Below are 57671 nucleotides of genomic sequence, written 5' to 3'. Positions count from 1 at the left end.
GAGCAGCCCGTGGCGGAGATCAGCAGGGCGAGAACGGGCAGCCCGAGAAGAGTGGTGTGCCGGTGACGGGAAGAGTTCACCGGCCAAGGGTAGACGGGGGCTAGAGGTGCACCACCGGGCAGGTCAGGGTGCGGGTGATGCCATCCACTTGCTGGACTCTCGCGACCACCATGCGGCCGAGATCGTCCACGGTGTCGGCCTGGGCCCGCACGATCACGTCGTACGGTCCTGTCACGTCCTCGGCCTGGATCACCCCCGGGATCTTGCTGATCGTCTCGGCGACGGTCGACGCTTTGCCGACCTCCGTCTGGATCAGGATGTACGCCTGTACCACGGAACCTCCAGGGCGGCCACGAGGATCATGTGGGGAAAAGGAACGCCACGGTATCGCGTCGCCGCTCGCCGCGGGGAGACCCGCGGTGACTGGGGCTTGCGCGCCGGGGTGCGCGGACCGCACACGTTGACGGTCAACTCGACCGTACCGAGGACAGAGACGGCTCGCTACCGGGCACCGGTAGCGGCAGAGGGAGCAGTACGACGATGAAGGGCACCGTGGGCGAGTTGGGGGAGTTCGGGCTCATCAAGGAGCTCACTTCGCGTCTCACCACCACCCCGGCGGTCCGGGTCGGCCCGGGCGACGACGCCGCGGTGGTGGCCGCGCCCGACCGCAGGGTCGTGGCGAGCACCGACATCCTCCTGGAGGGCCGGCACTTCCGCCGCGACTGGTCGACGGCGTACGACGTGGGGCGCAAGGCGGCCGCCCAGAACCTCGCGGACATCGCCGCGATGGGCGCCGTACCGACCGCGCTGCTGCTCGGTCTCGTCGTGCCGGCCGAACTGCCGGCCACCTGGCCGTCCGAGATGATGGACGGGCTGCGGGACGAGTGCCAGGTCGCGGGCGCGGCCGTGGTCGGCGGCGATGTCGTACGGGGCGACACCATCACCATCGCGATCACCGCGCTCGGTGATCTGCGCAACCACGAGCCGGTGACCCGGGGCGGCGCACAGCCCGGCGACGTGATCGCCGTCACGGGCTGGCTGGGCTGGTCGGCGGCCGGGCACGCGGTGCTCTCCCGCGGCTTCCGTTCGCCGCGGGCCTTCGTCGAGGCGCACCGGCGCCCCGAACCGCCGTACCACGCGGGTCCCGCGGCCGCCGGGCTCGGCGCGACGGCGATGTGCGACGTGAGCGACGGGCTGATCGCCGACCTGGGGCACATCGCCGAGGCGAGCAAGGTCAGGATCGACATCCGCTCGGGTGCCATCGACATCCCGTCGCAGATGAACGACATCGGCCAGGCCGTCGGCGTCGACCCGATCCAGTGGGTGCTGACCGGCGGTGAGGACCACGCGATCGTCGCGGCCTTCCCGCCGGACGTGAAGCTGCCCGCGCGCTGGAAGGTGATCGGCGAGGTCCTCAACCCCTCCGCGCTGCCGCAGGTCACGGTGGACGGCGCACCGTGGACCAGCACGGGCGGCTGGGACCACTTCGGCGACATCGAGTCGTGAGACCGCCGGGGCCGGTGCGGTGCGCGTCGAGGACGTGCGCCGCGCTTCCCCCTGGGCGTCCGTGGCCTGTGCGCCGTGAGTCTGTGTCCCGTGCGCGCCTGTGTGCGGACAGCAGAAAACCCGCCCACCGTGAGGTGGACGGGTTCAGTGCAAGCGAACCAGCAGTGGCCGCGCGCTGGCGGTTGTCAGCGCGTCACCTTGCCGGCCTTGATGCACGAGGTGCAGGCGTTCACGCGCTTCGGCGTCCCGCTCACCACGGTACGTACACGCTGGATGTTGGGGTTCCAGCGGCGGGACGTACGGCGGTGCGAGTGCGAGATGTTGTTGCCGAAGCCCGGCCTCTTGCCGCAGACATCGCAGTTGGCAGCCACGGGTCACTCCAAAGACTTCAGATGCACTTACGGTGGATCCCGGCATGCCGGGATCAAGATCTAGGATCTGAGTGGCGGTGCCAGGGGGAAGTCCCGATCGGAATCGGGCAACTGGAGCAGCATACAACGACTGCGTCCGGAGAACGAAACTACCATGGCCGCCCCGGGGTGGGCCCCGGCCCTCCTCCGGACCCGCTACCGACAGTAACCCCGCTCTGGGTCTACGCTGCGTCCCACGTCCAGCAGCTCAGGGAGGCGCAGGTGCCGCAGGTGCCGCAGACATTGGATGCTCTCGCGGTGCGCACCTGGTGCGGCCTCGCGCTGGAAGCGCTGGGACGGGCCCGCGAGGAGATCGACGCCATCAATGTCTATCCGGTGGCCGACGGGGACACCGGGACGAACCTCTATCTGACCGTGGAGTCGGCGACGGCGGCGGTGGAGGCGGTCTTCGCGGGCCACGAGACGGTCGCCGGCGCGGGCGACGGCCGCGCGGGGGAGGGGCGGCCCGCACTCGCCGACGCCGTGCGGGCGATGGCGCACGGGGCGCTGATCGGGGCCCGCGGCAACTCCGGGACGATCCTCGCGCAGCTGCTGCGCGGTATGGCGCTGGTGCTGGCCGCCGGCGGTGAGGGCGCTCGCACCGATGCCGAGGGACTCCGTCTCGCCCTGCGGCAGGCCGCCGACTCCGCGCGCGACGCCGTCGCGCACCCGGTCGAGGGCACGGTCCTCACGGTCGCCTCGGCCGCCGCCGAAGCGGCCGGCGGCGCCGAGGGGGACTGCGGCACGGTCGCGCGCGCGGCCTACGAGGGAGCGCGGGCGGCCCTCGTGGCGACCCCCCGGCAACTCGACGTCCTGGCCCGTGCCGGTGTGGTCGACGCGGGCGGACGGGGGCTGGTGGCGGTACTGGCGGCGCTGGTGGAGACGTTCACGGGGGAGTCCCCGCGCACCGGGTGGGCGCTGGGCGAGGTGCACGCGCGCGTGGCCGTGACGGCCGGGCCCGTGACCGGGGCCACCGCTGCCGCCGGCGCCCGTCCCGTTCCCGGCGTCGATGCCGGCGCCGGGCACGCCGGCGCCGGGTGCGTGGACGACCGGCCGGACGACGGAGTGCCGGCCTTCGAGGTCGTCTACCTCCTGGAGGCGGAGGACACGGCCGTGACGCGGTTGCGCGACCGGCTCGACCGCCTCGGGGACTCGCTCGTGGTCGTCGGCGGTGACGGACTGTGGAACGTCCACGTCCACGTGGACGACGCGGGCGCCGCGGTGGAGGCGGGCGTGGAGGCCGGGCGGCCGCACCGCATCAGGATCACGCACTTCGGGCTCGGTGACGCGCACACCGCGGGCGCGGCGGGGCTGCCGCCGCGGGAGCGGGCGCAGCGGGCCGTCGTCGCGGTGGTGCCCGGCGAGGGACTGGCCGGGCTGTACGCCGAGGCCGGGGCGACCACCGTGCTCGCGCGGCCCGGCGAGCCGCCCGCCAGCGGGGAGCTCGTGGACGCCGTACGGCGGGCCCACGCGCGCGAGGTGGTGCTGCTGCCCAACGACGCCGACCTGCGGCACACCGCGGCGGCCGCGGCCGAGCAGGCCCGTACGGAGGGGGTGCGGGTCGCGCTGATCCCGACCCGTTCCGCGGTCCAGGGCATCGCCGCGCTGGCGGTGCACGAGCCAGGCCGGCGCTTCGACGAGGACGTCGTCGCCATGACCTCGGCGGCGGGTGCGACCCGGTACGCGGAGGTGGCGGTCGCCGAGCGGCAGTCCTGGACCATGGCGGGCATCTGCCAGGCCGGTGACGTACTCGGTCTCATCGAGGGGGACGTGGCCGTGATCGGTGCGGACATCGCGGCCACGGCCGAGGCCGTCATCGACCGCATGCTCGCCGCCGGTGGTGAGATGGTGACGCTGGTCCTCGGTGACGAGGCGCCCGGTGCCATCGCCGCGCGTCTCGAATCGCGGGTCAGGGAGACGTACTTGGCGGTCGACACGGTGGTGTATCGAGGGGGTCGGCAGGGGGCGCTGCTGCTGATCGGCGTGGAGTGACGACGACCGCCGCCTGACCCGCCCCGGGAGCGGCAGCCCCTTGGCGGGGTTCGGGGCGGAGCCCCAGGGGGGCGGGTAGGGGCGGCAGGGGCGAAAGAATCCCGCCCCGGTCACCCCCCCCGCACCTCACTCCTTACCCCGCTCCTCCATCATCCGCAGCATGTTCTCCGCCTCGTCACGGCGCGCCCCCGCGGTCCCGTCCGCCTCCGGCGCCCCCGCGTAGGCGGACAGGACACCGCGCGCCCGCGCAGCCGCGGCGGCGGGCCGGAGCAGGTCCGCCTCCAGCCACCCCGCGGCAAGCTCCGCCCCGGTCCGCGCATCGAGCGCCTCGTCCCCCAGGGACGCGAACACCGATACGGCCCGCGTGACATGACCCAGTGCCTCCTCGAAGAGCCCCCGGGTGACGCCCTCCTGCGTGTCGTCGGTGACCGACCGGGCGACGAGGTCGCCGAACTGCCGGTGCGTGTGGCCGAGTTCGGAGACGAGACGGAGACGGGCCTGCGGGTCCTCCTCGCTCTCCGTCCCGGAAAGCACCCGCACCCCCTCCTCGCACTCCCGCACCGCCTCCGCCATCAGTTCCCGCGCCGCGTCCAGCCCCGCCCCCGTACGCAGGGACGCCCAGGCCCGCGCCCGCAGCGACCGGACCAGCGCGTGCACGTTGCCGAGGTCCCGCCACAGGTCGCCGGCCCGGGCGTACGCCCGCTCCGCCTCGGCGGACAGTCCGGCGCGGCCGAGCGCTTCGGCGGCGAGATGGGCGAGCATCGCGTGGTCGCGCTGCTCGGGCCAGTGCCGGGCGATGTCCGCGGCCCGCAGCCAGTTCTCGGCCGCGGCCCGGTGCTCGCCGAGCTCGGTGAGACAGTCGCCGAGCCACCACCGCGTCTGCACGATCGCACCGTCACCGTGCATGTCACCGGTCAGATCGGGCAGCGCCGACTCCAGGATCTCCGCGGCCTCGGCCCAACGCCTCTGCCGGAGCAGGAAGCCGCCCAGCTGGTGACGTGCCCAGGCCCCGAGCGTGGGCCCCTGTCCGGCCTCGTCGGCCCAGTGCGCGGCCTCCAGCGCGTGTTCCGCGGCAGCGGCGTCCTGCTCGGTCTCGCCGAGGATCTCGGCGAGCTGGAGGTGCAGTTGCGCCTGCCCCATCGGCTCCAGACGGGGCCCGCCGTGCTCCAGCGCGGCCCGTGCGGCCCGCTCGGCGCCCTCCGCGTCGCCCAGGTGCCGGGCGATTCCGGCGAGCCGGGACTCGTACTCCACGGCGAACGACGGCAGTCCGGCCGCGACGAACGCCTCCGCCGCGCGTCCGAGCAGTTCCGCGGCGGCCGCGGCGTCCCCGGAGTGCGCCGCGAGCTCGCCGAGCATCGCCTGCGCCTCCGCGGCCCGTGAGGCCATCCGTACGTCCGCGACGTGCGGCTCGGCGAGCGCCAGCAGCTCCCGTACGGCCGTCTCGGCGGCCCCGACCCCGTCGGCGTCGGCCGAATCGGCCCGGCCCGGCCCGGACCCGTCCGCGTCGCCGTCCTCCTGCACCCGGTGCACCAGGATCCGGGCCCGCCCCACCAGCACGGATGCCGTCTGGGACACCCCCGTCCCGCCGTCCGCGAACAGAGCGAGCGCCTTCTCGCGCAACTCGGTGACGGCCGCCAGCGCCTTCTCGGACCCGCCGACGAGGGCGAGGACGTAGGCGGCGCGGGCCCGGGCGGCGAGCGCCTCCCCGGGGTCGCCCGCCGCGTCGTACAGCTCCGCGGCCTCGTGGAAGAGTCCGATGCCCTCGGGCCCGCGCTCCATCGCCGCGTGGTCGGCGATCTCCGCGCGGTCGCGGACCTCCAGTTCCCGGCCCTCGGCGGCGCGCGAGACCGCCGCCCAGGCCGCCACCGCGTCAGGGCTGCGGGACTGCGACAGCCGCCGGGCCTCCGCGAGCAGCGCGGGCAGGTCCGGCCCGGTGGCCGGCTCGGGGCTGTCGTTCCCCGGCCGCGGTGTCCTGTCCGGGTTCGGGAGCGACCCGGGACGCGCGTCCGGGTCCGACGCCGCGACAGCCGGGGCCGGCGGTACGTTCCGTGCCGAGCGCACCCCCAGCGGCAGCCGGTCCACCAGCGGACGCTGGTCCATCCGCGCCCGCGCCCGCTCGCTGACGTACGACGTGCCGTTGCGCGCGTCGAAGCGCGCCGCGAGCGAAAGGGCCTGCTCGCGCGCGTGGACGGCGAGTTCGGCCGCTGTCCACGCGCGCCCGGCCGGTCCCGGTACCGTCCGTCCGCCGAGGCCGAGCCCGGTCAGGCGGTCCATCACCAGGGCGGTCACGGCCATGAAGTCGAGCTTGCTGCGCGGATCGCCGGAGTCCGTGAAGTAGGCGGGCCGCTCGGCGAGCAGTTCCAGGGCGCGCGCCTCGTTCCCCGACAGCGCGCAGAACTCCACGTGGTCCGCGTAGGCCGCGCGCATGCTCTCCATGGGGCGCACCAGACGCAGGCCACGGAGGTGATGGGCGCGGGCCTCCTCCAGGTGGCCCAGGCGCAGCAGCGGGACGAGGGAGGACGCCAGTACGGTGTGCGGCTCGTGGGCGCAGACGTGCTCGCCCTCCAGGACCGGGCGCCACACCTCCAGCGCCTGCGCGTCGCGGTCGCGCTCGGCCTGCCACCATCCCTGGCTGTGCAGTTCGCACGCGTGGCAGTTCGCCATGCTGTCCCGGTCGGCGGCGAGCCAGGCGGCATAGGCCCGCTCCGCGCGCTCCGTGTCCCCCAGGTGCGCGGCCACGCTGAACTCGGCACCGCGCACGGCCCGTTCGGAGTGACCGGCGAGCCGGTAGCGGTACTCCATCTCGCCGAGCCACTTCTCTATGGAGGCGAGCGGGATGTGCGGCTGGTCGAGCATGCCGGCCGACATCCACTTGAAGACCCAGTGCAGCGAGTGGATCTCGTACTCGTCGAAGTCCTCGGGGTGCTCGTCCCACAGGCGCAGCAGGCGCGCGAAGGGGACGAACATCTTGTCCTTCTCGGAGCTGTAGTTGTAGACCTTCAGCTGGTGTCCGAGCGCTTCGATCACGGCGAGCGGGATGTCCAGCTTCTCCGCCTCGGCGAGCAGCTGTTCGGCGCGCGCGTTGCGGGCGGGCCCCTCCGGCTGCTCGTAGTTGTCCCCCATCGCCTGGCGCAGGGTGTCGAAGTCCATGGCCGGGCCGCTCATCCGCGGTCGTCCTCTCCGGTGTCGGTGTGGGTGGCCCATTCCAGGAGGCCGATGAACGCGCGGTTCAGGAGCGCCGAGTCGGCGGGCTGCAGCGGGCGCTGCGCCATCAGGAGGGCCTGGCCGTACAGGGACTCGGTGGCGGTGCCGATCAGCTCCGGGTCGCGCAGTGAGCTGATCCGCCGGATCAGCGGGTTGAGATGGTTGAGCACCAGACGCGCCCGTGGGGCGCTGCCGCGCAGCGAGCCGAGAATGCCCGCCCACAGGTCGTCCGCGTGCTCCTCCGCCTCCGCGCGGGCCTGCTCGTGGCGGGCCGCCCGGTCGTCCAGGTGCAGGGCCGGGACCGAGAGCGGGTGGAAGGCGCGCAACGACACGTCGCAGCCCAGCGGGTCGAGCTTGGCCCGCGCGGCCGCCAGGAAGCCCGAGAGGGCCAGCTCCTCGGCGGGGTCGATCGCGTCCAGGTGCGCCGTGACGGTGTCGGCGTCCAGCTCCGCGACCACCGAGCCCGGACGCACCGAGGGCAGCGCCTCCACGAGCTCGCTGTCGTAGGTGTAGCCGCCGTTGACGACACCGATGCCCTGCGCGGAGGCGATCGGCGCGACCTGGCGGTACTCCTCCACCGTGCGCGTGAAGTGCACCACCGGGTGGCGGAGCGCGAACTCCTCCAGGGACAGCCGTCCGTCGGTCGTCTCGAAGGGCAGCCACGGCAGCATCGTGCGCAGCATCTCGTTGTCGTGCCGCGCCAGTGACTTCACGCCCAGGTGGTGGACGGACAGGAAGGCCGCCAGCCGCTCCGGGTCACCCGCCGCGAGTCCCGTCAGCCACGACCGGATGCGCTCGCCGAGGGCCTCGCGCACGGCCGCCAGGGTCTCGTCCTCGTAGAGCGACTCGCGCGACGCGGTGGGCCGCAGACTGTCGGTGTCCAGGACACAGCGTACGAAGAACGCCCAGTCGGGCAGCAGCTGTTCGGCCCGCTCGGTCAGCAGCATGCCCTTCAGGTGCACCCGGTGGCTCGCCCGCTGCGCGGGGCTGACCGCGGTCGGCAGGACGTACGCGACGCCCCGTACCCCCGCGAGCGGCACGTTCAGTTCGATCGAGTCCAGCGGAGTGAAGCCGAACAGCTCGCGGCAGTGTCCGGCCAGGGCCACCCGGCGGGTGGCGGGGCTCGGATGGGCGCGGTCCCAGGGCGCGGGAAGGTTCGCGACCGCTTCGTCGCCGACGCGTACGTCGTACGGCAGCAGGGAGCCGAAGTCGCGGGCCAGGGACCGCACCCGCTCCTCCGTGAGCCACTCGCCCGCTCCGGCGCGCGCCACCAGGTGCACGGTGGTACCCGGTTCGGTACGGGCCTCGTGCGGCAGCGTGCGCACGGTGTACGAACCGTCGTCGGTCGCCGTCCACTCCACGGGCGCCGCGTCGGGCGTCCGGGCGCTGCGGCTGACGACGCGGATGCGCTCGGCGACCACGAAGCACGCCAGCAGTCCGATGCCGAACTGCCCCAGGAAGTCGGAGCGGGCCGCCTGGATGCCGTCGTCCCGCTTGGAACTGCGGCCGATCGTCGCGAGGAGACTGTGGACGTCGGACTCGGTGAGCCCGATGCCGGAGTCCTCCACGCGCAGGGTGCCGCCCGCCGCGTGCAGCCGCACGGTGGCGGGCGCGTCCGGCTGTTCGGCGCGCCGGGCGGTGATCGCGTCCACGGCGTTCTGCAGCAGTTCGCGCAGATAGACCTTGGGACTCGAGTACAGGTGATGGGAGAGCAGGTCCACCAGACCACGCAGGTCGACCTGGAACGAGTGGGGTGACGGGGAGGCCTGTGAGGGCTGTGAGGTCTGGGAATCCATCGTCGCTGCGCCGAGGGTGGGGGGACGGGCGACGGCGCGGGGTCGGGCGGTCCCGGCGGACGGTGACCGCGAAGAGGTCCGGAGCGCGTCATCCTAGGCCCGGAACGAGCCGCCTGACCAGCGGATTTCCAGGACGTATACGGCATTGTCGGTGGTGTGGTGTGCAATGGATCTCGTGCCCGCGCTCGATGAACCACTGAAGAAGGTGCTCGGTCCCCCCACCGCGAAGGTGATGGCCGAGCATCTCGGCCTGCACACCATCGGTGATCTCCTGCACCACTATCCGCGCAGATACGAGGAGCGCGGCCAGCTCACCCACCTCGCCGACCTGCCCATGGACGAGCATGTGACGGTGGTCGCCCAGGTCGCCGACGCGCGCCTGCACACCTTCGCCTCCTCCAAGGCGCCCCGAGGCAAGGGCCAGCGTCTGGAGGTGACCATCACGGACGGCAGCGGCCGCCTCCAGCTGGTCTTCTTCGGCAACGGCGTGCACAAGCCCCACAAGGACCTGCTGCCCGGCACCCGCGCGATGTTCTCGGGCAAGGTCTCCGTCTTCAACCACCGCCTCCAGCTCGCCCACCCGGCGTACGAGCCGCTGACCGGTGACGGCGACGAGGCCGTGGAGAGCGTCGACAGCTGGGCCGGCGCCCTCATCCCGATCTACCCGGCCACCGCCAAGCTGGAGTCCTGGAAGCTCGCCAAGGCCGTCCAGACGGTACTGCCCAGCGCCCAGGAAGCCGTCGACCCGCTCCCGGACTCCCTGCGCGACGGCCGCGGCCTGATGACCCTCCCCGAGGCCCTCCTCAAGATCCACCGCCCGCACACCAAGGCGGACATCCAGGACGCCCGCGCCCGCCTCAAGTGGGACGAGGCCTTCGTCCTCCAGATCGCCCTGGCCCGCCGCCGCCACGCCGACGCCCAACTCCCCGCCGTGGCCCGCGTCCCCGCACCGGACGGCCTGCTCACCGCCTTCGACGCCAAGCTCCCTTTCACCCTCACCGAAGGCCAGCGGAAGGTCTCCAAGGAGATCTTCGACGACCTCGCGACGGAGCATCCGATGCACCGGCTGCTTCAGGGCGAGGTGGGCAGCGGCAAGACGATGGTCGCCCTGCGGGCCATGCTGGCCGTCGTCGACGCGGGCGGGCAGGCCGTGATGCTCGCGCCCACCGAAGTGCTCGCGCAGCAGCACCACCGGTCGGTCACCGAGATGATGGGGGAGCTGGCCGAGGGCGGGACGCTGGGCGGCGCCGAGCACTCCACCAAGGTCGTGCTGCTCACCGGGTCCATGGGGGCGGCGGGGCGCCGGCAGGCGCTGCTCGACCTGGTCACCGGCGAGGCCGGCATCGTCATCGGCACCCACGCGCTGATCGAGGACAAGGTGCGGTTCCACGACCTTGGCCTGGTCGTCGTCGACGAGCAGCACCGCTTCGGTGTCGAGCAGCGCGACGCCCTGCGGGGCAAGGGCAAGCAGCCCCCGCACCTCCTGGTGATGACCGCCACGCCCATTCCCCGCACGGTGGCGATGACCGTCTTCGGCGACCTGGAGACCTCCGTCCTCGACCAGCTCCCCGCGGGGCGCTCGCCGATCGCCAGCCATGTCGTCCCCGCCGCGGACAAGCCGCACTTCCTCGCCCGCGCCTGGGAGCGCGTGCGCGAGGAGGTGGGCAACGGCCATCAGGCCTACGTGGTCTGCCCCCGCATCGGAGACGGGGAGGACGACCCGAAGAAGGGCGCCAAGAAGGAGTCGCCCGAGGACGAGGCCGAGAAGCGCCCGCCCCTCGCCGTCGTCGACATCGCCCAGCACCTGGCCGAGGGCCCCCTCCAGGGACTCCGGGTCGAGATCCTGCACGGCCGTATGCCGCCCGACGACAAGGACGCCGTGATGCGCCGCTTCACCGCCGGGGAGACCGACGTCCTGGTCGCCACGACCGTCATCGAGGTCGGCGTGAACGTGCCGAACGCCACGGCGATGGTGATCATGGACGCCGACCGGTTCGGCGTCTCCCAGCTCCATCAGCTGCGCGGCCGGGTCGGCCGGGGTTCCGCGGCCGGACTCTGCCTGCTGGTCAGCGAGATGCCCGAGGCGAGCCCGGCCCGCCAGCGGCTGAACGCGGTGGCGTCCACACTCGACGGTTTCGAACTCTCGCGCATCGACCTCGAACAGCGCCGTGAGGGCGACGTCCTCGGCCAGGCGCAGTCCGGCGTCCGCTCGTCGCTGCGCATGCTCACCGTCATCGAGGACGAGGAGATCATCGCCGAGGCCCGTGAGGAGGCGGCCGCGGTCGTCGCCGCCGACCCGGAGCTCGCCGGGTTCCCGGGCCTGCGCACCGCGCTGGAGGCGCTCCTGGACGAGGAACGCGAGCAGTATCTCGACAAGGGCTGACGGGAGTTCCCGTGGCCGACAGGCGCCGGCAGGGACCAAAGGACGCCGGCCAGGCGGGCGGCGGCCGGCGAGAGCCCGGCCCGGACCAGGGCGGACTCCGGACCGGGGCGGACTCCGGACCGGGGCGGACTCCGGACCGGGAAGCACCCGGACGCGGTGCGGGGAGGCGGGATCCGTGCTCCGGCTGAGACACTGGCAGCCGACACATCACCAGCGCAAAGGACCCTCATGACCCGCGTGATCGCCGGCCGGGCCGGCGGACGCCGTCTGGCCGTCCCGCCGGGCACCGGCACCCGGCCCACCTCCGACCGGGCGCGCGAGGGCCTCTTCTCCACCTGGCAGTCCCTGCTCGGCGGCCCGCTGGAGGGCGAGCGTGTGCTCGACCTGTACGCGGGCTCCGGCGCCGTGGGCCTGGAGGCGCTCAGCCGCGGTGCCGGACACACCCTGCTCGTCGAGTCCGACGCCCGCGCCGCCCGCGTCATCCGGGAGAACGTGAAGGCACTGGGCCTGCCCGGAGCCGAAGTCAGGCCGGGCAAAGCGGAACAGATCGTTCAGGCGCCGGCGCCCGCAGAACCGTACGACCTCGTCTTCCTCGACCCGCCCTACGCCGTGTCGGACGGCGATCTTCGCGAGATTCTGCTCACACTCCGGACGCAGGGCTGGCTCGCGGGCGATGCGCTCGTCACCGTGGAGCGCAGCACCAGAGGCGGCGAATTCGGGTGGCCGGACGGTTTTGACGCGCTCCGGGCCCGTCGTTACGGCGAAGGGACCTTTTGGTACGGTCGCGCCGCCTCTACGTGCGACGACGCACGATGACCGGACCGGAGAGCGAGGGACCACAGTTGCGCCGCGCCGTCTGTCCGGGGTCATTCGACCCCGTCACCAATGGACACCTCGACATCATCGCCCGCGCTTCCAGACTCTACGACGTCGTGCACGTCGTGGTGATGATCAATCAGTCGAAGCAGGGCCTGTTCACCGTCGACGAGCGGATCGAGCTGATCCGCGAGGTCACCGCGGAGTTCGGCAACGTCCAGGTCGAGCCCTACCACGGCCTGCTCGTCGACTTCTGCAAGCAGCGGGACATCCCTGCCATCGTCAAGGGACTGCGCGCGGTCAGCGACTTCGACTACGAACTGCAGATGGCCCAGATGAACAACGGCCTCTCGGGCGTGGAGACGCTGTTCATCCCGACGAGCCCCACCTACAGCTTCCTCTCCTCCTCGCTGGTCAAGGAGGTCGCGACCTGGGGCGGCGACATCTCCCATCTGGTGCCACCGGTGGTTCTGGAGGCGCTGAAGGGACGGCTCGGCCAGGACTGACGGGCTGACTGTCCGTCACCCGGTGTCGGGTGGGGCGGGAGTGGTCGTACAGTCGAACCGTCCGTCTCCATCACAGCTGTAGAGAGTGGCGAGCACACGGTGGACGTGCAGAAGAAGCTCGATGAGATCGTCTCGGCGGTCGGCAGCGCCCGTTCCATGCCCATGTCGGCCTCGTGCGTGGTCAACCGCGCCGAGCTGCTCTCGATGCTCGAAGAGGTGCGCCAGGCCCTGCCCGGCTCCCTCGCTCAGGCCGAGGAGCTCATCGGCGGCCGCGAGCAGCTGGTCGAGCAGGCCCGCATGGAGGCCGACCGGATCATCGAGACCGCGCACGCCGAGCGCGGCTCCCTGATCTCCGACACCGAGGTCGCCCGCCGTTCCCAGAACGAGGCGGACCGCATCGTCACCGAGGCCCGCCAGGAGGCCGAGGAGGTCCGGGCCGAGGCCGACGACTACGTCGACTCCAAGCTCGCCAACTTCGAGGTCGTCCTCACCAAGACCCTCGGCTCCGTCGGCCGGGGCCGCGAGAAGCTCCTCGGCACCGGTCCCGGCATAGACGAGCAGGGCTACGAGGACGAGGACGCCCCCGAGCGCAGCCACGACCCCGAGACACTGCGCCGCAACGCCGACGAGTACGTCGACGTGAAGCTCGGCGCCTTCGAGGCCGTCCTCGCCAAGACCCTGGAGGCCGTCGGCCGCGGCCGGCAGAAGCTGCACGGCCGGATCGCCAGCGACGACCTGGGGGACCTGGGCGCCTTCGCCGAGGACGGGACCCCCGTCCAGCACACCAGCGACGCCGACTACCTGGCCGGCCTCGCCGAGCTCTCGGAGGTCCCCGAGCGGGTCGTCCAGACCCCCGAGGTGCCGGCCCAGCCGTCCTACGCGCAGCAGCAGGACGCCTACGCGTACCAGCAGCAGGCGGACCCCTACGGCTACCAGCAGCAGTACGCCCAGCAGGACGCGTACGGCTACCAGCAGGCCGATCCGTACGCCGCCTACCCGCAGCAGGGCTACGACCAGCAGCAGGCGTACGGCCAGGGCGGTCAGCAGGGCTATCCGCAGCAGCCGGCGCACACCGTGGACCCGCAGGCGCACGCCCTGGACGAGACCAGCCTCTTCGACACCACCATGATCAGCGCCGAGCAGCTGCGGGCGTACGAACAGGGGCGCTGACACCGGATTGGGCCGAGAGCGAAAGGTCCAGTATCCTGGCTCTTCGGTCGCGTGTACGTCCGCGATCACCGCTGCCCGGGAACACCAGGGGCGGCGCCCCTCGAGTTTTTGAAGATCGAAAGCAGGAACGGCTCTGAACACCCACCTCGACCACCGCAACCCTCTCGTGTTCGACACACACGAGCTGGGCCGGCGTCCTGGTGCGCTGCAGCGCCTGACCCGCACGATCGACGCCCCCAGGGATCTAGGGATCCAGGGAGTCATCGGAGTGCCGGAAGGCACCCCGGTGGAGCTCGGACTCAGGCTCGAGTCGGTCATGGACGGTGTGCTTGTCACAGGCACCGCCCGTGCACGGGTCGAGGGGGAGTGCGTAAGGTGTCTGGAGCCGCTCGAGCAGTCGCTCGCCGCGGACTTCCAGGAGATGTTCTCGTACCACGACGCCGACGACCGGGGCCGCGCCAAAGCGGAGCCGGCCGACGACGCCGGGGAATCCACGGATAGCGAGGACATGCTCTTCATCGAGGACGGCCTGTTCGACCTCGAACCCGTGCTGCGTGATGCGGTGGTGCTCGCACTGCCGATGCAGCCGGTGTGCCAGGACGACTGCCCCGGCCTGTGCTCCCAGTGCGGAGCCCGGCTCGCGGACGACCCGGACCACCACCACGACGCCGTCGACATCCGTTGGGCGGCACTGCAGGGACTCGCTGGTTCATCCGGAGACGGCGAGAAGGACGAGTTGAGCGGCGGCGCGCTTCCATCAGCGCACGTCGACGAGAAGCAGGAGAAGTAGCCGTGGCTGTTCCGAAGCGGAAGATGTCGCGCAGCAACACGCGCCACCGCCGGTCGCAGTGGAAGGCTGCGGTCCCCACCCTGGTTGCGTGTGAGCGCTGCCACGAGCCCAAGCTGCAGCACATCGCGTGCCCGGCTTGCGGCACCTACAACAAGCGCCAGGTCCTCGAGGTCTGAGCGGCCGGTGAGAGGTCTGATGTCTGACGCCAAGGCGGAACCAAACGCCAAGAAAAAGGCGGAGAACACAGCCTCGTCCCACACGCTTCTGGAAGGGCGGCTCGGGTACAAGCTCGAGTCCGCCCTTCTGGTGCGTGCGCTGACCCACCGTTCCTACGCGTACGAGAACGGCGGTCTGCCGACCAACGAGCGGCTGGAGTTCCTCGGGGACTCCGTGCTCGGCCTCGTGGTCACGGACACGCTGTACCGCACCCACCCGGACCTGCCCGAAGGCCAGCTGGCCAAGTTGCGGGCCGCGGTGGTCAACTCGCGTGCGTTGGCGGAAGTGGGCCGCGGCCTCGAACTCGGCTCCTTCATCCGGCTCGGCCGGGGCGAGGAAGGCACGGGAGGCCGGGACAAGGCATCCATCCTCGCCGACACCCTTGAAGCGGTGATCGGCGCGGTCTATCTCGACCAGGGTCTGGAAGCGGCGGGCGAACTCGTCCACCGGCTCTTCGACCCGCTGATCGAGAAGTCCTCGAACCTGGGAGCCGGCCTGGACTGGAAGACCAGTCTCCAGGAGCTCACCGCGACCGAGGGGCTCGGCGTACCCGAGTACCTGGTCTCGGAGACCGGCCCCGACCACGAGAAGACCTTTACTGCTGCCGCCCGCGTCGGAGGCGTCTCGTACGGCACCGGCACCGGCCGCAGCAAGAAGGAGGCGGAGCAGCAGGCCGCGGAGTCCGCGTGGTGTGCGATCCGCTCCGCCGCGGACGAGCGCGCGAAGTCGGCCCAGGCCGCCGAGCAGGTGGCCCAGGCCGCTCAGCAGGCAGCCCAGGCCGCCGAGGAGGCCCCCGACGCCACCTCGGCTCCGTCCAGCGACCCGGCCTCGGCCTGATTCCTTCGTAAGAACGCCGGCAGTACCCGCGGCGGCCGCGGAACCCGCTCACCAGCGGTGTCAGCGGTCCCGCGGGAGCGGCGGCACCAGTAGGGGCAACAGCAGTAGCGCAGTAACCGCAGGGCCCGAACCCCGTCGCAGCGTCCGTGCCGCGGCGGGGTTCGAGCATCCCCGCAACCACACTCCGAAGGAGCGTCGTGCCCGAGTTGCCCGAGGTCGAAGTCGTGCGGCGCGGGCTGGAGCGCTGGGTCAGCGGGCGGACCGTGACCGCGGCCGAGGTACGGCATCCACGGGCCGTGCGCCGTCACCAGGCCGGACCCGAGGGCTTCGCCCAGGCACTCGCCGGGCAGCGGGTCGGACCGGCGATGCGCCGCGGCAAGTACCTCTGGCTCCCCCTGGACGACTCCCCGTTCTCCGTACTCGCGCACCTCGGCATGAGCGGTCAGCTCCTGGTGCGGCCGCAGGACGCCCCGGACGAGAAGCACCTGCGCGTCCGCGTGCGCTTCGACGACGGGCAGGGCACCGAACTGCGCTTCGTCGACCAGCGCACCTTCGGCGGCCTCTCCCTGCACGAGACCACCCCGGACGGCCTGCCGGACGTCATCGCGCACATCGCCCGCGACCCGCTCGACCCCCTGTTCGACGATGCCGCGTTCCACACCGCCCTGCGCGCCCGCCGCACGACGATCAAGCGCGCCCTGCTGGACCAGTCGCTGATCAGCGGCGTCGGCAACATCTACGCGGACGAGGCGCTCTGGCGCGCGAGGCTCCACTACGAACGCCCGGTGGCCGCCTTCACCCGGCCGCGCACCGCCGAACTCCTCGGCCACATCCGGGACGTCATGAACGAGGCCCTCGCCGTCGGCGGCACCAGCTTCGACAGCCTGTACGTCAACGTCAACGGCGAGTCCGGTTACTTCGACCGCTCACTCGACGCCTACGGGCGCGAGGACGAGCCCTGCCGCCGGTGCGGCACGCCCATGCGCCGGCGCGCCTGGATGAACCGGTCCAGCTACTTCTGCCCCCGCTGCCAGCGACCGCCCCGGATCACCGGCTGACGTCGACGCGCGCCCGAAGGCTCTCGGCGGCGGCACGCGACCACCCGCGACGGCACCGCCTCGAAGGCCCTCCCGCCCTCTCAGGCCTCGCGCGTCTCGTCGTACCGCTCACGCGCCTCCAGGACGTCGTCCATGCGTCCCTCCAGGAAGTGGATGAGGGCGAGCAGACGCTCCGCGACCTCCCGGCCGAGCGGTGTGAGGGTGTAGTCGACGCGCGGCGGGTTCGTCGGCTGAGCGTCCCGGTGCACCAGGCCGTCGCGCTCCAGCGCGTGCAGCGTCTGGGAGAGCATCTTCTCGCTGACGCCGTCGACCCGGCGCCGCAGTTCGTTGAAACGGAACGTGCCGCCGTGCAGCGCTCCGAGCGTGAGTGATCCCCAGCGTCCGGTCACGTGCTCCAGCGTGCCCCGGGACGGGCAGCTGCGCGCGAACACGCTGTAGGCGAGGTCCTGAAACTCACCGCTCTCGGCGGTGGGCACGGCGATGTCCATGCCGTCACCATACTCCGAGGCAGCGCTAACCAGAAGGTTGCACTAACTAGAAGTTAGTGCTTTCCTTTTGTTCGTTGTCCCCACCTGGAGGAGTCCTGTCGTGAGCACCCCCGTTGTTTCCATCGCCTACCACTCGGGCTACGGCCACACCACCGTCCTCGCCGAGGCGGTCCGCTCCGGAGCGGCCGAGGCCGGTGCCGAGGTTCACCTGATCCGAGTCGACGGGATCACCGACGCCGAGTGGGAACACCTCGACGCCTCGGACGCGATCGTCTTCGGTTCGCCGACCTACATGGGCACGGCGTCCGGTGCCTTCCACGTCTTCGCCGAGGCGTCCTCGAAGCGCTGGTTCGGGCAGGACTGGCAGGACAAGCTCGCCGCCGGGTTCACCAACTCCGGCTCCAAGAGCGGCGACAAGCTGCACACCCTGCAGTTCTTCCAGATCCTGGCCGCGCAGCACGGCATGAACTGGATCAACCTCGGTCTGCACCCGGGCTGGAACAGCAGCTCGGCGTCGGAGCACGACCTCAACCGCCTCGGCGTCTTCGCCGGCGCCGCCGCGCAGACCAATGTCGACGAGGGCCCCGAGACCGTGCACAAGGCCGACATCGCTACGGCCGAGCACCTCGGCCGCCGGGTCGCGGAGGCGGCACGGGCGTTCTCGCTGGGGCGCGCGGCCGCGTAGGCGCCGACGGGAGCGCCCAGGCGTTCTTCCGGGGTCCGCCCCGCACGCGAGGTCGCGCCCCTGCGACAGGCCTCCAGCCGCGGGCCCGCGGCTGCCTCAGTGGCCGAAGGGTGACCGGCCGGGTCTGTGGCCTGCGGTCATGTAATCGACCAACGCTGTGACCTGCGACTTAGCTGTCGACGGTTGTCGGCGATGGTCGTTGTCGAGCACCCCGTACGGCCCAGAGACGGCCCGAGCGCGGGTGTTGTCCTGTGCGCCCCTCGAGGCGAACCATGGGTGCGATGGTCACCGAGGTCCGCAGGGGAGGCCGTGTCAGTGGTGACTGCGATGCTGACGGAATGATCCCTTGGAGCCTGCTTGACCTCGACAGAGCCTTGCGCGCCGGCTGGGCCGCTGACACCTGCTCCCCTGACGACCTGGAACGCTCGGGCTGGCAACCGGAGAACCCGGCCTGGGGACACTGCGACATCACAGCCCTGATCGTCAATGACGTCTTCGGTGGCGACCTCATGGCGGGCGAGGTGCACTTCAACGGAGCCCAGCACGGCTTCCATATGTGGAATCGGCTGGCCAACGGCATCGAACTCGATCTGACGCGCGAGCAGTTCCAGCGAGGCCAGATCGTCACGGGGGGCCGTGTGGTGGAACGCCCTCCGGGCCCTTTGCGCCGCTGGGACGAGTACCTTCTCCTTCGCGCGCGGGTCATCGAGCACCTCGGTTCCCTGCCGGAGCCCGCTCTGTGAACTCGGCCGGGATCAGCCCGGCTGCTTCAGCGGAACGGCGCCCTGGTCGACCGGGAGGGGCAACGGCATGCGCGCACTGCGGCACTTCTCCGCCTCGGTCCTGCTGGACGCGGGCGGGAGCATCAAGGCCGTCAGCGAGTATCCGGGCCACCACGACCCCAGGTCCCCCGGGTGCACGCTACGGACCTACACGCACCTGATGCCATCGAGCGGGACCCGGATCCGGGCCGCCGTGGATCGCTTCTTCGCGGACGAGGAGCCCACGGGTGACGGCCCGGACACGACCCAGGAGGGTCCCTAGCCCTCTGACCTGCGATTATCTCAGTAGCCGAAGTCCTGCGTCCACCAGGGACCGCCGGCGCCGAGGTGCACGCCGACGCCCAGGGTCTTGAAGTCGCAGTTCAGTATGTTGGCGCGGTGGCCCTCGCTGTTCATCCAGGCGTCCATGACCGCTGCCGCGTCCGCCTGGCCGCGGGCTATGTTCTCGCCGCCGAGTGCGGTGATGCCCGCCTTCGCCGCACGGTCCCAGGGGCTGAGCCCGCTCGGGTCGGTGTGGTCGAAGAAGTCGCGCAGGGCCATGTCCTCGCTGAAGGACTGGGCGAGGTCCCTCAGGGCGTTGTTCGCCGTGACCGGGGTGCAGCCGACCTTGGCCCGCTCCTCGTTGACCAGTTCGAGCACCGCGGCCTGCGCGGCGGCCTCGGCCGTCACCGTCACCGGGGCGGTGGTCACCGGCGCCTTCGGCCTCGCGACCTCGGAGACCGGAGCGGAGGGTTCCTTGGGCTCGGCGGTCTTGCCCGGAACGGTGGTGGCCGGCTCCTGGGAAGGTGCCGTCGTCGGTGCGGCGGACGCCGACGCGACGGGCGGCGCCGTAGGAGAGGACGCGCGGTCGGAGTCGCGGCTCGTCGACTGGTCGTCGCGGCTGTCCGCACTGCCCGAGGTGCCGCCCTGCTGGGTCTCCTGGCCCGACGGGGAACCGACGGCCTGCACCTGGTCGGAGTTGTTGCCCCCGCCGCCGAGCGCGTAGTCCTTCGCGCCGGGCACTACTCCGGCGGCCACGGCGACGGTGCCCAGGGCCACGGCCGCGGAGACACCGAGCAGACCCGTGCGAACGGGCGTCGCGGCCTTCCTCTTGCGGTGCGAGCGCGCGGCGGCCGTGCTCGGGAGGTCGGCGATGGCGGCATAGCCGTACAGGTTCTCCGGCCCATAGCTTTCCGTGAGGGGTCCGTGCGTATCGGTGACCCCGGTGGCGCGGCTTGTGGCGGCGCGGCCGGCGGCGGAGCGTCGGTGGCGTCCCATCTCCTGGCCTTCCTCGATCTTGCGGTCAGCGTCCCTCACTCGAAAGAGTGAGTTTCATATGAGACTCATTGGACCGGGACGGTACCGCATGGCGGGAGGGGAGGAAGTGCCCGGAGAGACTTTGTCCGGTTAGCGTGCACGCATGAACGAGGTTGTACGACTGGTCGTCTGGGTACGCGGGCGTGTTCAGGGTGTCGGTTTCCGCTGGTTCACGCGGGCCAGGGCACTGGAGATCGGCGGCCTGAGTGGTTTTGCTCTCAATCTGGACGACGGACGGGTCCAGGTGGTCGCGGAGGGCCCCAGGTTCGCGTGCGAGGGGCTGCTGGACTGGCTCCAGGGGGACGACACACCCGGGCGGGTGGACGGAGTCACTGAGATCTGGGACACGCCCCGGGGGATCTACCACGACTTCGCCATCCGGTGACGGTGGCGGGCGCGAGGCCACCGCCGGGCGCGGCGGCGCATGCCTCTGGCACCTGCCGGGAGCGGAAACGGCCTGGTGGTTGCCAAGAAGGGCTCGTCGTGGCAGGCTCCCGGGAGAAGGATCATCTCCACACCCCCAGGGCCCCACACGAGTCGCAGCGCAGCCGCCCCAGAGCCGCGCGACAGCGGGTTGCCCCCCAATACGGGGTGTGATCGTGTTGACCGTCAAACTTTTTGGTGAGACGCTGAAAGCCCCGCGCACCTTAGCTGTTTGGCATGTGGAACCGCAGCAAGAATTTAGCAAGTGCCAAGCATCGCGGGTGCGATCCCTCACGACCCACACCGCTTCGGTCGGTCACTCAGTGTGGAGGACCATCCATCATGGCAAAGGCGCTTCTCGGTTACGTCGGCGGTTCCGACCCGCGACTCATCGCCGAGATGCGACGGCTCCAGCAGCGCGTCCAGGACCTCGAATCCGAGCTCGGACGGATTCAGGCCGAGAACGACGCGCTCGCGGCTGCCGCTTCTCACGACTCGCTTCTCGAGAGCATCGACGTACCCCAGGCGGAGCCTGCGCTCACCTGATCACTGCACCGCACCACGACAGCAGTGGTTGGGCAGCCCCTATCAACCGCTAAGTTGTCAGATTTGCAAGGGACGCCTCTTCGGCGTCCCTTCTTCTTTCCCCCGCTGTACTTCAAGCTCTTGTACGTCTGGTGTGCCCTCCACGTTCATGGGTGAAACCGCGGGTTCATGGAGTGAGACCGGCCCGAAAGGTAGAGTCCGGCGGCGTGCACCTCAAGGCCCTGACCCTGCGCGGGTTCAAATCGTTCGCCTCGGCGACCACGCTGCGCTTCGAGCCGGGCATCACGTGCGTCGTGGGACCCAACGGCTCCGGCAAGTCCAACGTCGTGGACGCCCTGAGCTGGGTGATGGGTGAGCAGGGGGCCAAGTCGCTGCGCGGCGGGAAGATGGAGGACGTCATCTTCGCCGGCACCACCGGCCGCCCGCCGCTGGGCCGTGCCGAGGTGTCCCTGACCATCGACAACTCCGACGGGGCACTGCCCATCGAGTACGCCGAGGTCACCATCACGCGGATCATGTTCCGCAACGGCGGCAGCGAATACCAGATCAACGGCGACACCTGCCGGCTCCTCGACATCCAGGAACTCCTGTCCGACTCCGGTATCGGCCGTGAGATGCACGTGATCGTCGGCCAGGGGCAGCTCGACTCCGTCCTGCACGCCGATCCCATGGGCCGCCGCGCGTTCATCGAGGAGGCGGCCGGGGTCCTCAAGCACCGCAAGCGCAAGGAGAAGGCGCTGCGGAAACTGGACGCGATGCGGGCGAACCTCGCCCGGATCCAGGACCTGACCGACGAACTCCGGCGCCAGCTCAAACCCCTCGGCCGGCAGGCCGCCGTCGCCCGCCGCGCCGCCGTCATCCAGGCCGACCTCCGCGACGCCCGCCTCCGCCTCCTCGCCGACGACCTCGTACGCCTCAGGCAGGCGCTCCAGACGGAGATCGCGGACGAGGCGGCGCTCAAGGAACGCAAGGACACGGCCGAGGCGGAGCTGAAGAAGTCACTCCAGCGCGAAACGCTCCTGGAGGAGGAGGTGCGCCGCCTCACGCCCCGCCTCCAGCGTGCCCAGCAGACCTGGTACGAACTGTCGCAGCTCGCCGAGCGGGTACGCGGCACGATCTCGCTGGCCGACGCGCGCGTGAAGAGCGCCACCTCGGCGCCCCCGGAGGAGCGGCGCGGGCGCGATCCCGAGGACATGGAGCGCGAGGCCGCGCGCATCCGCGAGCAGGAGGCCGAGCTCGAAGCGGCCCTGGAGGCCGCCGAGCACGCCTTGGAGGACACGGTCGCGCACCGGGCCGAGCTGGAGCGCGAGCTCGCCGTCGAGGAACGCCGTCTCAAGGACGTCGCCCGGGCCATCGCCGACCGCCGCGAAGGCCTGGCCCGGCTCAACGGCCAGGTCAACGCGGCGCGTTCACGGGCCGCCTCCGCCCAGTCCGAGATCGACCGGCTCGCCGCCGCCCGCGACGAGGCCCAGGAGCGGGCGGTCACGGCACAGGAGGAGTACGAGCAGTTGAAGGCCGAGGTCGACGGCCTCGACGCCGGCGACGCCGAACTGGCGGAGCGGCACGAGGAGGCCAAACGGGCGCTCACCGACGCCGAGTCCGCCCTCACCGAGGCCCGCGAGGCGGCCACCGCGGCCGAACGCAGACGCGCCGCGACCCAGGCCCGCCACGACGCACTGGCGCTCGGCCTGCGCCGCAAGGACGGTACGGGCGCGCTGCTGGGAGCGAAGGACCGGCTCACGGGACTTCTCGGCCCCGCCGCCGAACTGCTGTCCGTCACCCCCGGGTACGAGGTCGCCCTCGCCGCCGCCCTCGGTACGGCGGCGGACGCCATCGCGGTCACCACCCCCGCCTCGGCGGCCGAGGCCATCCGCCTGCTGCGCAAACAGGACGCCGGGCGGGCGGCGCTGCTGCTGGCGGGAGCTCCGGAGGAGGCTGCGGCACCACGGAACGGGGAGGGCGACACGGCGGGCGGGAGCGGGCGCCGGGACGCGCACACCGGCGAACCGGGCGGTGGGGACCGGGCCTGGAGTCATTCCGACATCCGGCAGCCCGCCCCGCACCACGGCGACGGCGGCGCCGGGACCCTGCCGGCGCACCCCACCGGTCCTCCCTACGCCGCGGACCTCGTCCGGGGACCCGTGGAGCTCATGCCGGCCGTACGGCGGCTGCTGCGCGGGATCGTCGTGGTCGGCACCCTGGAGGACGCCGAGGACCTGGTCTACGCGAGGCCGGGGCTGAGCGCGGTCACCGCCGAGGGGGACCTGCTCGGGGCACACTTCGCGTACGGCGGCTCCGCCGGGGCGCCCAGCCTGCTGGAGGTGCAGGCGTCCGTCGACGAGGCCGCGGCCGAGCTCGAAGAGCTCGCCGTGCGCTGTGAGGACCTCGGCGAGGCGCAGCACCGAGCCGCCGAGCGGCGCGGGGAGCGGGCCGCGCTCGTCGAGGAACTGGGGGAGCGTCGGCGGGCCGCCGAGCGGGAGAAGTCGTCCGTGGCCCAGCAGTTGGGGCGGCTGGCCGGGCAGGCGCGCGGCGCCGCCGGGGAGGCCGAGCGGAGCACCGCCGCCGCCGCGCGGGCACAGGAGGCGCTGGACCGCGCGGTGGAGGAGGCGGAAGTGCTGGCCGAGCGGCTGGCCGTCGCCGAGGAGATGCCCGTGGAGGAGGAGCCCGACACCGCCGTACGGGACCGGCTCGCCGCCGACGGGGCCAACGCGCGGCAGACCGAGATGGAGGCCCGGCTCCAGGTGCGTACGCACGAGGAGCGGGTGAAGGGGCTGGCCGGACGGGCCGAAGGGCTCGACCGGGCCGCGCGCGCGGAACGTGAGGCACGCGCGCGTGCGGAGCAGCGGCGGGCCCGGCTGCGGCACGAAGCGGCGGTCGCCGAGGCCGTCGCCTCCGGCGCCCGGCAACTGCTCGCGCACGTCGAGGTCTCGCTGGGCCGGGCCGACGCGGAGCGGGGCGCCGCCGAGAACGCCAGGACGCACCAGGAGCAGGCGCTCGGAGCGGTCCGGGGCGAGGGGCGTGAACTCAAGGCGGAACTGGACAAACTCACGGATTCGGTTCACCGCGGCGAGGTACTCGGCGCCGAGAAGCGGATGCGCATGGAGCAGCTGGAGACGAAGGCACTCGAGGAGCTCGGCGTCGAACCGGCGGGGCTGGTCGCGGAGTACGGTCCGGACCAGCTCGTACCGCCCTCGCTGCCCGCCGAGGGCGAGGAGCTGCCGGAGGACCCGGAACACCCGCGCAACCAGCCCCGTCAGTTCCACCGCGCGGAGCAGGAGCGCCGGCTCAAGTCGGCCGAGCGGGCCTATCAGCAGCTGGGGAAGGTCAACCCGCTCGCCCTGGAGGAGTTCGCCGCGCTGGAGGAGCGTCACAAGTTCCTCAGCGAGCAGCTGGAGGACCTGAAGAAGACGCGTGCCGATCTCCTCCAGGTGGTGAGGGAGGTCGACGAACGGGTCGAACAGGTCTTCGCGGAGGCGTACCGGGACACCGCGCGGGAGTTCGAAGGTGTCTTCAGTCGGCTGTTCCCGGGGGGTGACGGGCGGCTGATCCTGACCGATCCCGACAACATGCTCACCACGGGTGTGGATGTCGAGGCGCGGCCCCCGGGCAAGAAGGTGAAGCGGCTGTCCCTGCTCTCCGGTGGGGAGAGGTCCCTCACGGCCGTCGCGCTCCTGGTGTCGATCTTCAAGGCCCGGCCCAGCCCGTTCTACGTGATGGACGAGGTCGAGGCGGCGCTCGACGACACCAATCTGCAGCGGCTGATCCGGATCATGCAGGAGCTCCAGGAGGCCTCGCAGCTGATCGTGATCACGCATCAGAAGCGCACGATGGAGGTCGCCGACGCTCTGTACGGCGTCTCCATGCAGGGCGACGGTGTGTCCAAGGTCATCAGCCAGCGGCTTCGTTAGCCGGCGGCTTCACCCGCGGGTGAAGCCGAAGCGAGCGGAGTGCCTCCCGTTTCTCGGGGTATGCGGACCACGTCAGCCTCAAACCTTCAAGACTTGAACGTGGTGGCCTCACCAGAGCGGGGAAAAGTCACAGCAGTCCGATTATTAGCTTCGATACTTGAAGACATAGTCTCTGCGGCGTTGCTTTTACCTTCAGATGGTGGGTGGCGTGAAGTTGTGCGCCACTGGAACCACCACCGGAGGGCTTGCCCCCACACGCCGGCAGCGAGGCCGGTGGCCCGAGGAGTTACACGTGACCAGCACTGCGCAGGCACCCCCATCAGGAGCCGGGACGGCTCACCCCGAACATCTCGGGCACGTCATCTTCATCGCGGCGGCGGCCGCGATGGGCGGTTTCCTCTTCGGTTACGACAGCGCCGTGATCAACGGCGCCGTCGAAGCGATACGCGGCCGCTACGACATCGGTTCCGCGGCCCTGGCGCAGGTCATCGCCATCGCGCTGATCGGCTGCGCCATCGGCGCCGCGACCGCGGGCCGGATAGCCGACCGCATCGGCCGGATCCGCTGCATGCAGATCTCCGCCGCCCTCTTCACGGTCAGCGCCGTCGGTTCCGCGCTTCCGTTCGCGCTGTGGGACCTCGCCCTGTGGCGCATCATCGGCGGATTCGCCATCGGCATGGCCTCCGTCATCGGCCCCGCCTACATCGCCGAGGTCTCCCCGGCCGCCTACCGCGGCCGGCTCGGGTCCTTCCAGCAGGCCGCGATCGTCGTCGGCATCGCCATCTCGCAGCTGGTCAACTGGGGCATCCTGAACGCCGCGGGCGGCGACCAGCGCGGCAAGCTCATGGGGCTCGAGGCCTGGCAGGTCATGCTCGGCGTCATGGTCGTCCCGGCCGTCCTGTACGGCCTGCTCTCCTTCGCGATCCCCGAGTCGCCGCGCTTCCTGATCTCCGTGGGCAGGCACGACCGCGCCCACGAGGTGCTCAAGGAGGTCGAGGGCGACAAGATCGACCTGGGCGCCCGCGTCGCCGAGATCGAGCACGCCATGAAGAGCGAGCACAAGTCGAGTTTCAAGGACCTGCTCGGCGGCGGCTTCTTCTTCAAGCCGATCGTCTGGGTCGGTATCGGCCTCTCGGTCTTCCAGCAGTTCGTCGGCATCAACGTCGCGTTCTACTACTCCTCGACGCTGTGGCAGTCGGTCGGTGTCGACCCCTCGCAGTCGTTCTTCTACTCGTTCACCACGTCGATCATCAACATCATCGGCACCGTGATCGCCATGATCTTCGTCGACCGGGTCGGCCGCAAGCCGCTCGCGCTCATCGGTTCCGTGGGCATGGTCATCGGTCTCGGCCTCGAAGCGTGGGCGTTCTCCTACGACCTGGTGGGCGGCAAGCTGCCGGCCACCCAGGGCTGGGTCGCCCTGATCGCCGCGCACGTCTTCGTCCTCTTCTTCGCCCTCTCCTGGGGTGTCGTGGTCTGGGTCTTCCTCGGCGAGATGTTCCCGAACCGGATCCGTGCCGCCGCCCTCGGCGTGGCCGCCTCCGCGCAGTGGATCGCCAACTGGGCCATCACCGCGAGCTTCCCGTCGCTGGCCGACTGGAACCTCTCCGCGACCTACGTGATCTACACGGTCTTCGCCGCGCTCTCCATCCCCTTCGTGCTCAAGTACGTCAAGGAGACCAAGGGCAAGTCCCTGGAGGAGATGGGCTAGACCCGCACCCCCCGACTCGGGGAGAAGGGCCAAGTCCCCGCTGCCCCTCTCCTCGTACTCGTGAGAGACGTGATGCCCCGGCTCAGCCTTCCAGGCTCCTGAGCCGGGGCATCACGTCTTCGCAGAACAGGCGCAGGCTGCGCCAGCCCTCCTCGACGGGCATGCCACCGGACAGCGGATGGAGTACGTGGTGGTCGAGGCCCTGGGCCACGCACGCCTCGGGCGTCAGGATGCGGTACACGCCCTCGGCGCGCAGTTCCTCGACCGTGGTGGCCGCCGACTTCACCGCCGAGCGGATGTCACCGGACTGCCAGGAGGCGTACGTCCGTGCCTCGTGCAGGAAGTGCCGGCCGTACGCGGCCCAGGCCCGGTCCGGGTCCTCGGCGATGTGCAGCAGCGGGGTCTCGGCCGCGGGCATCATGGTCCAGCCCTCGGTGCCGTACTCGATCAGCTGCTCCTTGTAGTAGGCCTCCAGGGCGGGAAGGTGCGCGCTGGGGAAGAACGGCAGCCCGAGCCGGGCGGCGCGACGGGCGGCGGCCCGGGAGGATCCGCCCACCAGCAGCAGCGGATGCGGATCCGAGAACGGGCGCGGGGTGACCCGTACGGTCCGGCCGCGGTAGGTGAACTCCTCGCCGGTCCACGCCTTCAGCACCGTCTCCAGCACCTCGTCCTGGAGCCGGCCGCGCCGCTTCCAGTCGACGTCGAACAGGGCGTACTCCTCCGGCCGGTAGCCGATGCCCGCCACCGTCACCAGACGTCCGCCGCTCAGCAGATCGAGTACGGCGACGTCCTCGGCGAGCCGCAGCGGATCGTGCAGCGGGCCGATGATCGCCGAGACCGTGACCGCCAGGTGCCGGGTCGCGCCGAAGACCGCGCCCGCGAAGGTGAACGGCGAGGGCAGCCAGTTGTTGGCGACGCCGTGATGTTCCTCGGTCTGCACGGTGGTGACGCCGTGGTCGTCGGCGTAGGCGGACATCTCGACCGCGGCCCGGTAGCGGGCGCTCAGTGACGCGGGAGTCGCGTCCGGGTCGACGAGATTGAAGCGCACGACCGTCACGGGCATGGGGAGCCCCCTTCGTGTGTGGAGGGGGACGGTAGCTGACGGATCGTCAGACAGCCATAGTCGCGAGCTCTTCGGCGGGTTCCGCCCCGGGGGCCACCGGGGGTTTCGGCAGGACGGCGTAGAGGAGGAAGGAGGTCACCATCGTCGCGGCCCAGCCGAGGCCGTACGCGCCGACCGGATTACCCGTCGCCAGCGGGCCCGTGAACCAGTCGGACGTGGTGAACAGCAGTCCGCAGCCGAGGCCGACCGCCCACGCCGCGACCGCGGCCGGGCTGAAGCCGCCCCGGTACCAGTAGGCGCTGCCGCGCGTGGTGTCGAGCAGGGCCCCGGCGTCGTACGCCGGGCGGCGCAGCATGTCCGCGCCGAAGACACCGGCCCAGGCCGAGAACGTGACCGCGAGCAGGGTCAGGAACGCGAGGAACGAGCCGATGAAGGAGGGCGCGACCAGCATCAGGACGCCGCCGAGGAGCAGCGAGACGACGGCGTTGACCGCGACCGCCCAGGGGCGTGGCAGCCTGACGCCGAGGCTCTGCGCGGTGAAGCCCGCCGAGTACATCGACATGGCGTTGATCAGCACCATGCCGACCAGCGCGATGAGCAGGTAGGGCACCGCCAGCCACGGCGGCAGGGCGGCGCCGAGGAACGAGACCGGGTCGGCGGCCCAGGCCAGGTCCGGCGTGGCGACCGCCATGACCGCGCCCATCAGGGTCAGCGGGACTACGACCACGACGGCGCCGCCGAGCGAGCAGTACACGATCGCCGCGGACGAGGCCCCGCGCGGCAGATAGCGCGTGAAGTCCGGAGCCGAGGGCGCCCAGCTGATCCCGCCCGCCGCGATCAGCCCGATGCCCGTGATCATCAGGTGCGTCGGTCCCGCCGGCCCCCGCAGGACCTCGTCCCAGTCCGTCCTGGCGGCCAGGCGGCCGAGGACGAGGAGGGAGAAGGCGGCGAACAGGCAGGCCGCCCACCTGTTGCACCGGTGCACGGCGTTGATACCGAGGCCGGAGATCGCGAACGTCGCGACCACGAAGATGAGCAGGGCCACGAGCATCAGGAACGCGTTGCTCCTGATGCCGAGGAAGATGTCCAGGACGGTCAGCAGGGCGTAGGCGCCGGTCACCGCGTTGATCGTCTCCCAGCCCCAGCGCGAGACCCAGATCAGCGAGCCGGGCAGGAGGTTCCCGCGCTGGCCGAAGACGGCACGGGACAGAGTCATGCCGGGCGCGCCGCCCCGCTTGCCCGCGATGCCGATGAACCCGACCAGGCCGAACGACAGGGTCGGCGCCACGGTGGCGACCACCAGGCTCTGCCAGAGGCCGAGTCCGTACGACACGGCCAGCGTGGCGCCCATGGTCAGCAGCAGGACGGTGATGTTGGCCGCCACCCAGGTGGGGAAGAGGTCGCGGGTTCTCGCATGCCGCCCGGAGTTCGGCACGGGCTCGATGCCACGCGTTTCGAGGGCGCCATCGGAGGGCTCGGCGGTGCTCATGGGCAATGATCATAGATTATGTCGGTTTGTCGCCTTTCCTGTGTTCCTGCTCCCGTATGAGGTCACGGATTCCCTCCCCGGCAAGGGAATCTCCCTCCCCGGGGAGCGATGACTGATACTGGGGGCGTTATGGAAACCGTCATCCTTGCTGTAGTCATCGCCGTGGTCGTGATCGGCGCACTCGGCGGGCTCGTCATCGGCAGTCGCCGCAAGAAGCCGCTGCCCCCGGCGCCCCCCACCACGCCCGACATCACCGCCCCTCCGGCCGAGCCGCACCTCGGCGACGAGGCCGAGACCCCGCGCGACGAAGCGCGCCGGACGATAGAGGAGGTGGACCTTCCGGACGGCTCGTCGCCGTCCGGCGTCGCCGTCGAGGAACCCGCGCCTGTCATCGAGGCGCCCGCGATCGAGATCCCGGAGCCCACCGCCGGACGCATGGTGCGGCTGCGCGGACGGCTCTCCCGCTCGCAGAACGCGCTCGGCAAGGGGCTGCTCACCCTCCTCTCGCGCGAGCACCTCGACGAGGACACCTGGGAGGAGATCGAGGACACGCTGCTGACCGCGGACGTCGGCGTGCGGCCCACCCAGGACCTGGTCGAGCGGTTGCGTGAGCGCGTGAAGGTGCTCGGCACCCGCACGCCCGGGGAACTGCGCTCGCTGCTGCGCGAGGAACTCCTGCGGATCCTCGTCCCCGAGTTCGACCGGACGGTCAAGACCGACTCCAACCTCGACACCCCGGGCATCGTGATGGTCGTCGGCGTCAACGGCACCGGAAAGACCACCACCACCGGCAAGCTCGCCCGCGTGCTCGTCGCCGACGGCAAGAACGTGGTGCTGGGCGCCGCGGACACCTTCCGTGCCGCCGCCGCCGACCAGCTGCAGACCTGGGGCGAGCGCGTCGGCGCCCGCACCGTGCGCGGCCCCGAGGGCGGCGACCCCGCCTCGATCGCCTTCGACGCGGTCAAGGAGGGCATCGAGGAGGGCGCGGACGTCGTCCTCATCGACACCGCCGGGCGCCTGCACACCAAGACCGGCCTCATGGACGAGCTCGGCAAGGTCAAGCGTGTCGTCGAGAAGCACGCGCCGCTCGACGAGGTGCTGCTCGTCCTCGACGCCACGACGGGCCAGAACGGTCTCATCCAGGCGCGGGTCTTCGCGGAGGTCGTCGACATCACCGGCATCGTGCTGACCAAGCTGGACGGCACCGCCAAGGGCGGCATCGTGATCGCGGTCCAGCGCGAGCTGGGCGTGCCGGTCAAGCTGGTGGGTCTGGGCGAGGGCGCGGACGACCTGGCCCCGTTCGAGCCCGAGGCGTTCGTGGACGCGCTCATTGGCGAGTGATCCCGGCTTAGGCGCACAGGAAAGCGTCCGTTCCCGCGGTGCGACGGGAACGGACGCTTCGTCGTATCGGGGGAACGGGCCGCTTTCGTCGTACCCGGCGCTTCGTCCTGCCGACGGGCGCCGGCCGTGGTTACGCGCGCGACCGGTGCGCCACGTAGGCCAGCGTCCCCAGCAGCAGGCGCGCCTGCGGCGGCCTGGTCGCCGAGTCCAGCGCGGGGGAGCGCAGCCAGCGGACCGGGCCGAGGCCCGCGCGATCGGAGGGCGGCGCCGTGACGAACGTACCGGGGCCCAGGCCGTGCAGGTCGAGGGACGCGTCGTCCCAGCCCATCCGGTAGAGCAGCTCGGGAAGCTCGGCGGCCGCGCCGGGGGCGACGAAGAAGTGGGCGCGGCCGTCCGGGGTGGCGGTCACGGGGCCCGTGGGCAGCCCCATCCGCTCCAGCCGGACCAGCGCGCGCCGTCCGGCGGGCTCGGCGACGTCGATCACGTCGAAGGCGCGGCCGACCGGCAGCATCATCGCGGCACCGGGGAACTCGGACCAGGCCTCGGACACCTCGGCGAGCGTCGCGCCCGCCGGGATCACCGGTGCGAAGTCCAGCGGATGCGCCCCCGGCGCGGAGCAGCCGGCCCTTCCGCACGAACACGCCCCCGCGGCGGCCCGGGCGCCGGGAACCACGTCCCACCCCCACAGTCCGGTGAACTCGGCCACCGCGGTGCACTCCGACGAGCGGCCGCGGCGGCGGGAGCCGGGCCGGATCTCGCGAATCCCCCGGCTGCTGCCGATCGTGAAGCCCATGCCCCCTCCAACGGGTCCGACGCACCCATGGTTACGACCCGGATGCAATCCGTTACTCACTGTGCTCGCTCGCGCCTGTGCCTCTGTCCGCGTCCGTGTCTGTGCTCGTGCCCCCGGGTGCCGCGCGGCCTCGGCGGCGCGTAGGAGCACTCCAGGGGTTGCGTTCCGCTCTGCGCGCCCCTGTGTGCACCGTTGCGCCCACTTCTGGCTGTCCTATGTCAAGTGAATCGTGTACTGGCGATCCGGAGTTCATTCGAAGGGGTGGCGAAAGGTGGCGTTTCACGGATCGCCATGGCTGGACGGGTGATCGTAGGATTACTTTGAGTACACGAGTCCTGGGGACGAATGCACTCGTGGGTATGCCGGAGGCAACTCGGCTTCCCGTTCGAAGGGTGAGAACCACCGGACGTGCGGCCGTATTTACCGGCATTCTGATAGGGCTTGGCGCACGCAGCGTACAAGTGGTCTCAGGGATGGGGGCGTTCCAGTGGGCGGCAACGGCGGAAGCGGTGTGAACGCTGACAAGCGCCCGAATGAGCTGTTGGGCTCGTGGTTCGTGCGCAGTGGCTGGTCGAAGGGCGAGCTGGCGCGTCAAGTGAACCGCAGGGCCCGCCAGCTGGGGGCCAGTCACATCTCCACGGACACCTCGCGGGTACGGCGCTGGCTGGACGGCGAGAACCCGCGCGAGCCGATTCCGCGGATCCTCTCCGAGCTGTTCTCCGAGCGGTTCGGCTGTGTCGTCGCCGTCGAGGACCTCGGCCTGCGCGCCGCCCATCAGTCACCTTCCGTGTCGGGTGTGGACCTGCCCTGGACCGGCCCGCAGACCGTCGCCCTGATCAGCGAGTACTCGCGCAGCGACCTGATGCTCGCGCGCCGCGGCTTCCTCGGCAGCTCGCTGGCCCTCTCCGCCGGGCCGTCCCTCATCGAACCGATGCAGCGCTGGCTGGTGCCCACCCCGCCCCCGCCCCCGGAGGAGCCCGAGCACCCGGCCGCCGCCCGCCGCGCCGGCCGCCTCTCCGCACCGGAGCTGGACCTCCTGGAGTCCACCACCGTGATGTTCCGCCAGTGGGACGCCCAGTGCGGCGGCGGTCTGCGGCGTAAGGCGGTCGTCGGACAGCTGCACGAGGTGACCGACCTGCTCCAGGAGCCCCAGCCCGCGGCGACCAGCAGGCGGCTGTTCAAGGTGGCCGCCGAGCTGGCCGAGCTGGCGGGCTGGATGAGCTACGACGTGGGTCTCCAGCCCACCGCGCAGAAGTACTTCGTGCTCGCCCTGCACGCCTCCAAGGAGGCCGGCGACAAGCCGCTGGGCTCGTACATCCTCTCCAGCATGAGCCGCCAGATGATCCACCTCGGCCGGCCCGACGACGCGCTGGAACTGATCCACCTCGCGCAGTACGGGAGCCGGGACTGCGCGAGCCCGCGCACCCAGTCCATGCTGTATGCGATGGAGGCCCGCGCCTACGCCAACATGGGACAGCCGGGAAAGTGCAAGCGTGCCGTCCGGATGGCCGAGGACAGCTTCGAGGACGTCCACGACTGGGACGACCCCGATCCCGACTGGATCCGCTTCTTCTCGCAGGCCGAACTGCACGGCGAGAACTCGCACTCCTACCGTGACCTCGCCTACGTCGCGGGCCGCAGTCCCACCTACGCCTCGCTCTCCGAGCCCCTGATGCAGCAGGCCGTCGACCTCTTCGCCAAGGACACCGAACACCAGCGCTCGTACGCACTCAACCTCATCGGCATGGCCACCGTGCACCTGCTGCGGCGCGAGCCCGAACAGAGTGCGGTATTGGCCAAGGACGCGATGGCGGTCGCCAGGAAAGTGCGCTCGGAGCGCGTGAACACTCGTATCCGAAAGACGGTCGACACGGCCGTCCGTGACTTCGGTGAGCTCGCGGAGGTCGTGGACCTCGCCGAGCAGCTCGCCGTGGACCTTCCGGAGACCGCGGAAGCGGTCTGAGCCCAGGCCGCGCAAGCGGTCCGATCCCAGTACCCCGGCCACGGCCGGCCGTCCCGAACTGCCCGACTCGGCTCCCCCATGCCAGGTCATCGGACGACCGGCCGTGGCCGGTTTCTTCGTATCCGGGGAAGGTTGCGCAACAATAACGATCGCTCCGCCCGGTATCGGGCAGTTCATGCACGCGTAACACACGAGACGCCTTCGTCACTGCGGCGAAACATCGAGGGGCGTCGACCGAAACCGCGCTGCGTCAATCTCATGGCGCATAACCGGCCCACCCCTCATGACCGCTCAGGCTTCGCCCGCACGGGGCCGTACCAACGACGAGGAGACGCCGATGGCACCAGCCATCACGCTAGCCGCAGAAGCTCCCAAGCTCTCGGCCGCCAACACCGGGTTCATGCTCATCTGTTCCGCCCTGGTGCTGATCATGACCCCCGGCCTGGCCTTCTTCTACGGAGGCATGGTCCGGGTCAAGAGCACCCTGAACATGCTGATGATGAGCTTCATCAGCATGGGGATCATCACGATCCTGTGGGTCCTGTACGGCTTCTCCCTCGCCTTCGGCACGGACAAGGGCTCCTTCATCGGCTGGACCTCGGACTGGGTCGGCCTCAGCAACGTCGGCCTGACGGAGCTGTGGCCCGGATACACCATCCCGATCTTCGTCTTCATGATCTTCCAGCTGATGTTCGCCATCATCACGCCCGCGCTGATAAGCGGTGCGCTGGCGGACCGGGTGAAGTTCACGGCGTGGTCGCTGTTCATCACGCTGTGGGCCACGGTCGTCTACTTCCCGGTCGCCCACTGGGTCTGGGGCACCGGCGGCTGGGCGTTCGACCTCGGCGTCATCGACTTCGCCGGTGGTACGGCCGTCCACATCAACGCGGGTGCCGCGGCGCTCGGCGTGATCCTGGTCATCGGCAAGCGCGTCGGCTTCAAGAAGGACCCGATGCGTCCGCACAGCCTCCCGCTGGTGATGCTCGGCTCCGGTCTGCTGTGGTTCGGCTGGTTCGGGTTCAACGCCGGTTCGTGGCTCGGCAACGACGACGGCGTCGGCGCGCTGATGTTCGTCAACACGCAGGTCGCCACCGCCGCCGCCATGCTGGCCTGGCTCATCTACGAGAAGATCCGCCACGGCGCGTTCACCACGCTGGGCGCCGCCTCCGGCGCGGTCGCCGGTCTGGTCGCCATCACCCCGTCCGGTGGCGCGGTCTCCCCGCTCGGCGCGATCGCCGTCGGCGCCATCGCCGGTGTGGTCTGCGCCCTGGCCGTCGGCCTCAAGTACAGGTTCGGCTACGACGACTCCCTCGACGTGGTCGGCGTGCACCTCGTCGGCGGTGTCATCGGCTCCCTGCTGATCGGCTTCTTCGCCAGCGGCAAGGGCCAGTCCACCGTCGAGGGCCTCTTCTACGGCGGCGGCCTCACCCAGTTCTGGAAGCAGTGCGCCGGCGTCTTCGCCGTCCTCGGCTACTCCCTCGTCGTCTCCGCGATCCTCGCCTTCCTCATCGACAGGACGATGGGCATGCGGGTGAGCGAGGACGAGGAGATCGCGGGCATCGACCAGGCCGAGCACGCCGAGACCGCATACGACTTCAGCGGAGCGGGCGGCGGCATCGTCGGCGGCTCGGTCTCCGCCCTCGCGGGCACGCACAGCAAGAAGGTGGACGCATGAAGCTCATCACCGCCGTCGTGAAGCCCCACCGGCTCGACGAGATCAAGGAGGCCCTGCAGGCCTTCGGGGTGCATGGTCTGACGGTCACCGAGGCCAGTGGCTACGGCCGCCAGCGGGGACACACCGAGGTCTACCGTGGTGCCGAGTACACCGTCGACCTGGTCCCCAAGATCCGCATAGAGGTGCTGGCCGAGGACGACGACGCCGAGCAGCTGATCGACGTCGTGGTGAAGGCGGCCCGCACGGGCAAGATCGGTGACGGCAAGGTGTGGTCCATCCCGGTCGAGACGGCCGTCCGGGTCCGGACCGGCGAGCGCGGCCCGGACGCGCTCTGAGCGGAAGAACAGAACAGGAGCGCTGGGTGACGAGTACGGGCATGCGTACGGAAGCAGAGGACTCGGGACCCAGCGGTTACGCGGCGGCCCGGCTGCGCCTCCTCCAGGAGGGGGCGCGGTCCGGGCCGCCGCGCCGTGCCGCCCTCGCCGAACTGACGGACGAGTGGCTGACCGGCCTCTTCGGCGCGGGCACCCAGGGCGGCAAGGGCGGCGGCGGGCGACGGGACGGCCTGCGCGGGGTCTCGCTCGTCGCCGTCGGCGGCTACGGCCGCGGTGAACTCTCCCCGCGCAGCGACCTCGATCTGCTCCTCCTGCACGACGGCGGCGACTCCGGCGCGGTCGCCGCCCTCGCCGACCGCGTCTGGTACCCCGTCTGGGACCTCGGTCTCGCGCTCGACCACTCCGTCCGTACCCCCGGCGAGGCCCGCAAGACGGCCGGCGACGACCTCAAGGTCCAACTGGGGCTGCTCGACGCACGCCACATCGCGGGCGACCTCGGCCTCACCGCCTCACTGCGTACGGCCGTCCTCGCCGACTGGCGCAACCAGGCCCCCAAACGTCTCCTCGAACTCCAGGAACTCTGCGTCGAGCGGGCCGAGCGCCAGGGCGAACTGCAGTACCTGCTGGAACCGGACCTCAAGGAGGCCCGCGGCGGTCTCCGCGACGCCACCGCCCTGCGCGCCGTCGCCGCCTCCTGGCTGGCCGACGCGCCCCGCGAGGGCCTCGCCGACGCCCGACGGCGCCTGCTCGACGTACGCGACGCGCTGCATCTGGCCACCGGACGCGCCACCGACCGGCTCGCGCTCCAGGAACAGGACCAGGTCGCCGCGGAACTGGGACTGCTGGACGCCGACACCCTGCTGCGCCAGGTCTACGAGGCCGCGCGCGTCGTCTCGTACGCCAGTGACGTCACCTGGCGCGAGGTCGGGCGCGTGCTCAAGTCACGCGCCGTACGGCCGCGGCTGCGCGCCATGCTCGGCGGCGGCGCCAAACCCGCGGCCGAGCGCTCACCCCTCGCCGAGGGCGTCGTCGAGATGGACGGCGAGGTGGTCCTCGCCCGCGCCGCACGCCCCGAGCGCGACCCCGTGCTCCCGCTGCGCGCCGCGGCCGCAGCGGCGCAGTCGGGACTCCCGCTGTCCCTGCACGCCGTGCGGCGCATGGCCGCCGCCGTCGCGCGCCCGCTGCCCACACCCTGGCCCGCCGAGGCCCGGGAACAGCTCGTCACCCTGCTCGGCTCCGGGCGGCCGACCATCGAGGTCTGGGAGGCGCTGGAGGCCGAGGGCCTGATCACCCGGCTGCTGCCCGACTGGGAGCGGGTGCGCTGCCGGCCGCAGCGCAACGCCGTGCACATCTGGACCGTCGACCGCCACCTCATCGAGACGGCCGTCCGCGCCTCCGAGCTGACCCGCCGGGTGGGCCGCCCCGACCTCCTCCTCGTCGCCTCCCTGCTGCACGACATCGGCAAGGGCTGGCCCGGCGACCACTCCGTCGCGGGCGAGATCATCGCCCGCGACGTGGCCACCCGGATCGGCTTCGACCGCGCCGACGTGGCCGTCCTCGCCACCCTCGTACGCCACCATCTGCTGCTCGTCGACACGGCCACCCGGCGCGACCTGGAGGACCCGGCGACCGTCCGCTCGGTCGCCGACGCCGTCGGCTCCCAGGGCACCCTCGAACTCCTGCACGCGCTCACCGAGGCGGACGCGCTGGCCACCGGGCCCGCCGCCTGGTCCTCATGGCGCGGCTCCCTCGTCACCGACCTGGTGAAACGGGTCGCCGCCGTGCTCGCCGGGGACGCCCCCGAGGAGCCCGAGGCGGCGGCCCCCACGGCCGAGCAGGAACGGCTCGCGATCGAGGCCTTCCGCACCGGCGGCCCGGTCCTGGCCCTGCGCGCGCAGGCCGAGCCGCCCACCGAGGAGGAACCCTCAGGAGATCCGGAACCCCTCGGCGTGGAACTGCTCATCGCCGTCCCCGACCAGCCCGGGGTGCTGCCCGCGGTGGCCGGGGTCCTCGCGATGCACCGCCTGACCGTCCGCACGGCCGAGCTGCGCGCGTTCGACCTGCCCGACGGTGTGCGGGGCTCGGTGCTGCTGCTCAACTGGCGGGTCGCCGCCGAGTACGGCTCACTCCCGCAGGCCGCCCGGCTGCGCGCCGACCTCGTCCGTGCCCTGGACGGTTCCCTGGACATCGCCGCCCGGCTCGCCGAGCGCGACGCGGCCTATCCGCGGCGCCGCGGAACCATCGCGCCGCCGCCCCGGGTCACGGTCGCCCCGGCGGCCTCCCGGCACGCCACGGTCATCGAGGTCCGCGCGCACGACGCCCCCGGCCTGCTGCACCGCATCGGCCGCGCCCTGGAGGACGCGCGCGTACGGGTGCGCAGCATGCACGTCTCCACGCTCGGCGCCAACGCCGTGGACGCCTTCTACGTGACCGGAACGGAGGGCACCCCACTGCCGGGGGAGGAGGCCGCCTCCGTGGCCCGTGGGCTGGAGGAGATGCTGCGGGGATGACCGGGACCGAGGCCGCCCCCGGGCTCGTACGAACGCGGTGGAGACCCCACCGCACGCGGCCGGATACCCTGGAGGGCGATTCCCATCGCCCCCGACCCCTGAGGACAGACGAGCGCCGTGTTCGATACTCTCTCCGATCGCCTCTCAGCGACGTTCAAGAACCTGCGGGGCAAGGGCCGGCTGTCCGAAGCTGACATCGACGCCACCGCACGCGAGATCCGTATCGCGCTCCTCGAGGCCGACGTGGCCCTGCCGGTCGTGCGGACCTTCATCAAGAACGTCAAGGAACGTGCCCTCGGCGCCGAGGTCTCCAAGGCGCTGAACCCGGCCCAGCAGGTCCTGAAGATCGTGAACGACGAGCTCGTCACGATCCTCGGCGGCGAGACCCGTCGTCTGCGGTTCGCCAAGAACCCGCCCACCGTGCTGATGCTCGCCGGTCTGCAGGGCGCCGGTAAGACCACGCTCGCCGGAAAGCTCGGCAAGTGGCTCAAGGACCAGGGCCACTCGCCGCTCCTGGTGGCCGCCGACCTCCAGCGCCCGAACGCCGTGAACCAGCTCAGCGTCGTCGCCGAGCGTGCCGGAGTCGCCGTCTACGCGCCCGAGCCGGGCAACGGCGTCGGCGACCCGGTCAAGGTCGCCAGGGACTCCATGGAGTTCGCGAAGACGAAGGTCCACGACATCGTGATCGTGGACACCGCGGGCCGCCTCGGCATCGACCAGGAGCTGATGCGGCAGGCCGCGGACATCCGCGACGCGGTCAGCCCCGACGAGATCCTCTTCGTCGTCGACGCGATGATCGGCCAGGACGCGGTCAACACCGCCGAGGCGTTCCGCGACGGCGTCGGCTTCGACGGCGTGGTGCTCTCCAAGCTCGACGGCGACGCCCGCGGTGGTGCCGCGCTCTCCATCGCCTCGGTCACCGGCAAGCCGATCATGTTCGCGTCGAACGGCGAGAAGCTCGACGACTTCGACGCGTTCCACCCGGACCGGATGGCCTCCCGCATCCTCGACATGGGTGACCTGCTCACCCTGATCGAGCAGGCGGAGAAGACGTTCAGCCAAGAAGAGGCCGAGAAGATGGCCTCCAAGCTGGCGTCCAAGAAGGGCCAGGACTTCACCCTGGACGACTTCCTGTCCCAGATGGAACAGGTCAGGAAGATGGGCAGCATCAGCAAGCTGCTCGGCATGCTCCCGGGCATGGGCCAGATCAAGGACCAGATCAACAACCTCGACGAGCGCGACGTCGACCGCACGGCCGCCATCATCAAGTCGATGACCCCGGCCGAGCGCCAGGAGCCGACGATCATCAACGGCTCGCGCCGCGCCCGTATCGCCAAGGGCTCGGGCGTCGAGGTCAGTGCGGTCAAGGGCCTGGTCGAGCGCTTCTTCGAGGCCCGCAAGATGATGTCCCGCATGGCCCAGGGCGGCGGTATGCCGGGAATGCCCGGGATTCCGGGCATGGGCGGCGGCCCCGGCCGCGCCAAGAAGAAGGTCAAGCAGGCCAAGGGCAAGCAGCGCTCCGGCAACCCGATGAAGCGCAAGCAGCAGGAGGAGGAGGCCGCGGCGCGCCGCGAGGCCGGTGCCCAGCCGGGCGGCGCCTTCGGACTGCCGGCCGGTCAGCAGGGACAGGACTTCGAGCTGCCGGACGAGTTCAAGAAGTTCATGGACTGATCGCACCGACGCATGGACGGACGGTACGTCCCGTGTGCCACCGCCGTCCCGTACGTCACCGGGGACGCCCCTCGCCGGAGGGGCGCCCCCGGCGCTTTTCCGGCGGCTTCCTGCGCGTGCTGGCGCGCAGGGTGTGGCGTAACGTCCTGATATGAGCAACCCCGTGCCGCCACGCAAGGACCCTGACCAGCCGTGGCGTACCGAGGGCACGCCACCCGAGCCGAGCCCGCCGCCCTCCGGGCGGAGGAAGATGCCGGGTGGCTGGATAGGCCTGGCGGTCGCCGCTCTGATCGTGTTCGTGATCGCCGTCCTGGCGCTGTCCTTCTTCAACGAGGGCAACGAGCCGACGATCTCGTACACGGAGTTCAGCAAACAGATCGACGGGGGCAACGTCTCCAAGATCTACTCCAAGGGCGACGCGATCCAGGGTGAACTGAGGGCCGCCCGGAACAAGCCGGACGGCGGCGGGAAGTACACCAAGTTCAAGACACAGCGCCCGTCCTTCGCGGACGACAAGCTGTGGCAGAACCTGGAGAAGCGCGGCGTCACGGTGACCGCCTCGCCGGTGGTCCAGCAGCGCAGCCTGCTGTCCAACCTGCTGCTCTCCCTCGCCCCGATCCTGGTCCTGGTGGCGCTGTGGTTCCTCGTCGCCCGGCGGCTGCGGCCGGGGATGGGCGGTCCGGGCGGCATGCTCGGCCGCAAGGCACCCCCCAAACCCGTCGAACTGCAGCCCGGCGCGCAGCGCACGACCTTCGCGGACGTGGCGGGCATCGACGAGGTCGCGGGCGAGCTCAACGACGTCGTGGACTTCCTCAAGAATCCGGGCGCCTACCGCAAAATGGGCGCCAAGATGCCACGCGGCGTACTCCTCGCGGGCCCTCCCGGCACCGGAAAGACCCTGCTCGCACGGGCGGTGGCGGGGGAGGCGGGGGTGCCGTTCTTCTCGGCCTCGGCGTCGGAGTTCATCGAGATGATCGTCGGCGTCGGTGCCTCGCGCGTCCGTGAGCTGTTCGCCGAGGCCCGCAAGGTCGCCCCCTCCATCATGTTCATCGACGAGATCGACACCATCGGCCGGGCCCGCGCCGGCGGCTCGCCGATGGGCGGCCACGACGAGCGCGAGCAGACCCTGAACCAGATCCTCACCGAGATGGACGGCTTCTCGGGCGCCGAGGGCGTCATCGTCATCGCCGCGACCAACCGCGCCGACATCCTGGACCCGGCGCTGACCCGGCCCGGCCGCTTCGACCGGGTCGTCAACGTCTCGCCGCCCGACCGCCGTGGCCGCGAGGCGATCCTGGAGATCCACACCCGCGAGATCCCGCTCTCCCCGGACGTGGACCTGGCCCAGGTGGCCCGGACGACCCCGGGCATGACGGGTGCCGATCTGGCCAACCTCGCCAACGAGGCGGCACTGCTCGCGGTCAAGCGCAAACAGGAACAGGTGACACGGACGGACCTCTCCGAAGCGCTGGAGAAGGTGCAGCTGGGTGCCGAACGCCCGCTGGTCATGCCCTACGAGGAGCGCCGCCGCACGGCCTACCACGAGAGCGGTCACGCGCTGCTCGGCATGCTGCGGCCGGGCGCCGACCCGGTCCGCAAGATCACCATCGTCCCGCGCGGGCGCGCGCTCGGCGTCACGCTCTCGACCCCGGACGCCGACCGCTACGCGTACACCGAGGAGTACCTGCGCGGCCGGATCATCGGCGCCCTGGGCGGCATGGCCGCCGAGCACGTCGTCTACGCGGTCGTCACCACCGGCTCCGAGAACGACCTCGAACAGGTCACCAACATCGTCCGGGGCATGGTCGCCCGCTGGGGCATGACCGAGCGCGTCGGCCGGCTCTCCGCCCTCCCGGGCGACGCCCAGCAGGCCTACGGCCTCGCCGCCGCCCCGGCGACCCTCGACTCCATCGACCACGAGATGCGCCGCATCGTCGACGAGTGCTACGAGGAGGCCTGCCAGAATCTCATCGACCACCGCGACCAGCTGGACGCCCTGGCGGAGGCGCTGCTCGCCAACGAGACGCTGGAGGAGGCGGACGCGTACCGGATCGCCGGCATCACCCGGACGCGGAAGGAGGAGGGCTGAGCCCTCGCCCGCCGGAGTGGCGCCGGGCTCTCCGCGCCCCCTCGTCCGGGTGACCGGATGCCTGGCTCGTCCGGGTGACCGGATGCGTGCCTGGTCAGGGCGACCGTATGGCCACCTCGTGCCGGCGGCCGCATGGCCACCCCGTCCGCCGCCCGGACGCGGCTACCTCGTCCGGGCGATCAGATACCGGAAGACGTTCGGCATCCACACCGTCCCGTCCCGCCGGCGGTGGGCATGGAGCGCTTCCGTGAGTTCCTTGTCGACCTGGACCTCGTCCGCCGCGGCCACCGCCGCGTCCAGCAGCCCGGTCGACCGCAGCCCCCGTACCGCGCTTTCCACGTCCGCGTACCCGAAGGGGCACGCGACCCGTCCCGACCCGTCGAGCCCGAGCCCGGCGCGCTCGGCGATCTCCTCCAGGTCGTCCCGCCGGGCGGCCCGCCACCCGCCGCCGCCCGGCGGTGGTTCGGCCAGTCCGCCGACGCCCCGCAGTACGGCGGACGTCGCGCAGCGCTCCGGCGGCCCCCAGCCCACGAGCACCACGGCCGCCCCCCGCTCGGCGAGCGGCGCGGCCGCCTCCAGCACTTCGACCAGCCCGTCGGAGTCACCCGCCATCCCGCCGACCGGCTCGAACGCGGTCACCAGGTCGTACGCGGGTCCCTCGGCGCCGGCCAGGTCCGCGGGCGTGCCCCGCACGATCCGGGCGTCGTCGCGCGCGTGCGTGCCGTGTCCCTCAGGAAGCAGCCGTTCCCGAGCGAGCCTCACTCGTTCGGGTGAGGAGTCGTCGACCCCGGTCACCGCGGCGCCCCGGGAGGCCGCCGTCAGCAGGGCCAGCCCGGAACCGCAGCCGAGGCCCAGCAGCCGTGTCCCGCCGCCGACTTCGAGTCGCTCGTAGACGGCCTCGTGGAGCGGAACCAGCATCCGCTCCTGGATCTCGGCCCAGTCACGCGCGCGTACCCGCGAGTCCACACGGGAGGCAGGTCCCGTGTGCTGCAGGTGTTGCCGCACGAGCGTAGGTGTCATCGAAAGCGCCCCAATCCGCCGAGAGTTGTCGCTGTGCCCCGTTTCCCCGACCCCCGCGCCGTGCGCGCGCACTTCCCCCGTATGTCAGATAACTCCGCACTCGTCGCGGCGTCCAGGGGTTGCGGCGCGCTGCTTGTGCGCTGTCCGCGCGCGGCGCGAGAATTCACGTCCCGGCAACGTGGGCCCGTACGATCGCGCCATGGCAAAGGCACCTGTTCTCACGCCCCAGGCGGACGACTTCCCGCGCTGGTACCAGGACCTGATCAACAAGGCCGAGCTGGCCGACAACGGGCCGGTGCGCGGCACCATGATCATCCGGCCCTACGGGTACGGGCTGTGGGAGCGGATGCAGCAGGAGATGGACGCCCGCATCAAGGCGGCGGGTGCCCAGAACGCGTACTTCCCGCTCTTCATCCCGCAGTCGTACCTGACGAAGGAGGCCGAGCACGTCGAGGGTTTCGCCCCCGAGCTCGCGGTCGTCACGCACGGCGGCGGCAAGGAGCTGGAGGAGCCGGTCGTCGTCCGCCCCACCTCCGAGACGATCATCAACGCCTCCTTCTCCAAGTGGGTGCAGAGCTACCGCGACCTGCCGCTGCTGATCAACCAGTGGGCGAACGTGGTCCGTTGGGAGATGCGCCCGCGCGTGTTCCTGCGTACCACCGAGTTCCTGTGGCAGGAGGGCCACACCGCCCACGCCACCTACGAGGACGCCCGGGACTACGCCGCGTACATCCACAAGGAGGTGTACGAGGACTTCATGGTGAACGTCCTCGGCATCGACGTGCTGCTCGGCCGCAAGACCCCGAGGGAGCGGTTCGCCGGCGCCGTCAACACCCTCACGCTCGAAGGCATGATGCGCGACGGCAAGGCCCTCCAGATGGGCACCAGCCACGAACTCGGCCAGAACTTCGCGAAGGCCTTCAACACCCAGTACCTCTCCAAGGACGGCCGGCAGGAACTCGTCTGGCAGACCTCCTGGGGGTCCTCGACCCGCATGGTCGGTGGCCTGATCATGTCGCACGGCGACGACAGCGGGTTGCGGGTGCCGCCACGCCTCGCCCCCGTCCAGGCCGTCGTCCTCGCGATCAAGGGCGACGAGGCGGTTCTGGCCAAGGTCCGCGAGATCGGCGACCGGCTCTCGGCGGCGGGCGTACGGGTCCAGGTGGACGACCGCACGGACACCCCCTTCGGGCGGCGCGCGGTCGACTGGGAGCTCAAGGGCGTACCGGTGCGCGTCGAGGTCGGCCCCCGTGACCTGGAGAACGGCACCGCGATGCTGGCCCGCCGCATCCCCGGGGGCAAGGAGCCGGTCGCCCTCGACGCGCTGGCGGGACTGCTCCCCACCCTCCTCGAGGAGGACCAGGCGCTCCTCCTCCAACAGTCGCGCGAGCGCCGCGCGTCCCGTACGTCGGACGTGGCGACGATCGAGCAGGCCGTCGAGGCCGCCACGGCCGGCGGCTGGGCCCGCATTCCGTGGGCCGACCTCGGCGAAGAGGGCGAGACCAGGCTCGCCGAGCACTCCGTGACCGTACGGTGTCTGGTCGCCGAGGACGGGTCGGTGCCCGGCAGCGACGACGCACCGGGTAACGTCGCGGTCGTGGCGCGCGCCTACTGAGCCGTTCCCGAGGGCGGCCGAAACGTCTCTTGCGCATCTGATGACGACAGCTACCCCGGCGCGCGGACAGTGCCTACGCGCCGGGGCGTACGCGTGACTACGTACCAGCTTGGTGCGAGCTGTGAGGCTTCTCCGCAGATCAGCGCACCCGCCCTCGTCAGGACACATCAGCGGCAACTGACGGGTACGTGCAAATTATTTGGGATGCCCCGGAATAGGAACACACAGGGCCCCCGGCTCGTTGTCACGACGTGAGCACGACACCACCTGTTCTAGCCGCAGAGCTGGCAGGGGCGTGGGCCGACATTCAGCGGCACCACCCCGAACTGCCGGATCTGGCCGCGCCCGAGTCCCTGATCGGAGAATCGTCGTCCGCCTGCGGGCACGAGCTCTCCTTCGAACGCCTGTTGCACGAGGCAGTCCATGGCATCGCCGCCGCCCGCGGAGTCCGTGACACCTCACGCGCCGGCCGCTACCACAACCGCAGATTCCTGGCGATCGCCGAGGAGCTGGGCCTTGACCACCCCGAGGAACCGCATCCCAGCAGCGGCTTCTCGCTCGTCACGCTCAACCCCGAGGCCAAGCGCCGCTATCGCCCGACCATCGAGCGGCTGCAGCGCGCCCTCAAGGCCCACACCGCCGCGACCGCCGCCGACACGGCCCGCTCGTTCCGGGGCCCCGCCGCCCGGCACGGCTCCTCCGGGGGAGGCGTCCGCGTCAAGGCGGTCTGCGACTGCGGCCGCAACGTACGGGTCGTCCCGTCCGTGCTGGCACAGGCGCCGATCGTGTGCGGGGGGTGCGGCAAGCCCTTCCGGATTCCCGAGGCGGTCGGGGCGGCGGCGAGCTGAGAGGACGGCTGCTCGTGGCAGCCGTACTCGGCCGCACCGCCCGGCGAGCGCCGGGTGACAGCGCCGAAGCCCGGGAGCCGGCGCCGGGTGCCAGGTGCCGGTCAGGCGTGGGCGCGCACGTACGCCGGTGAGGTGAACCTCCAGGGTGTGGCACAATGTCTAGCTGTACTCGACAGTCGCATAGGACCCCTCTCTCCTCCGGCTGACGCGTCCATCGGGCACTCGGGTACCGCAACCCCACGCGGCCATCTCGCCGTGCCCAACCCCGTCAAGACCAGGAGACACCACTTCCGTGGCAGTCAAGATCAAGCTGAAGCGTCTGGGCAAGATCCGTTCGCCTCACTACCGCATCGTCGTCGCCGACTCCCGTACCCGCCGTGACGGCCGGGCCATCGAGGAGATCGGCCTGTACCACCCGGTGCAGAACCCCTCGCGCATCGAGGTCGACACGGACCGCGCGCAGTACTGGCTGGGTGTCGGCGCACAGCCGACCGAGCCCGTGCTCGCCATCCTGAAGCTGACCGGCGACTGGCAGAAGTTCAAGGGTCTGCCCGCCCCCGCTCCGCTGCTCGTCGCCGAGCCGAAGGCGTCGCGCCCGCTGTTCGACGCCCTGGGCGCCGACGACGAGGGCAAGGGTGAGGCCATCACCCAGAAGAAGAAGGCTGAGAAGAAGGACGAGGCCGCGGCCGAGTCCGCGTCGACCGAGGCCTGAGCATGCTCGAGGAGGCTCTCGAGCACCTCGTGAAGGGCATCGTCGACAACCCCGACGACGTGCAGGTCGCCTCCCGCGACCTGCGCCGCGGGCGCGTACTCGAGGTCCGGGTCCACCCCGACGACCTCGGTAAGGTGATCGGCCGCAACGGCCGCACCGCGCGCGCTCTGCGCACCGTCGTGGGCGCTATCGGCGGCCGCGGTGTCCGCGTCGACCTCGTCGACGTGGACCACGTCCGCTGACGTAACAGGCAGCACCGGCTCGGGCCGGGGAGGGCCATCCGGCCGTCCCCGGCCCGTAGTCGTCTGCGAAGCAACGCCGCAGGCACACCGACAGGAGATCAAGCACAGTGCAGCTGGTAGTCGCTCGCGTCGGCCGCGCCCACGGCATCAAGGGCGAGGTCACCGTCGAGGTACGTACCGACGAGCCGGAGATCAGACTCGCTCCCGGAGCCGTCCTGGCCACCGACCCCGCCTCCACCGGTCCCCTGACCATCGAGACGGGCCGCGTGCACAGCGGACGTCTGCTGCTCCGTTTCGAGGGCGTACGCGACCGCACCGCCGCCGAGGCGCTGCGCAACACCCTGCTCATCGCCGACATCGACCCGGACGAGAAGCCCGAGGCCCCGGACGAGTACTACGACCACCAGCTGATGGACCTGGACGTGGTCACCAAGGAGGGCGACGAGGTCGGACGGATCACCGAGATCTCGCACCTGCCGTCGCAGGACCTGTTCGTCGTCGAGCGGCCGGACGGCACCGAGGTCATGATCCCGTTCGTCGAGGAGATCGTCATCAAGATCGACCTGGACGAGCAGAGGGCCGTCATCGACCCGCCGCCGGGCCTGATCGACGACCGTGCCGAGATCGCGTCCACCCGGGACTCCGCCGAGGAAGAGGCGTAATGCGGCTGGACGTCGTCACGATCTTCCCGGAGTACCTGGACCCCCTGAACGTCTCGCTCGTCGGCAAGGCACGCGCGCGCGGACAGCTGAACGTGCACGTGCACGACCTCCGGGAGTGGACGTACGACCGCCACAACACGGTCGACGACACCCCGTACGGCGGCGGCCCCGGCATGGTCATGAAGACCGACCCCTGGGGCGAGGCCCTGGACTCCGTGCTGGCCGACGGCTACGAGACGGGCTCGCACGGGCCCGTCCTCGTCGTGCCCACACCCAGTGGACGCCCCTTCACCCAGGAACTCGCCGTCGAGCTGTCCGAACGCCCCTGGCTGGTCTTCACACCCGCCCGCTACGAGGGCATCGACCGTCGCGTCATCGACGAGTACGCCACGCGCATGCCGGTCCACGAGGTGTCCATCGGCGACTACGTGCTCGCCGGCGGTGAGGCGGCCGTGCTCGTCGTCACCGAGGCCGTGGCGCGCCTGCTGCCGGGCGTCCTGGGCAACGCCGAGTCCCACCGGGACGACTCCTTCGCCCCCGGCGCCATGGCCAACCTCCTGGAGGGGCCGATCTACACCAAGCCCCCCGAGTGGCGCGGCCGGGAGATCCCCGAGGTACTGCTCAGCGGCCACCACGGCAAGATCGCCCGCTGGCGCCGCGACGAGGCCCTGCGCCGTACCGCGGCCAACCGGCCCGACCTCATCGAGCGCTGCGAGGCGTCCCTCTTCGACAAGAAGGACCGCGAGATGCTCTCGATCCTGGGATGGCAGCCGGATCCCGACGGCCGATTTTGGCGCAGGCCCGAGGCCGTGGAAGAATAGGCCGCTGCTCTACGTCGTTCGGCGTGCGCCCCTGCCACAGGGGGACACGACGCCCGCCCCGACGCGGCAGCACTCTCCGAAAACCCTTCTCCCGTTGATGACCTGTGGCATCGGCGAAGAAAGCAGACCCCATGTCTCACCTGCTCGACTCAGTCGACGGCGCGTCGCTGCGCACCGACATCCCGGCCTTCCGTCCGGGCGACACCGTCAACGTCCACGTGCGCGTCATCGAGGGCAACCGCTCCCGTGTGCAGCAGTTCAAGGGCGTGGTCATCCGTCGCCAGGGCGCCGGTGTCCGCGAGACCTTCTCGGTCCGCAAGGTCTCCTTCTCGGTCGGCGTCGAGCGCACCTTCCCGGTGCACACCCCGATCGTCGAGAAGATCGAGCTCGTCACCCGCGGTGACGTGCGTCGCGCGAAGCTCTACTACCTCCGTGACCTGCGCGGCAAGGCCGCGAAGATCAAGGAGAAGCGCGACAACTGAGCTCGCGCGGAGGCTCATACGGACGCCGGATAACATCTGGCTCCGATGAACACCGAAGCACAGCACACGGAGCGCGACCGCTCCTCCCGCCCTGCCGAGTCCGAGGAGATCTCGGGCACCCAGGGGCCGGAGGGACGGTCGCGTTTCGCGTTGCTGGACCGGGTCGCGGAGTGGCTCCCCGGCGGGTGGATCACCCTGACCGTCCTGGTCTGCCTCCTGTTCCTGATCGGCTTCAGCAACTTCGTGATGCAGCCCTTCGAGATTCCCAGCAGCTCGATGGAGCGCGGATTGAGGATCGGGGACCGCGTTCTCGTAAATAAGTTGGCGTACCGTTTCGGTGCTGAGCCGCAGCGGGGAGACATCGTCGTGTTCGACGGCACCGGCTACTTCGGGAACGCCGACTACGTGAAACGCGTCGTCGGTGTGGGGGGAGACCATGTGGTCTGCTGCGACAAGGAGGGGAGGCTCGAGGTGAACGGCCGTTCGGTCGACGAGTCGACGTTTCTGTACCCCGGGGACAGCCCGTCGGAGGTGCCCTTCGACGTCGTCGTGCCCGCCGGCAGCCTGTTCCTCCTGGGCGACCACCGCAGCGACTCCAGGGACTCCCGGGACCATCTGGGGTCCCCCGGAGGCGGCATGATCCCCGTCGGCGACGTCATCGGCCGCGCCGACTGGATCGCCTGGCCCTCGGACGACTGGGCCCGGCTGAGGCGCTCCGGCGCCTACGCGCGTGTGCCGGCCGCGGACGGTGCCCATGGGTAACCGCGGAAGGCCACGCGGAGTCTCCGAGCACGCGGCCGACAATCTGCTGCCCACCGGGACACGGCGTGCCTCCGGCGGCGCGGTACGTCCCGGCCGCGCCGAGCGCCGCAAACTCCAGCGCAAGGTGAAGCGACGACGGCGGCGCTCCGCGGTCAAGGAGATCCCGCTTCTCGTCGGCGTCGCGGTGCTCATAGCCCTGGTCCTCAAGACCTTCCTCGTCCAGGCCTTCGTCATCCCGTCGGGCTCCATGGAGAGCACGATCCAGATCGGCGACCGGGTGCTCGTCGACAAGTTCACGCCATGGTTCGGCTCCAAACCGCAGCGCGGCGACGTCGTCGTCTTCAAGGACCCCGGGGACTGGCTGGCCGGCGAGAAGACCACCAAGAAGAACGACCCTGTCGTCATCAAGCAGGTCAAGGAGGGGCTGACCCAGATCGGTCTGCTGCCCTCCGACAACGACAAGGACCTCATCAAGCGGGTCGTCGCGGTCGGCGGCGACACCGTCAAGTGCTGTGACACGCAGGGGCGCGTCACGGTCAACGGCATGCCGCTCGCGGAGCCGTACATACACGCCGACAACAAACCGTCGGATTTCCCCTTCGAGGAGACCGTCCCCAAGGGCCGCCTCTGGGTCATGGGCGACCACCGGGCCAACTCGGCCGACTCCAGGTACCACCGCAAGGAGAAGTACGGCGGTACCGTCTCCGAGAAGTCCGTCGTCGGCCGAGCCATGGTCATCGCGTGGCCCTTCGGGCACTGGACTCGTCTGAAGGAGCCGGACACGTACGCGTCGGTGCCGAGCGGGTCGGCCACGGCCATGGGACCGTCGCATAGGGTGGCGTCCGCGGATCTCAATGGATTGATCCCGCTCCCGAGCCCTGCGGAACTCCCGCTCGTTATGGGAGTGGTGGGCCTGCGCCGGATCCGGGGCAGGCGGCGGCACGGAGTGAGGAGTGGATGTGGGGGATTTGGCGGTCGGCGCACGATCCGGACACGATGGCCCCGAGGAACAGCCGGAGCGAACCGACGGATCGGCCACCCCGGCCACGAACGAGGTCATCGCCACCGGGAGTGAATCCGGGGACGGCGGCGGTACGAAGGAGCACGGCGAGCAGGACGAGAAGCCCAAGAATCCGCGTTCCTTCTGGAAGGAACTGCCGCTCCTCATCGGTATCGCACTGGTCCTCGCGCTACTGATCAAGACTTTCCTGGTGCAGGCGTTCTCGATCCCCTCGGACTCGATGCAGAACACCCTCCAGCAGGGCGACCGTGTCCTGGTCGACAAGCTCACCCCGTGGTTCGGCTCGGAGCCCTCACGCGGCGAGGTCGTCGTCTTCCACGACCCCGACAACTGGCTGGCGGGCGAGCCGACGCCCAACCCGAACGTCGTGCAGCAGGTCCTCAGCAAGATCGGCCTGATGCCGTCCGCGGACGAGAAGGACCTCATCAAGCGAGTCATCGGTGTCGCCGGCGACACGATCGAGTGTCAGAACTCGGGCCCGCTGACGGTCAACGGCAAGGCGCTCAACGAGACGTACGTGTACGCCGGGAACACGCCGTGCAGCGTCGACGACCAGGGCGGCCAGTTCAAGGTGACGGTACCCGCGGGCAAAATCTGGGTCATGGGCGACCACCGGCAGAACTCGCTGGACTCCCGCTACCACCAGCAGGACAAGTACCAGGGCTTCGTGCCCGTGGGCAACGTCGTGGGCCGCGCCATCGTGATCGCCTGGCCGCCCACCCGCTGGAACACGCTGCCGATCCCCGACACCTTCGACCAGAACCTCAGCGCGGCCGCCCCGGGCGCCCTGGGACTGGCCGGCGCCGCGCCGCTGGTGCTGTGGCGCAGGCGTCGCCTTACCGCCGGAAACCCCAGGGTTTCTGGGCGGGGTACCGCCGGGTAGGGTGCCGTCCCAGATCGCCGATCTTCCGCGGGCCGTACCCAGGACCGCGGGGTCGATTCTCCGAGTCGGGGGAGCACTGGGATGAGCAGGACGTCAGATCGTACGGACGAGGGCCATGGCCGGCTCGGCAGCGTGCTGTCGGGACTGGCCGTGGCCCTCGGCTGTGTGCTCTTCCTCGGAGGCTTCGCCTGGGGCGCGGTCGTCTATCAGCCGTACACGGTGCCGACCGAGTCGATGGTGCCGACCATCAAGGTGGGCGACCGCATCCTGGCGGAGCGGATAGACGGCGATGACGTCGAGCGCGGTGACGTCATCGTCTTCCAGCAGAAGAGCTGGGGCGACATGCTGATCGTCAAGCGGGTCGTCGCGGTCGGCGGTGACACCGTCGCCTGCTGCACGGACGACAAGCTGACGGTCAACGACAAGAAGATCGACGAGCCGTATCTCCCCAAGGGCCAGGCCGCCGAGACGAAACGGATTCCGACCGTCGAGGTCCCCAAGGGACGGCTCTTCCTGCTCGGTGACGAGCGCAGCGGCTCACTGGACTCGACCGCGCACCTCACCGAGGCCTTCAACGGCACGGTGTCGCGCGCCGCGGTGAAGGGCCGCGTCGACGCCGTCGCCTGGCCCATGAAGGGCATGCTGAAGCGTCCCACGGGCTTCGAGACGCTCGGCGGGATCTCGACGCCGGGTCCGCTGCGGCCGATCCTGACCGCGGTGGTGGCGGGCGCGGTGCTCGTCCTGTGCGGGGCGGCGTACGGCCCGGTCGCCAAGCGCCTGGGGCGGCGGCGTGGCCGGGGGCGGACGGAGCCGGTCGGTGTCGGCTGAGCCGTCCGGACAGCCCGGACGGGCCGCTCCGGCCGTGGCGTCACCCGGGCCGGCCGTGTCGTCGGAGCGGAACTCGGGCGCGGACCTGGTGGGGGACCCGGGCGCGGAGCCGGTGGGGGACCCGGTCGCGGACTCTTATGCCAGCGGACTGCGGAAAGTCGCCAGGGTCGTGCTCCTCGACGCGCAGGAGCGCATCCTGCTGCTGCACGGTCATGAGCCGGACGATCCCGCCGACGACTGGTGGTTCACGCCCGGCGGCGGCCTGGAGGGCGACGAAACCCGCGAGGAGGCCGCGCTGCGGGAACTCGTGGAGGAGACCGGCATCACCGAGGTCGAACTGGGCCCGGTGCTGTGGCGGCGAAAATGTTCGTTCCCCTTCGCGGGACGCCGCTGGGACCAGGACGAATGGTACTTCCTGGCCCGTACGACCCAGACCGGAACCGTCGCCGCCGGGCTGACGGAGCTGGAACGGCGAAGTGTCGCCGGAGCGCGCTGGTGGACATGCCAGGAACTGACCGAGGCACATGAGACGGTGTATCCGACCAGGCTCGCCGAGCTGCTGCGCAGGCTGCTCGACGAGGGTCCCCCGGCCAGGCCCGAGGTCCTCGACACCGAAATCGTCTAGAGGCTCGCGGGGCTGGCGCACAATAGGGGGACGCACGGCTGAAGGGGAACATGCCATGAGCGCCGAGGACCTCGAGAAGTACGAGACCGAGATGGAGCTGAAGCTCTATCGGGAGTACCGCGATGTCGTCGGTCTGTTCAAATACGTGATCGAGACCGAACGGCGCTTCTACCTCACCAACGACTACGAGATGCAGGTGCACTCGGTCCAGGGCGAGGTTTTCTTCGAGGTGTCCATGGCGGATGCCTGGGTGTGGGACATGTACCGGCCCGCGCGCTTCGTGAAACAGGTACGGGTGCTCACGTTCAAGGACGTGAACATCGAGGAGCTGAACAAGAGCGATCTGGAGCTGCCCGGCGGTTGACCGCCCCGGTGGATCCGATGACCGCGTGAGTGCGGACGGCGGCCGCCGACGGGCGATGATCACTCGTGAGGGTGATGGAGTTGTCCCCAGTCGGCCGCCTGTCCACCAAGATCCAACAGCGGGTGGGGACTGCCGCAATGTGGGCGCCGGAGGTGGTGCCGACATGAAGACGTCCAAGGCACGCAACGCACTCGGCAAGTACGGCGAGGATCTGGCCGCGCGGCGGCTGACCGGGGCCGGATGGACCGTCCTGGCGCGCAACTGGCGATCCGGCAGGGCCGGAGAGATCGACATCGTGGCCCGGGACGGCGACGCGCTCGTCGTCTGCGAGGTCAAGACACGCAGGTCGGGTGCCTTCGAGCACCCGATGGCGGCCGTCACCCCGGCCAAGGCACAGCGCCTGCGCGGCCTGGCGGAGCGCTGGCTCCAGGAACACGGCGGGGCACCGCCCGGCGGTGTCCGCATCGACCTGATCGGTGTCCTCCTCCCCGCCCGCGGCGCACCCGTGGTCGAGCATGCGCGGGGGGTGGCCTGATGGGGTTCGCGCGTACGTGCTCGGTGGCCCTCGTCGGCGTCGAGGGCGTGGTGGTGGAGGTCCAGGCGGACCTGGAGCCGGGCGTCGCGGCGTTCACCCTGGTCGGCCTCCCCGACAAGAGCCTCTCGGAGAGCAGGGACCGCGTCCGCGCGGCAGTGGTGAACTCCGGCGCCGTGTGGCCCCAGAAAAAGCTCACCGTGGGCCTGAGCCCGGCCTCGGTGCCCAAGGGCGGCAGCGGGTTCGACCTCGCCGTCGCCTGCGCGGTGCTGGGTGCCGCGGAGCGGATCGACCCCCGGGTGCTCTCCGACATCGTGATGATCGGCGAGCTCGGACTCGACGGGCGGGTCCGCCCGGTGCGGGGAGTGCTGCCCGCGGTCCTCGCCGCGGCGGACGCGGGGTACGAACAGGTGGTGGTGCCCGAGTGCGCGGCCGCCGAGGCCACACTGGTGCCGGGGATCTCCGTGCTCGGCGTGCGCAGCCTGGGTCAGCTGATCGCCGTCCTCACCGACGAGCCGGTCCCCGAGGAGGATCCCGACGAAGCGGGCCGCCCCGGTCCCCTGATGGCCGGCCTGCGCACGCCGGGCACCGGCGCCGCCACCGGCATGCACGGCGCCCAGCACGACCACGGCCATGACCTCGCCGACGTCGTCGGCCAGCGCTCCGCGCGCACCGCCGTGGAGGTCGCGGCGGCGGGCGGACACCACCTCTTCCTCGAGGGCCCGCCGGGAGCGGGCAAGACGATGCTCGCCGAACGGCTGCCCGCCGTCCTGCCGTTGCTCACTAGGAGCGAGTCCCTGGAGGTCACGGCCGTCCACTCGGTCGCCGGCCTGCTGCCACCGGGCAAACCCCTGGTCGACGTCGCCCCCTACTGCGCACCCCACCACTCGGCGACCATGCAGGCCCTCGTCGGGGGAGGCCATGGAATCGCGCGACCGGGCGCGGTGTCGCTCGCCCACCGGGGGGTGCTCTTCCTCGACGAGACCCCGGAATTCAGCGGGCAGGCCCTCGACGCGCTGCGCCAGCCCCTGGAGGCGGGGCATGTGGTGATCGCGCGCAGCGCGGGGGTGGTGCGGTTTCCCGCGCGGTTCCTGATGGTGCTCGCGGCGAACCCCTGCCCGTGCGGACGCTTCTCGCAGCGGGGCGACCTGTGCGACTGTCCGCCCTCCGCGATCCGCCGCTATCAGGCCAGGCTCTCCGGCCCGCTGCTCGACCGGGTCGATCTGCGCGTCGAGGTGGACCGGGTCACGCGCTCCGAGCTGACCGGGCGCGGGGCGCCGGGAGAATCCACGGAGACCGTCGCCGGCCGCGTACGAACGGCCAGAGAACGGGCCGCGGCGCGGCTGGCGGACACCCCTTGGCGGACGAACAGCGAAGTGCCCGGGCGCGAACTGCGCAGCCGGTGGCACGCGTCGCCGGGCGCGCTGGACGAGGCGGAGCGCGGTCTGGAGCGGGGCGTGCTGAGTGCGCGGGGCTTCGACCGGGTCCTGCGCGTCGCCTGGACCGTCGCGGACCTGGTGGGGCACGACCGGCCCGACGCGACGGATGTCGCCCTCGCGCTGCAACTGCGCACCGGCGTGCCGCGCGGGGTACCGATGGCGATCGGCGCGCTGTCGTGAACCACGACGGCCCGCCCGGGGAGAGCACGGGCGGGGAGAGCACGGGCCAGGAAGACAGGAGCCGGGAAGACACGCGCGGAGAGGACAGGCGCCGGGAAAACACATGCGGAGAGGAGAGGAGCCGGGATGGCGCGCACCGAGAGGACAGGAGCCAGGAAGGCGCGCATCGGCAGGACCCGGTCCGTGCGGACGAGCGCGTGCACCGGGCATTTCTCGCCCGTGTCGCCGAACCGGGCGACGAGGTCTGCGGGCGCTGGATCCGTGAGGCCGGGGCGGAACGGGCCGTCAGGGGGCTCCTGGACGGCGTGGAACGGCCGCGGGGGGTGACGGACCGGAGATGGGCGGGACTGCGGGCGCGGGCCGAGCGGGCCGACCCGGAGCGGGATCTCGCGGACGCCCGTGCGGCCGGGATCCGCTTCGTGTGCCCAGGGGACTCCGAGTGGCCCGCACAGCTCGACGATCTCGGGGACGGCCGTCCCGTCGGACTCTGGGTACGAGGGCGCCCCAGCCTGCGGATGTGGGCGCTGCGGTCCGTCGCCCTCGTCGGAGCGCGGGCCTGTACGGAGTACGGCGCCCACATGGCGGCCACCCTCGGCGCCGGGCTGGCCGAGTGTGGCTGGGTGGTCGTGTCGGGCGGCGCCTACGGCGTGGACGGCGCCGCGCACCGCGGCGCGCTGGCGGCAGGCGGGGCCACCGTCGCCGTGCTGGCCTGCGGAGTCGACCGGCCCTATCCCCGCGGACACACCGAGTTGATCACGAGGATCTCCGAACAGGGCCTGGTCGTCGGGGAGTTGCCGCCGGGGGAGCATCCCACGCCGAGCAGGTTCATCCTCCGCAACCGAGTCATCGCGGCGCTCACCCGGGGGACCGTGGTCGTCGAGGCCGCCTATCGCAGTGGCGCCCTGGTCACGGCGCGCGCCGCGCAGCGGCTGGGCAGGTTCGCCATGGGCGTGCCCGGCCCTGTCACCAGCGGGTTGTCGGCCGGGGTGCATGAACTGCTGCGGGGGGAGGCGGTGCTGGTCACCGACGCCGCGGAAGTGGCGGAACTGGTCGGCGACATGGGTGAGCTGGCCCCGGACCGGCGGGGGCCCGTGCTGCCGCGCGACCTGCTGGACCCGGGTGCCGGACGGGTGCTCGCCGCGGTGCCGGCACGCGGGCCGGCGGAAGCGGCGGAGATCGCCCGCGGGGCGGGAACCACGACGGACGACGCGGTCGGGAGACTGTACGAACTCCGCTCGCTCGGGTTCGTCGAACGACACGGCGACGGCTGGAAGTTGACACGCCAGGTGATGATCCCGGTCCACGATGATCGCCACGGGCGCTGACCGAGCGTGTTCGGCCGTCCGGGCGAACACCGACACCCTTGGCAATACCCGCAGTTGGCGTCCCCGGACGGTCACGGACGGCGACGGGGCCGACCGGCGCAAACGCCGAGCGGAACGTATCTGCGCATCGTCCGCCCCCCGCCCTTCGCGCACTGCGACACCTCAGTCACGCTACGCTCATCTGGGTTCCGACGCAGACAACGCAACTCGGCATCAGAGCGACAGCTCACCCAGGCACCCCCAGTTCACGGCAGAACGGCACAAGGCGACGAATGCCCCAGCACACCTCCGGGTCCGATCGGGCGGCGATCCCCCCAGCCGCCCGCGACGGCGGTAGCAGGCGGCCGCCCGCTCCCTCGACGCTCGACGAGCTGTGGCGGTCGTACAAGACGACGGGTGACGAGCGACTGCGCGAGCAGCTGATCCTGCACTACTCGCCCCTGGTCAAGTACGTCGCGGGACGGGTCAGCGTGGGTCTGCCGGCCAATGTGGAGCAGGCGGACTTCGTCTCCTCGGGCGTGTTCGGGCTGATCGACGCGATCGAGAAGTTCGACATCGAACGGGAGATCAAGTTCGAGACGTACGCGATCACGCGCATCCGGGGCGCGATGATCGACGAGCTGCGCGCGCTGGACTGGATCCCGCGCTCCGTGCGGCAGAAAGCACGCAACGTGGAACGGGCGTACGCGACGCTGGAGGCCCGGCTGAGACGCACGCCGTCGGAGGGCGAGGTGGCCTCCGAGATGGGGATCGCGGTGGAGGATCTCCACGCCGTCTTCAGCCAGTTGTCCCTGGCCAACGTGGTGGCCCTCGAGGAACTCCTGCATGTCGGCGGCGAGGGCGGCGACCGGCTGAGCCTGATGGACACCCTCGAGGACACCGCGGCCGACAACCCGGTCGAGGTGGCCGAGGACCGGGAGCTGCGGAGATTCCTGGCGCGAGCCATCAACACCCTGCCCGACCGGGAGAAGACCGTGGTCACGCTCTACTACTACGAGGGCCTCACGCTCGCAGAGATCGGGAACGTCCTCGGAGTGACCGAGAGCCGGGTGAGCCAGATCCACACCAACTCGGTACTGCAGCTGCGCGCGAAGCTGGCCAGTTTCGGACGCTGAGCCGGAGCACGGCGCGGGTGCTGAATCGTCCCTTCGTCATCAGGCCCCTGATTCCTCCAGGTGGTGGGAGTGGCTGCCGCCATCCGCGGTCCGTCCGTAAAGTGGAGGGCGTGCCAAGGATTCGAGCGGCCTCCGTGGCCGAGCACCGGTCGATGCAGCGAGCCGCCCTGCTGGACGCGGCCCGGTCCCTGCTGTCCGAGGGCGGGACGGAAGCGCTGACCTTCCCCGCCCTCGCCGAGCGGACGGGCCTGGCGAGGTCGTCCGTCTACGAGTACTTCCGGTCCCGCGCCGCCGTGGTCGAAGAGCTGTGCGAGGTCGACTTTCCCGTGTGGGCGGCCGAGGTCGAGGCGGTGATGGCCGCGGCCGACGGGCCCGAGGGCAAGGTCGAGGCCTACGTCCGCCAGCAACTGGCCCTCGTGGGGGACCGGCGGCACCGTGCCGTCGTGGCCATCTCCGCGAGTGAGCTCGACGCCGGGGCCCGAGAGAAGATCCGCGCGGCGCACGGCGGGCTCGTCGCGATGATCGCGGAGGCGCTCCGGGACATGGGCCACGCCGAACCGAGACTGGCCGCGATGCTGCTCCAGGGCGTGGTCGACGCGGCGGTGCGGCGGATCGAACTGGGAGCGGCGGAGGACCCCGACGCGATTACGGACGCGGCCGTCACGATGGCCCTGCGGGGCGTGCGCGGCTGAACCCCCTGCCCCCTGCTCCTTGGCCCCCGCCCCCCCTCCCTCCCCCTCCCC

53 protein-coding genes (1 of these 53 running past the window's edge) are annotated in these 57671 nt (G+C 71.1%); 42 read left to right on the top strand and 11 right to left on the bottom strand.

Translation table 11 applies throughout. The features are described from left to right. Positions 1-80, bottom strand: the beginning of a protein-coding gene (locus tag ABZV34_RS00265; RefSeq protein WP_356269974.1) for a DUF3515 domain-containing protein. The gene continues 415 nt to the left of window position 1, outside the view; only the first 80 of its 495 coding nucleotides appear in the window; it begins with the start codon at positions 78-80; its stop codon lies off the left edge, out of view. Positions 81-100: 20 nt separating this feature from the next. Further along, positions 101-334, bottom strand: a complete 234-nt coding sequence (locus ABZV34_RS00260; RefSeq protein WP_016432437.1) for an Lrp/AsnC ligand binding domain-containing protein — start codon at positions 332-334, stop codon at positions 101-103. A 206-nt stretch (positions 335-540) separates the two neighbouring features. Between ABZV34_RS00260 and ABZV34_RS00255 the strand changes: the two genes are divergently transcribed. Further along, a complete protein-coding gene (locus ABZV34_RS00255) occupies positions 541-1506 on the top strand; it encodes a thiamine-phosphate kinase (protein WP_356269972.1) in 966 nt (321 codons plus the stop codon). Between the two features lie 185 nt (positions 1507-1691). On the opposite strand, the gene rpmB is transcribed toward ABZV34_RS00255, so the two are convergent. Continuing rightward, on the bottom strand, positions 1692-1877 hold the full coding sequence (gene rpmB, locus ABZV34_RS00250) for a 50S ribosomal protein L28 (RefSeq protein WP_356269970.1): 186 nt from the start codon (positions 1875-1877) through the stop codon (positions 1692-1694). A 261-nt stretch (positions 1878-2138) separates the two neighbouring features. Between rpmB and ABZV34_RS00245 the strand changes: the two genes are divergently transcribed. Next, on the top strand, positions 2139-3908 hold the full coding sequence (locus tag ABZV34_RS00245; protein WP_356269968.1) for a DAK2 domain-containing protein: 1770 nt from the start codon (positions 2139-2141) through the stop codon (positions 3906-3908). Positions 3909-4034: 126 nt separating this feature from the next. Here ABZV34_RS00245 and ABZV34_RS00240 read toward each other — a convergent pair whose 3' ends face one another. Both ABZV34_RS00240 and ABZV34_RS00235 read right to left on the bottom strand, forming a co-directional pair. Next, a complete protein-coding gene (locus ABZV34_RS00240; RefSeq protein WP_356269966.1) occupies positions 4035-7073 on the bottom strand; it encodes a tetratricopeptide repeat protein in 3039 nt (1012 codons plus the stop codon). After that, positions 7070-8908 carry an HSP90 family protein gene (locus tag ABZV34_RS00235; RefSeq protein WP_356269964.1) on the bottom strand — a complete coding sequence of 613 codons (1839 nt, stop codon included), beginning with the start codon at positions 8906-8908 and terminating at the stop codon, positions 7070-7072. Before ABZV34_RS00235 ends, ABZV34_RS00240 begins: the two co-directional genes overlap by 4 nt. A gap of 166 nt (positions 8909-9074) precedes the next feature. On the opposite strand from ABZV34_RS00235, the gene recG reads away from it, so the two are divergent. The 8 genes from recG (at position 9075) to mutM (ending at position 16684) form a co-directional block, all read left to right on the top strand. After that, entirely contained in the window at positions 9075-11291 is a 2217-nt protein-coding gene (gene recG, locus ABZV34_RS00230; protein WP_356269962.1) for an ATP-dependent DNA helicase RecG, read from the top strand. Positions 11292-11519: 228 nt separating this feature from the next. Continuing rightward, positions 11520-12107, top strand: coding sequence for a 16S rRNA (guanine(966)-N(2))-methyltransferase RsmD (rsmD, locus tag ABZV34_RS00225; protein WP_356269961.1), 588 nt, complete (start codon positions 11520-11522; stop codon positions 12105-12107). 26 nt (positions 12108-12133) lie between these two features. Next, complete coding sequence (coaD, locus tag ABZV34_RS00220) at positions 12134-12613, top strand: pantetheine-phosphate adenylyltransferase (protein ID WP_356270677.1); 480 nt, start codon at positions 12134-12136, stop codon at positions 12611-12613. Between the two features lie 99 nt (positions 12614-12712). Further along, on the top strand, positions 12713-13783 hold the full coding sequence (locus tag ABZV34_RS00215) for an ATP synthase F0 subunit B (protein WP_356269959.1): 1071 nt from the start codon (positions 12713-12715) through the stop codon (positions 13781-13783). 133 nt (positions 13784-13916) lie between these two features. Beyond that, positions 13917-14573: a DUF177 domain-containing protein gene (locus tag ABZV34_RS00210; protein ID WP_356270675.1), complete on the top strand. Its 657-nt coding sequence runs from the start codon at positions 13917-13919 to the stop codon at positions 14571-14573. Between the two features lie 2 nt (positions 14574-14575). Next, a complete protein-coding gene (gene rpmF / locus ABZV34_RS00205; protein ID WP_006139588.1) occupies positions 14576-14749 on the top strand; it encodes a 50S ribosomal protein L32 in 174 nt (57 codons plus the stop codon). Positions 14750-14768: 19 nt separating this feature from the next. Beyond that, entirely contained in the window at positions 14769-15626 is an 858-nt protein-coding gene (gene rnc / locus ABZV34_RS00200; protein WP_356269957.1) for a ribonuclease III, read from the top strand. Positions 15627-15823: 197 nt separating this feature from the next. Continuing rightward, positions 15824-16684 (top strand): bifunctional DNA-formamidopyrimidine glycosylase/DNA-(apurinic or apyrimidinic site) lyase, encoded by an 861-nt coding sequence (gene mutM, locus ABZV34_RS00195; RefSeq protein ID WP_356269955.1) that lies wholly within the window; start codon positions 15824-15826, stop codon positions 16682-16684. An 80-nt stretch (positions 16685-16764) separates the two neighbouring features. On the opposite strand, the gene ABZV34_RS00190 is transcribed toward mutM, so the two are convergent. Beyond that, positions 16765-17172: a helix-turn-helix domain-containing protein gene (locus ABZV34_RS00190; protein WP_356269953.1), complete on the bottom strand. Its 408-nt coding sequence runs from the start codon at positions 17170-17172 to the stop codon at positions 16765-16767. 100 nt (positions 17173-17272) lie between these two features. On the opposite strand from ABZV34_RS00190, the gene ABZV34_RS00185 reads away from it, so the two are divergent. The 3 genes from ABZV34_RS00185 (at position 17273) to ABZV34_RS00175 (ending at position 18901) form a co-directional block, all read left to right on the top strand. Beyond that, positions 17273-17857: a flavodoxin family protein gene (locus tag ABZV34_RS00185; protein WP_356269951.1), complete on the top strand. Its 585-nt coding sequence runs from the start codon at positions 17273-17275 to the stop codon at positions 17855-17857. A 338-nt stretch (positions 17858-18195) separates the two neighbouring features. Next, positions 18196-18600, top strand: a complete 405-nt coding sequence (locus ABZV34_RS00180; protein WP_356269949.1) for a hypothetical protein — start codon at positions 18196-18198, stop codon at positions 18598-18600. Positions 18601-18667: 67 nt separating this feature from the next. Then, the gene (locus tag ABZV34_RS00175; RefSeq protein ID WP_356269947.1) at positions 18668-18901 is read left to right on the top strand and encodes an integrase; all 234 of its coding nucleotides are present in this window, start codon (positions 18668-18670) and stop codon (positions 18899-18901) included. Between the two features lie 20 nt (positions 18902-18921). On the opposite strand, the gene ABZV34_RS00170 is transcribed toward ABZV34_RS00175, so the two are convergent. Then, positions 18922-19896: a CAP domain-containing protein gene (locus tag ABZV34_RS00170; protein WP_356270673.1), complete on the bottom strand. Its 975-nt coding sequence runs from the start codon at positions 19894-19896 to the stop codon at positions 18922-18924. Between the two features lie 142 nt (positions 19897-20038). Between ABZV34_RS00170 and ABZV34_RS00165 the strand changes: the two genes are divergently transcribed. From ABZV34_RS00165 to ABZV34_RS00150, 4 genes are all read left to right on the top strand, one after another. Continuing rightward, positions 20039-20320 carry an acylphosphatase gene (locus ABZV34_RS00165; protein ID WP_356269945.1) on the top strand — a complete coding sequence of 94 codons (282 nt, stop codon included), beginning with the start codon at positions 20039-20041 and terminating at the stop codon, positions 20318-20320. A gap of 380 nt (positions 20321-20700) precedes the next feature. Next, positions 20701-20904: a hypothetical protein gene (locus tag ABZV34_RS00160; RefSeq protein WP_107021972.1), complete on the top strand. Its 204-nt coding sequence runs from the start codon at positions 20701-20703 to the stop codon at positions 20902-20904. 206 nt (positions 20905-21110) lie between these two features. Beyond that, complete coding sequence (locus tag ABZV34_RS00155) at positions 21111-24812, top strand: AAA family ATPase (protein ID WP_356269943.1); 3702 nt, start codon at positions 21111-21113, stop codon at positions 24810-24812. A gap of 292 nt (positions 24813-25104) precedes the next feature. Beyond that, a complete protein-coding gene (locus ABZV34_RS00150) occupies positions 25105-26523 on the top strand; it encodes a sugar porter family MFS transporter (RefSeq protein WP_356269941.1) in 1419 nt (472 codons plus the stop codon). 82 nt (positions 26524-26605) lie between these two features. Here the strand turns inward: ABZV34_RS00150 and ABZV34_RS00145 are convergent, their stop codons facing one another. Together ABZV34_RS00145 and ABZV34_RS00140 are read right to left on the bottom strand one after the other, a co-directional pair. Continuing rightward, entirely contained in the window at positions 26606-27586 is a 981-nt protein-coding gene (locus ABZV34_RS00145) for an LLM class flavin-dependent oxidoreductase (RefSeq protein ID WP_356269939.1), read from the bottom strand. Positions 27587-27632: 46 nt separating this feature from the next. Continuing rightward, positions 27633-29075, bottom strand: coding sequence for a cytosine permease (locus ABZV34_RS00140; protein WP_356269937.1), 1443 nt, complete (start codon positions 29073-29075; stop codon positions 27633-27635). Positions 29076-29204: 129 nt separating this feature from the next. On the opposite strand from ABZV34_RS00140, the gene ftsY reads away from it, so the two are divergent. Then, positions 29205-30416: a signal recognition particle-docking protein FtsY gene (gene ftsY / locus ABZV34_RS00135; RefSeq protein WP_356269935.1), complete on the top strand. Its 1212-nt coding sequence runs from the start codon at positions 29205-29207 to the stop codon at positions 30414-30416. A 130-nt stretch (positions 30417-30546) separates the two neighbouring features. On the opposite strand, the gene ABZV34_RS00130 is transcribed toward ftsY, so the two are convergent. Further along, positions 30547-31209 carry a bifunctional DNA primase/polymerase gene (locus ABZV34_RS00130; RefSeq protein WP_356269933.1) on the bottom strand — a complete coding sequence of 221 codons (663 nt, stop codon included), beginning with the start codon at positions 31207-31209 and terminating at the stop codon, positions 30547-30549. 487 nt (positions 31210-31696) lie between these two features. Here ABZV34_RS00130 and ABZV34_RS00125 point away from each other — a divergent pair, with 487 nt between their 5' ends. The 6 genes from ABZV34_RS00125 to ftsH all read left to right on the top strand — a co-directional run bounded on the left by ABZV34_RS00125 (position 31697) and on the right by ftsH (position 41452). After that, positions 31697-33172 carry a hypothetical protein gene (locus ABZV34_RS00125; RefSeq protein ID WP_356269931.1) on the top strand — a complete coding sequence of 492 codons (1476 nt, stop codon included), beginning with the start codon at positions 31697-31699 and terminating at the stop codon, positions 33170-33172. 337 nt (positions 33173-33509) lie between these two features. Then, on the top strand, positions 33510-34847 hold the full coding sequence (locus tag ABZV34_RS00120) for an ammonium transporter (RefSeq protein WP_356269929.1): 1338 nt from the start codon (positions 33510-33512) through the stop codon (positions 34845-34847). Next, positions 34844-35182 carry a P-II family nitrogen regulator gene (locus ABZV34_RS00115; RefSeq protein WP_054235369.1) on the top strand — a complete coding sequence of 113 codons (339 nt, stop codon included), beginning with the start codon at positions 34844-34846 and terminating at the stop codon, positions 35180-35182. The genes ABZV34_RS00120 and ABZV34_RS00115 overlap by 4 nt, the downstream gene beginning before the upstream one ends. Before the next feature lie 26 nt (positions 35183-35208). Continuing rightward, positions 35209-37692 (top strand): [protein-PII] uridylyltransferase, encoded by a 2484-nt coding sequence (locus tag ABZV34_RS00110; RefSeq protein WP_356269927.1) that lies wholly within the window; start codon positions 35209-35211, stop codon positions 37690-37692. Between the two features lie 117 nt (positions 37693-37809). Then, a complete protein-coding gene (gene ffh / locus ABZV34_RS00105) occupies positions 37810-39363 on the top strand; it encodes a signal recognition particle protein (RefSeq protein WP_356269925.1) in 1554 nt (517 codons plus the stop codon). A 151-nt stretch (positions 39364-39514) separates the two neighbouring features. Continuing rightward, positions 39515-41452 carry an ATP-dependent zinc metalloprotease FtsH gene (gene ftsH, locus ABZV34_RS00100; RefSeq protein WP_356269923.1) on the top strand — a complete coding sequence of 646 codons (1938 nt, stop codon included), beginning with the start codon at positions 39515-39517 and terminating at the stop codon, positions 41450-41452. A gap of 162 nt (positions 41453-41614) precedes the next feature. Here the strand turns inward: ftsH and ABZV34_RS00095 are convergent, their stop codons facing one another. Next, the gene (locus tag ABZV34_RS00095; protein ID WP_356269921.1) at positions 41615-42472 is read right to left on the bottom strand and encodes a methyltransferase domain-containing protein; all 858 of its coding nucleotides are present in this window, start codon (positions 42470-42472) and stop codon (positions 41615-41617) included. Positions 42473-42671: 199 nt separating this feature from the next. Between ABZV34_RS00095 and proS the strand changes: the two genes are divergently transcribed. From proS to ABZV34_RS00005, 18 genes are all read left to right on the top strand, one after another. Then, entirely contained in the window at positions 42672-44087 is a 1416-nt protein-coding gene (gene proS, locus ABZV34_RS00090; RefSeq protein ID WP_356269919.1) for a proline--tRNA ligase, read from the top strand. A 251-nt stretch (positions 44088-44338) separates the two neighbouring features. Then, complete coding sequence (locus ABZV34_RS00085; RefSeq protein WP_168530431.1) at positions 44339-44935, top strand: hypothetical protein; 597 nt, start codon at positions 44339-44341, stop codon at positions 44933-44935. A 292-nt stretch (positions 44936-45227) separates the two neighbouring features. Continuing rightward, positions 45228-45647 carry a 30S ribosomal protein S16 gene (gene rpsP / locus ABZV34_RS00080; protein WP_356269917.1) on the top strand — a complete coding sequence of 140 codons (420 nt, stop codon included), beginning with the start codon at positions 45228-45230 and terminating at the stop codon, positions 45645-45647. 2 nt (positions 45648-45649) lie between these two features. Further along, entirely contained in the window at positions 45650-45889 is a 240-nt protein-coding gene (locus tag ABZV34_RS00075) for an RNA-binding protein (RefSeq protein WP_005479813.1), read from the top strand. A 107-nt stretch (positions 45890-45996) separates the two neighbouring features. Further along, entirely contained in the window at positions 45997-46551 is a 555-nt protein-coding gene (gene rimM, locus ABZV34_RS00070) for a ribosome maturation factor RimM (protein WP_356269916.1), read from the top strand. Beyond that, the gene (trmD, locus tag ABZV34_RS00065; protein ID WP_356269914.1) at positions 46551-47372 is read left to right on the top strand and encodes a tRNA (guanosine(37)-N1)-methyltransferase TrmD; all 822 of its coding nucleotides are present in this window, start codon (positions 46551-46553) and stop codon (positions 47370-47372) included. Before rimM ends, trmD begins: the two co-directional genes overlap by 1 nt. A 131-nt stretch (positions 47373-47503) precedes the next feature. Then, positions 47504-47854 carry a 50S ribosomal protein L19 gene (gene rplS, locus ABZV34_RS00060; RefSeq protein WP_356269912.1) on the top strand — a complete coding sequence of 117 codons (351 nt, stop codon included), beginning with the start codon at positions 47504-47506 and terminating at the stop codon, positions 47852-47854. Between the two features lie 45 nt (positions 47855-47899). After that, entirely contained in the window at positions 47900-48616 is a 717-nt protein-coding gene (gene lepB, locus ABZV34_RS00055) for a signal peptidase I (RefSeq protein ID WP_356269910.1), read from the top strand. After that, complete coding sequence (gene lepB, locus ABZV34_RS00050) at positions 48609-49691, top strand: signal peptidase I (RefSeq protein ID WP_356269908.1); 1083 nt, start codon at positions 48609-48611, stop codon at positions 49689-49691. Before lepB (ABZV34_RS00055) ends, lepB (ABZV34_RS00050) begins: the two co-directional genes overlap by 8 nt. Continuing rightward, complete coding sequence (gene lepB / locus ABZV34_RS00045) at positions 49576-50520, top strand: signal peptidase I (RefSeq protein ID WP_356269906.1); 945 nt, start codon at positions 49576-49578, stop codon at positions 50518-50520. The genes lepB (ABZV34_RS00050) and lepB (ABZV34_RS00045) overlap by 116 nt, the downstream gene beginning before the upstream one ends. Before the next feature lie 81 nt (positions 50521-50601). Next, positions 50602-51348, top strand: coding sequence for a signal peptidase I (lepB, locus tag ABZV34_RS00040; protein ID WP_356269904.1), 747 nt, complete (start codon positions 50602-50604; stop codon positions 51346-51348). A gap of 112 nt (positions 51349-51460) precedes the next feature. Continuing rightward, the gene (locus tag ABZV34_RS00035; protein WP_356270671.1) at positions 51461-51973 is read left to right on the top strand and encodes an NUDIX hydrolase; all 513 of its coding nucleotides are present in this window, start codon (positions 51461-51463) and stop codon (positions 51971-51973) included. Between the two features lie 55 nt (positions 51974-52028). Then, positions 52029-52337, top strand: a complete 309-nt coding sequence (locus ABZV34_RS00030) for a DUF2469 domain-containing protein (protein WP_003965949.1) — start codon at positions 52029-52031, stop codon at positions 52335-52337. A gap of 163 nt (positions 52338-52500) precedes the next feature. Further along, complete coding sequence (locus ABZV34_RS00025) at positions 52501-52872, top strand: YraN family protein (protein ID WP_356269902.1); 372 nt, start codon at positions 52501-52503, stop codon at positions 52870-52872. Beyond that, positions 52872-54488: a YifB family Mg chelatase-like AAA ATPase gene (locus tag ABZV34_RS00020; protein ID WP_356269900.1), complete on the top strand. Its 1617-nt coding sequence runs from the start codon at positions 52872-52874 to the stop codon at positions 54486-54488. The genes ABZV34_RS00025 and ABZV34_RS00020 overlap by 1 nt, the downstream gene beginning before the upstream one ends. A 197-nt stretch (positions 54489-54685) precedes the next feature. After that, positions 54686-55813 carry a DNA-processing protein DprA gene (dprA, locus tag ABZV34_RS00015; protein ID WP_356269898.1) on the top strand — a complete coding sequence of 376 codons (1128 nt, stop codon included), beginning with the start codon at positions 54686-54688 and terminating at the stop codon, positions 55811-55813. Between the two features lie 272 nt (positions 55814-56085). Then, positions 56086-56928 (top strand): RNA polymerase sigma factor WhiG, encoded by an 843-nt coding sequence (gene whiG / locus ABZV34_RS00010; RefSeq protein ID WP_356269896.1) that lies wholly within the window; start codon positions 56086-56088, stop codon positions 56926-56928. Positions 56929-57062: 134 nt separating this feature from the next. After that, the gene (locus ABZV34_RS00005; RefSeq protein ID WP_168534102.1) at positions 57063-57620 is read left to right on the top strand and encodes a TetR/AcrR family transcriptional regulator; all 558 of its coding nucleotides are present in this window, start codon (positions 57063-57065) and stop codon (positions 57618-57620) included. Positions 57621-57671 lie beyond the last annotated feature (51 nt).

Origin of the sequence: Streptomyces sp. NPDC005195, from assembly GCF_040608315.1 — a bacterium.
GTDB classification, from domain to species: Bacteria; Actinomycetota; Actinomycetes; order Streptomycetales; family Streptomycetaceae; genus Streptomyces; species Streptomyces kaempferi.
The sequence above is the reverse complement of the archived record's forward strand: the minus strand, read 5'-3'. Positions and strand labels throughout refer to the sequence as shown.

What these genes read in the sequence shown, in the direction of transcription:
- ABZV34_RS00255 (WP_356269972.1), top strand. Translation starts at nt 541, where the DNA reads ATGAAGGGCACCGTGGGCGAGTTGGGGGAGTTCGGGCTCATCAAGGAG.
- ABZV34_RS00240 (WP_356269966.1), bottom strand. Translation starts at nt 7,073, where the DNA reads ATGAGCGGCCCGGCCATGGACTTCGACACCCTGCGCCAGGCGATGGGG.
- ABZV34_RS00235 (WP_356269964.1), bottom strand. Translation starts at nt 8,908, where the DNA reads ATGGATTCCCAGACCTCACAGCCCTCACAGGCCTCCCCGTCACCCCAC.
- recG (WP_356269962.1), top strand. Translation starts at nt 9,075, where the DNA reads ATGGATCTCGTGCCCGCGCTCGATGAACCACTGAAGAAGGTGCTCGGT.
- rsmD (WP_356269961.1), top strand. Translation starts at nt 11,520, where the DNA reads ATGACCCGCGTGATCGCCGGCCGGGCCGGCGGACGCCGTCTGGCCGTC.
- rnc (WP_356269957.1), top strand. Translation starts at nt 14,769, where the DNA reads ATGTCTGACGCCAAGGCGGAACCAAACGCCAAGAAAAAGGCGGAGAAC.
- ABZV34_RS00190 (WP_356269953.1), bottom strand. Translation starts at nt 17,172, where the DNA reads ATGGACATCGCCGTGCCCACCGCCGAGAGCGGTGAGTTTCAGGACCTC.
- ABZV34_RS00180 (WP_356269949.1), top strand. Translation starts at nt 18,196, where the DNA reads ATGATCCCTTGGAGCCTGCTTGACCTCGACAGAGCCTTGCGCGCCGGC.
- ABZV34_RS00175 (WP_356269947.1), top strand. Translation starts at nt 18,668, where the DNA reads ATGCGCGCACTGCGGCACTTCTCCGCCTCGGTCCTGCTGGACGCGGGC.
- ABZV34_RS00170 (WP_356270673.1), bottom strand. Translation starts at nt 19,896, where the DNA reads ATGGGACGCCACCGACGCTCCGCCGCCGGCCGCGCCGCCACAAGCCGC.
- ABZV34_RS00165 (WP_356269945.1), top strand. Translation starts at nt 20,039, where the DNA reads ATGAACGAGGTTGTACGACTGGTCGTCTGGGTACGCGGGCGTGTTCAG.
- ABZV34_RS00160 (WP_107021972.1), top strand. Translation starts at nt 20,701, where the DNA reads ATGGCAAAGGCGCTTCTCGGTTACGTCGGCGGTTCCGACCCGCGACTC.
- ABZV34_RS00145 (WP_356269939.1), bottom strand. Translation starts at nt 27,586, where the DNA reads ATGCCCGTGACGGTCGTGCGCTTCAATCTCGTCGACCCGGACGCGACT.
- ABZV34_RS00140 (WP_356269937.1), bottom strand. Translation starts at nt 29,075, where the DNA reads ATGAGCACCGCCGAGCCCTCCGATGGCGCCCTCGAAACGCGTGGCATC.
- ftsY (WP_356269935.1), top strand. Translation starts at nt 29,205, where the DNA reads ATGGAAACCGTCATCCTTGCTGTAGTCATCGCCGTGGTCGTGATCGGC.
- ABZV34_RS00130 (WP_356269933.1), bottom strand. Translation starts at nt 31,209, where the DNA reads ATGGGCTTCACGATCGGCAGCAGCCGGGGGATTCGCGAGATCCGGCCC.
- ABZV34_RS00120 (WP_356269929.1), top strand. Translation starts at nt 33,510, where the DNA reads ATGGCACCAGCCATCACGCTAGCCGCAGAAGCTCCCAAGCTCTCGGCC.
- ABZV34_RS00115 (WP_054235369.1), top strand. Translation starts at nt 34,844, where the DNA reads ATGAAGCTCATCACCGCCGTCGTGAAGCCCCACCGGCTCGACGAGATC.
- ftsH (WP_356269923.1), top strand. Translation starts at nt 39,515, where the DNA reads ATGAGCAACCCCGTGCCGCCACGCAAGGACCCTGACCAGCCGTGGCGT.
- ABZV34_RS00095 (WP_356269921.1), bottom strand. Translation starts at nt 42,472, where the DNA reads ATGACACCTACGCTCGTGCGGCAACACCTGCAGCACACGGGACCTGCC.
- proS (WP_356269919.1), top strand. Translation starts at nt 42,672, where the DNA reads ATGGCAAAGGCACCTGTTCTCACGCCCCAGGCGGACGACTTCCCGCGC.
- ABZV34_RS00075 (WP_005479813.1), top strand. Translation starts at nt 45,650, where the DNA reads ATGCTCGAGGAGGCTCTCGAGCACCTCGTGAAGGGCATCGTCGACAAC.
- trmD (WP_356269914.1), top strand. Translation starts at nt 46,551, where the DNA reads ATGCGGCTGGACGTCGTCACGATCTTCCCGGAGTACCTGGACCCCCTG.
- rplS (WP_356269912.1), top strand. Translation starts at nt 47,504, where the DNA reads ATGTCTCACCTGCTCGACTCAGTCGACGGCGCGTCGCTGCGCACCGAC.
- lepB (WP_356269910.1), top strand. Translation starts at nt 47,900, where the DNA reads ATGAACACCGAAGCACAGCACACGGAGCGCGACCGCTCCTCCCGCCCT.
- lepB (WP_356269908.1), top strand. Translation starts at nt 48,609, where the DNA reads ATGGGTAACCGCGGAAGGCCACGCGGAGTCTCCGAGCACGCGGCCGAC.
- lepB (WP_356269904.1), top strand. Translation starts at nt 50,602, where the DNA reads ATGAGCAGGACGTCAGATCGTACGGACGAGGGCCATGGCCGGCTCGGC.
- ABZV34_RS00030 (WP_003965949.1), top strand. Translation starts at nt 52,029, where the DNA reads ATGAGCGCCGAGGACCTCGAGAAGTACGAGACCGAGATGGAGCTGAAG.
- ABZV34_RS00025 (WP_356269902.1), top strand. Translation starts at nt 52,501, where the DNA reads ATGAAGACGTCCAAGGCACGCAACGCACTCGGCAAGTACGGCGAGGAT.
- ABZV34_RS00020 (WP_356269900.1), top strand. Translation starts at nt 52,872, where the DNA reads ATGGGGTTCGCGCGTACGTGCTCGGTGGCCCTCGTCGGCGTCGAGGGC.
- whiG (WP_356269896.1), top strand. Translation starts at nt 56,086, where the DNA reads ATGCCCCAGCACACCTCCGGGTCCGATCGGGCGGCGATCCCCCCAGCC.